This window comes from Kitasatospora phosalacinea (genome assembly GCF_000717185.1).
GTDB classification, from domain to species: Bacteria; Actinomycetota; Actinomycetes; order Streptomycetales; family Streptomycetaceae; genus Kitasatospora; species Kitasatospora phosalacinea_A.
Map to the genome: position 1 here is coordinate 55,822 of NZ_JNYE01000025.1, position 55,823 is coordinate 111,644.

52 protein-coding genes and 2 pseudogenes (2 of these 54 only partly in view) are annotated in these 55,823 nt (G+C 75.0%); 35 read left to right on the forward strand and 19 right to left on the reverse strand.

Annotated elements, in window-relative coordinates; all coding sequences use genetic code 11:
- The 5 genes in view from OO57_RS13190 to OO57_RS13210 are tightly spaced (each overlapping or abutting the next) and all read left to right on the forward strand, a layout consistent with a single transcriptional unit that may run on beyond the window.
- On the forward strand, window positions 1–96 hold the 3' portion of the coding sequence (locus tag OO57_RS13190) for a DoxX-like family protein (protein WP_199811256.1). The gene continues 330 nt to the left of window position 1, outside the view; only the last 96 of its 426 coding nucleotides appear in the window; its start codon lies beyond the left edge, outside the window; it ends in the stop codon at window positions 94–96.
- On the forward strand, window positions 93–1,085 hold the full coding sequence (locus OO57_RS13195) for a class I SAM-dependent methyltransferase (protein WP_106973978.1): 993 nt from the start codon (window positions 93–95) through the stop codon (window positions 1,083–1,085). The genes OO57_RS13190 and OO57_RS13195 overlap by 4 nt, the downstream gene beginning before the upstream one ends.
- Window positions 1,082–1,864, forward strand: a complete 783-nt coding sequence (locus tag OO57_RS13200) for a DUF2071 domain-containing protein (RefSeq protein WP_033252589.1) — start codon at window positions 1,082–1,084, stop codon at window positions 1,862–1,864. The genes OO57_RS13195 and OO57_RS13200 overlap by 4 nt, the downstream gene beginning before the upstream one ends.
- Complete coding sequence (locus OO57_RS13205; protein WP_063737551.1) at window positions 1,861–2,796, forward strand: class I SAM-dependent methyltransferase; 936 nt, start codon at window positions 1,861–1,863, stop codon at window positions 2,794–2,796. The genes OO57_RS13200 and OO57_RS13205 overlap by 4 nt, the downstream gene beginning before the upstream one ends.
- The gene (locus tag OO57_RS13210; RefSeq protein WP_033252590.1) at window positions 2,793–3,221 is read left to right on the forward strand and encodes a hypothetical protein; all 429 of its coding nucleotides are present in this window, start codon (window positions 2,793–2,795) and stop codon (window positions 3,219–3,221) included. The genes OO57_RS13205 and OO57_RS13210 overlap by 4 nt, the downstream gene beginning before the upstream one ends.
- A 66-nt stretch (window positions 3,222–3,287) precedes the next feature.
- On the opposite strand, the gene OO57_RS13215 is transcribed toward OO57_RS13210, so the two are convergent.
- On the reverse strand, window positions 3,288–5,462 hold the full coding sequence (locus tag OO57_RS13215; protein WP_033252591.1) for a TerD family protein: 2,175 nt from the start codon (window positions 5,460–5,462) through the stop codon (window positions 3,288–3,290).
- Window positions 5,463–5,579: 117 nt separating this feature from the next.
- A complete protein-coding gene (locus OO57_RS13220; RefSeq protein ID WP_033252592.1) occupies window positions 5,580–6,080 on the reverse strand; it encodes a MarR family winged helix-turn-helix transcriptional regulator in 501 nt (166 codons plus the stop codon).
- Between the two features lie 192 nt (window positions 6,081–6,272).
- On the opposite strand from OO57_RS13220, the gene OO57_RS13225 reads away from it, so the two are divergent.
- Together OO57_RS13225 and OO57_RS13230 are read left to right on the forward strand one after the other, a co-directional pair.
- Window positions 6,273–7,115, forward strand: a complete 843-nt coding sequence (locus OO57_RS13225) for an SDR family oxidoreductase (protein WP_033252593.1) — start codon at window positions 6,273–6,275, stop codon at window positions 7,113–7,115.
- A 132-nt stretch (window positions 7,116–7,247) separates the two neighbouring features.
- The gene (locus OO57_RS13230) at window positions 7,248–8,300 is read left to right on the forward strand and encodes a VanZ family protein (RefSeq protein ID WP_033252594.1); all 1,053 of its coding nucleotides are present in this window, start codon (window positions 7,248–7,250) and stop codon (window positions 8,298–8,300) included.
- Between the two features lie 7 nt (window positions 8,301–8,307).
- On the opposite strand, the gene OO57_RS13235 is transcribed toward OO57_RS13230, so the two are convergent.
- From OO57_RS13235 to OO57_RS45430, 5 genes and pseudogenes are all read right to left on the reverse strand, one after another.
- Window positions 8,308–9,306, reverse strand: coding sequence for a TIGR03842 family LLM class F420-dependent oxidoreductase (locus tag OO57_RS13235; protein WP_033252595.1), 999 nt, complete (start codon window positions 9,304–9,306; stop codon window positions 8,308–8,310).
- A gap of 28 nt (window positions 9,307–9,334) precedes the next feature.
- A complete protein-coding gene (gene hydA, locus OO57_RS13240; RefSeq protein WP_033252596.1) occupies window positions 9,335–10,723 on the reverse strand; it encodes a dihydropyrimidinase in 1,389 nt (462 codons plus the stop codon).
- A 5-nt stretch (window positions 10,724–10,728) separates the two neighbouring features.
- Window positions 10,729–11,571, reverse strand: a complete 843-nt coding sequence (locus OO57_RS13245) for a nitrilase-related carbon-nitrogen hydrolase (RefSeq protein ID WP_033252597.1) — start codon at window positions 11,569–11,571, stop codon at window positions 10,729–10,731.
- Window positions 11,572–11,756: 185 nt separating this feature from the next.
- Window positions 11,757–12,362: a TetR/AcrR family transcriptional regulator gene (locus OO57_RS13250; RefSeq protein ID WP_033252598.1), complete on the reverse strand. Its 606-nt coding sequence runs from the start codon at window positions 12,360–12,362 to the stop codon at window positions 11,757–11,759.
- Between the two features lie 178 nt (window positions 12,363–12,540).
- A pseudogene (locus tag OO57_RS45430) lies at window positions 12,541–13,014 on the reverse strand (GNAT family N-acetyltransferase); the annotation flags it as partial.
- Window positions 13,015–13,158: 144 nt separating this feature from the next.
- On the opposite strand from OO57_RS45430, the gene OO57_RS45435 reads away from it, so the two are divergent.
- Window positions 13,159–13,698, forward strand: a complete 540-nt coding sequence (locus OO57_RS45435; protein ID WP_033252599.1) for a hypothetical protein — start codon at window positions 13,159–13,161, stop codon at window positions 13,696–13,698.
- 217 nt (window positions 13,699–13,915) lie between these two features.
- On the opposite strand, the gene OO57_RS13265 is transcribed toward OO57_RS45435, so the two are convergent.
- From OO57_RS13265 to OO57_RS13275, 3 genes are all read right to left on the reverse strand, one after another.
- Window positions 13,916–15,109 (reverse strand): hypothetical protein, encoded by a 1,194-nt coding sequence (locus OO57_RS13265; protein WP_051777459.1) that lies wholly within the window; start codon window positions 15,107–15,109, stop codon window positions 13,916–13,918.
- A 25-nt stretch (window positions 15,110–15,134) separates the two neighbouring features.
- Window positions 15,135–15,707, reverse strand: coding sequence for a hypothetical protein (locus tag OO57_RS13270; protein WP_051777462.1), 573 nt, complete (start codon window positions 15,705–15,707; stop codon window positions 15,135–15,137).
- A 161-nt stretch (window positions 15,708–15,868) separates the two neighbouring features.
- Entirely contained in the window at window positions 15,869–16,315 is a 447-nt protein-coding gene (locus OO57_RS13275) for a DUF1772 domain-containing protein (RefSeq protein WP_033252600.1), read from the reverse strand.
- A gap of 91 nt (window positions 16,316–16,406) precedes the next feature.
- Between OO57_RS13275 and OO57_RS13280 the strand changes: the two genes are divergently transcribed.
- Both OO57_RS13280 and OO57_RS13285 read left to right on the forward strand, forming a co-directional pair.
- Entirely contained in the window at window positions 16,407–16,982 is a 576-nt protein-coding gene (locus OO57_RS13280; RefSeq protein WP_033252601.1) for a TetR/AcrR family transcriptional regulator, read from the forward strand.
- A gap of 241 nt (window positions 16,983–17,223) precedes the next feature.
- Window positions 17,224–18,174, forward strand: a complete 951-nt coding sequence (locus OO57_RS13285; protein WP_033252602.1) for a beta-ketoacyl-ACP synthase III — start codon at window positions 17,224–17,226, stop codon at window positions 18,172–18,174.
- A gap of 27 nt (window positions 18,175–18,201) precedes the next feature.
- On the opposite strand, the gene OO57_RS43795 is transcribed toward OO57_RS13285, so the two are convergent.
- The gene (locus OO57_RS43795) at window positions 18,202–18,543 is read right to left on the reverse strand and encodes a hypothetical protein (protein WP_033252603.1); all 342 of its coding nucleotides are present in this window, start codon (window positions 18,541–18,543) and stop codon (window positions 18,202–18,204) included.
- A gap of 203 nt (window positions 18,544–18,746) precedes the next feature.
- Between OO57_RS43795 and OO57_RS13295 the strand changes: the two genes are divergently transcribed.
- The gene (locus OO57_RS13295; RefSeq protein WP_418909883.1) at window positions 18,747–21,239 is read left to right on the forward strand and encodes a DEAD/DEAH box helicase; all 2,493 of its coding nucleotides are present in this window, start codon (window positions 18,747–18,749) and stop codon (window positions 21,237–21,239) included.
- Here OO57_RS13295 and OO57_RS13300 read toward each other — a convergent pair.
- The gene (locus OO57_RS13300; protein WP_051777464.1) at window positions 21,217–21,918 is read right to left on the reverse strand and encodes a hypothetical protein; all 702 of its coding nucleotides are present in this window, start codon (window positions 21,916–21,918) and stop codon (window positions 21,217–21,219) included. The genes OO57_RS13295 and OO57_RS13300 overlap by 23 nt on opposite strands.
- Before the next feature lie 88 nt (window positions 21,919–22,006).
- On the opposite strand from OO57_RS13300, the gene OO57_RS13305 reads away from it, so the two are divergent.
- Window positions 22,007–22,801: an aminoglycoside phosphotransferase family protein gene (locus tag OO57_RS13305; RefSeq protein ID WP_051777466.1), complete on the forward strand. Its 795-nt coding sequence runs from the start codon at window positions 22,007–22,009 to the stop codon at window positions 22,799–22,801.
- On the opposite strand, the gene OO57_RS13310 is transcribed toward OO57_RS13305, so the two are convergent.
- Window positions 22,791–23,399, reverse strand: a complete 609-nt coding sequence (locus OO57_RS13310; protein ID WP_081973657.1) for a TetR-like C-terminal domain-containing protein — start codon at window positions 23,397–23,399, stop codon at window positions 22,791–22,793. The two genes, OO57_RS13305 and OO57_RS13310, sit on opposite strands and share 11 nt — an antisense overlap.
- A gap of 232 nt (window positions 23,400–23,631) precedes the next feature.
- Here OO57_RS13310 and OO57_RS13315 point away from each other — a divergent pair, with 232 nt between their 5' ends.
- Window positions 23,632–24,642, forward strand: coding sequence for a zinc-binding dehydrogenase (locus OO57_RS13315; protein WP_033252605.1), 1,011 nt, complete (start codon window positions 23,632–23,634; stop codon window positions 24,640–24,642).
- 31 nt (window positions 24,643–24,673) lie between these two features.
- Here OO57_RS13315 and OO57_RS41025 read toward each other — a convergent pair whose 3' ends face one another.
- Entirely contained in the window at window positions 24,674–25,069 is a 396-nt protein-coding gene (locus OO57_RS41025) for a HEAT repeat domain-containing protein (protein WP_234337329.1), read from the reverse strand.
- Window positions 25,070–25,102: 33 nt separating this feature from the next.
- A complete protein-coding gene (locus tag OO57_RS13320) occupies window positions 25,103–26,308 on the reverse strand; it encodes an MFS transporter (protein ID WP_051777468.1) in 1,206 nt (401 codons plus the stop codon).
- A gap of 135 nt (window positions 26,309–26,443) precedes the next feature.
- Between OO57_RS13320 and OO57_RS13325 the strand changes: the two genes are divergently transcribed.
- From OO57_RS13325 to OO57_RS45450, 5 genes and pseudogenes are all read left to right on the forward strand, one after another.
- Complete coding sequence (locus tag OO57_RS13325) at window positions 26,444–27,427, forward strand: ArsR/SmtB family transcription factor (protein WP_033252606.1); 984 nt, start codon at window positions 26,444–26,446, stop codon at window positions 27,425–27,427.
- A 127-nt stretch (window positions 27,428–27,554) separates the two neighbouring features.
- Window positions 27,555–28,058 carry a carboxymuconolactone decarboxylase family protein gene (locus OO57_RS13330; RefSeq protein WP_051777470.1) on the forward strand — a complete coding sequence of 168 codons (504 nt, stop codon included), beginning with the start codon at window positions 27,555–27,557 and terminating at the stop codon, window positions 28,056–28,058.
- Window positions 28,059–28,177: 119 nt separating this feature from the next.
- A complete protein-coding gene (locus tag OO57_RS46765) occupies window positions 28,178–29,038 on the forward strand; it encodes a hypothetical protein (RefSeq protein WP_033252607.1) in 861 nt (286 codons plus the stop codon).
- 162 nt (window positions 29,039–29,200) lie between these two features.
- Entirely contained in the window at window positions 29,201–31,759 is a 2,559-nt protein-coding gene (locus tag OO57_RS13340; protein ID WP_081973655.1) for a glycosyl hydrolase family 28-related protein, read from the forward strand.
- Window positions 31,702–31,866, forward strand: a pseudogene (locus tag OO57_RS45450) (hypothetical protein); the annotation flags it as partial. The gene OO57_RS13340 and the pseudogene OO57_RS45450, both read left to right, overlap by 58 nt.
- A gap of 226 nt (window positions 31,867–32,092) precedes the next feature.
- On the opposite strand, the gene OO57_RS13345 reads toward OO57_RS45450, so the two are convergent.
- The gene (locus tag OO57_RS13345; RefSeq protein ID WP_033252608.1) at window positions 32,093–32,719 is read right to left on the reverse strand and encodes a hypothetical protein; all 627 of its coding nucleotides are present in this window, start codon (window positions 32,717–32,719) and stop codon (window positions 32,093–32,095) included.
- A 414-nt stretch (window positions 32,720–33,133) separates the two neighbouring features.
- Here OO57_RS13345 and OO57_RS13350 point away from each other — a divergent pair, with 414 nt between their 5' ends.
- A complete protein-coding gene (locus OO57_RS13350) occupies window positions 33,134–34,222 on the forward strand; it encodes a glycoside hydrolase family 11 protein (RefSeq protein WP_033252609.1) in 1,089 nt (362 codons plus the stop codon).
- A 139-nt stretch (window positions 34,223–34,361) separates the two neighbouring features.
- Here the strand turns inward: OO57_RS13350 and OO57_RS13355 are convergent, their stop codons facing one another.
- Window positions 34,362–34,739: an ArsR/SmtB family transcription factor gene (locus OO57_RS13355; RefSeq protein ID WP_033252667.1), complete on the reverse strand. Its 378-nt coding sequence runs from the start codon at window positions 34,737–34,739 to the stop codon at window positions 34,362–34,364.
- Between the two features lie 108 nt (window positions 34,740–34,847).
- Here OO57_RS13355 and OO57_RS13360 point away from each other — a divergent pair, with 108 nt between their 5' ends.
- From OO57_RS13360 to OO57_RS13370, 3 genes are all read left to right on the forward strand, one after another.
- Entirely contained in the window at window positions 34,848–36,899 is a 2,052-nt protein-coding gene (locus tag OO57_RS13360; RefSeq protein WP_033252610.1) for a heavy metal translocating P-type ATPase, read from the forward strand.
- 184 nt (window positions 36,900–37,083) lie between these two features.
- Window positions 37,084–37,503: a (2Fe-2S) ferredoxin domain-containing protein gene (locus tag OO57_RS13365; RefSeq protein WP_033252611.1), complete on the forward strand. Its 420-nt coding sequence runs from the start codon at window positions 37,084–37,086 to the stop codon at window positions 37,501–37,503.
- A 73-nt stretch (window positions 37,504–37,576) separates the two neighbouring features.
- Window positions 37,577–38,068, forward strand: coding sequence for an RrF2 family transcriptional regulator (locus OO57_RS13370; protein ID WP_033252612.1), 492 nt, complete (start codon window positions 37,577–37,579; stop codon window positions 38,066–38,068).
- Between the two features lie 21 nt (window positions 38,069–38,089).
- Here the strand turns inward: OO57_RS13370 and OO57_RS13375 are convergent, their stop codons facing one another.
- Window positions 38,090–38,863, reverse strand: a complete 774-nt coding sequence (locus OO57_RS13375) for a hypothetical protein (RefSeq protein ID WP_033252613.1) — start codon at window positions 38,861–38,863, stop codon at window positions 38,090–38,092.
- A 328-nt stretch (window positions 38,864–39,191) separates the two neighbouring features.
- On the opposite strand from OO57_RS13375, the gene bioB reads away from it, so the two are divergent.
- The 7 genes from bioB (at window position 39,192) to OO57_RS13410 (ending at window position 49,866) form a co-directional block, all read left to right on the forward strand.
- Complete coding sequence (bioB, locus tag OO57_RS13380) at window positions 39,192–40,448, forward strand: biotin synthase BioB (protein WP_033252614.1); 1,257 nt, start codon at window positions 39,192–39,194, stop codon at window positions 40,446–40,448.
- Window positions 40,448–41,773, forward strand: coding sequence for an adenosylmethionine--8-amino-7-oxononanoate transaminase (locus OO57_RS13385; RefSeq protein ID WP_033252615.1), 1,326 nt, complete (start codon window positions 40,448–40,450; stop codon window positions 41,771–41,773). Before bioB ends, OO57_RS13385 begins: the two co-directional genes overlap by 1 nt.
- A gap of 208 nt (window positions 41,774–41,981) precedes the next feature.
- Window positions 41,982–42,710 carry a dethiobiotin synthase gene (gene bioD, locus OO57_RS13390; RefSeq protein WP_033252616.1) on the forward strand — a complete coding sequence of 243 codons (729 nt, stop codon included), beginning with the start codon at window positions 41,982–41,984 and terminating at the stop codon, window positions 42,708–42,710.
- Window positions 42,710–43,429 (forward strand): hypothetical protein, encoded by a 720-nt coding sequence (locus tag OO57_RS13395; RefSeq protein WP_033252617.1) that lies wholly within the window; start codon window positions 42,710–42,712, stop codon window positions 43,427–43,429. Before bioD ends, OO57_RS13395 begins: the two co-directional genes overlap by 1 nt.
- Before the next feature lie 129 nt (window positions 43,430–43,558).
- Window positions 43,559–45,691 (forward strand): vWA domain-containing protein, encoded by a 2,133-nt coding sequence (locus tag OO57_RS13400; protein ID WP_158715112.1) that lies wholly within the window; start codon window positions 43,559–43,561, stop codon window positions 45,689–45,691.
- A gap of 77 nt (window positions 45,692–45,768) precedes the next feature.
- Window positions 45,769–47,835 (forward strand): NAD-dependent DNA ligase LigA, encoded by a 2,067-nt coding sequence (gene ligA / locus OO57_RS13405; protein WP_033252618.1) that lies wholly within the window; start codon window positions 45,769–45,771, stop codon window positions 47,833–47,835.
- A 186-nt stretch (window positions 47,836–48,021) separates the two neighbouring features.
- Window positions 48,022–49,866: a hypothetical protein gene (locus tag OO57_RS13410; protein WP_051777474.1), complete on the forward strand. Its 1,845-nt coding sequence runs from the start codon at window positions 48,022–48,024 to the stop codon at window positions 49,864–49,866.
- A 40-nt stretch (window positions 49,867–49,906) separates the two neighbouring features.
- Here the strand turns inward: OO57_RS13410 and OO57_RS13415 are convergent, their stop codons facing one another.
- Complete coding sequence (locus tag OO57_RS13415) at window positions 49,907–50,503, reverse strand: TetR/AcrR family transcriptional regulator (protein ID WP_033252619.1); 597 nt, start codon at window positions 50,501–50,503, stop codon at window positions 49,907–49,909.
- A gap of 93 nt (window positions 50,504–50,596) precedes the next feature.
- Between OO57_RS13415 and OO57_RS13420 the strand changes: the two genes are divergently transcribed.
- The 6 genes from OO57_RS13420 to OO57_RS13445 all read left to right on the forward strand — a co-directional run.
- On the forward strand, window positions 50,597–51,175 hold the full coding sequence (locus OO57_RS13420) for a dihydrofolate reductase family protein (RefSeq protein ID WP_033252620.1): 579 nt from the start codon (window positions 50,597–50,599) through the stop codon (window positions 51,173–51,175).
- A 57-nt stretch (window positions 51,176–51,232) separates the two neighbouring features.
- The gene (locus OO57_RS13425; RefSeq protein WP_081973656.1) at window positions 51,233–51,988 is read left to right on the forward strand and encodes a dienelactone hydrolase family protein; all 756 of its coding nucleotides are present in this window, start codon (window positions 51,233–51,235) and stop codon (window positions 51,986–51,988) included.
- A 211-nt stretch (window positions 51,989–52,199) separates the two neighbouring features.
- Window positions 52,200–52,394, forward strand: a complete 195-nt coding sequence (locus OO57_RS13430; RefSeq protein ID WP_033252621.1) for a hypothetical protein — start codon at window positions 52,200–52,202, stop codon at window positions 52,392–52,394.
- Between the two features lie 507 nt (window positions 52,395–52,901).
- Window positions 52,902–53,891: a TauD/TfdA dioxygenase family protein gene (locus OO57_RS13435; RefSeq protein WP_033252622.1), complete on the forward strand. Its 990-nt coding sequence runs from the start codon at window positions 52,902–52,904 to the stop codon at window positions 53,889–53,891.
- Window positions 53,892–54,084: 193 nt separating this feature from the next.
- Window positions 54,085–55,197 (forward strand): ROK family protein, encoded by a 1,113-nt coding sequence (locus OO57_RS13440; RefSeq protein ID WP_234337332.1) that lies wholly within the window; start codon window positions 54,085–54,087, stop codon window positions 55,195–55,197.
- A gap of 75 nt (window positions 55,198–55,272) precedes the next feature.
- Window positions 55,273–55,823: the 5' end (the start) of an ABC transporter substrate-binding protein gene (locus tag OO57_RS13445; RefSeq protein WP_033252623.1), read on the forward strand. 1,060 nt of this gene lie beyond the right edge of the window; only the first 551 of its 1,611 coding nucleotides appear in the window; it begins with the start codon at window positions 55,273–55,275; its stop codon lies beyond the right edge, outside the window.

The window sequence follows — 55,823 nt, forward strand, 5'->3', positions numbered from 1 at the left end:
GGCTTCCTCGCGCTGATCTGGCTCGTCGCCGCCCGCCGCCCCACCGGCAGCGCACTGCGGGGCAGCGGCCCCGCCCGGGAGGTCCGGGCCCGATGACCCCCACCTCCCCCACCTCCCCGCCCCGCCGGACCGCGGCCGCACCGCGGACGCCGGACCCCGTCGCCGGTACGCCGTGGCAGCAGGGCCGACTGCTCGCCGGACCCGCCCGCCGCCCCCGGGTGCTCTTCGGCCGCATGTACGAGGACCCGGCCGTGGAACTCGCCGCCTTCCCGCCGCCCGGCGCCCGGGTGCTGTGCATCGCGTCCGCCGGGGACACCGCGGCCGCGCTCGCCGCGGCCGGGTACGAGGTCACCGCCATCGACCTGAACCCGGCCCAGCTCGCCTACGCCAGGGCCCGGCTGGAGGACGGCGCGCCCGCCGCAACCGGCTCGGCCGAACGGCTGACCGGCCTGGGCCGCGCCGCCGCAGCGGCCCTGCTGCCCGCCTGGCGGCCCGCCGCCGTCGCCGACTTCCTGCGCCTCGACGACCCGGGCGAGCAGCGGCGCCGCTGGACGGACGGGTTCGACGGCCCGGGGCTGCGGCTGCTGGCCGCCGCCGCCCTGCGGCCCGCCGGGGCGCTCGCCGCCGTCCTGCACCCGGGCTTCCGGTCCGCGCTCCCGCGCGGCTTCGACGAGGTGCTGCTGCGGAGGATCGCCCGGACCGTCGCCCGGCATCCCAACGCCGCCAACGACTGGGCCTGGCGGCTGCTGCTCGGCCGCGAACGCCCCGGCGCGGCCCCCGCCGCCACCGGCCCCGGGCGGGTGCGGCTGCTGCGGGGCGAGGTCGTCGAGCACCTGGAGCGGTGCACCGCCGGGAGCTACGACGCGGTGACGCTCTCCAACGTGGTCGACGGGCCCGGCCCGCGCTTCGCCCGGCGGCTGCGCGCCGCCGTCGAGCACGCGGTGCGCCCGGGCGGGACGGCGGTGGTGCGCAGCCTGCGCGAACCGGGACCGGGCGGGGCCGGACGCGCCGCCGAGGACCGGTCGATGATCTGGGGCGTGGTGCGGGTCGTCCGCACCGGGACGGACGGAACGAGGACCCGATGAAGTACCTGTTGCAGCGCCACCCCGTCCCGATCCGGACCCGCTTCGCCCACTCGCTGGTTCTCACCTACGCCCTGCCGCCGGAGGTCCTGGAGCCGCTCCTGCCGCCGGGGCTCACCCTCGACACCTACACCGACCCCTCCGGCACCGAGCACGGGTTCGTCGCCGCGGCCCTGGTGGACACCCGGGACCTGCGGCCCGCCTTCCTGCCCGCCGGTCTCGGCGCCGACCTGCTCCTCACCGGGTACCGGATCTTCACCCGCTTCCCCACGCCCGGGGGCCGGTCCATCCGCGGCCTGAAGATCCTCCGCAGTGACACCGACAGCCGCGTCATGGCCCTCGGCGGCAACCTGCTCACCCGCTACCACTACCGGCTCGCCCGGATCGGCAGCCGGGTCGTCGGCGACGCCCTGGAGTTCCGGGTCCTCAGCCGCGACGGCCGGGCCGACCTGCACGTGCGGGCCGACCTCGCGGGCGCCCCCGCGGGCCTGCCCGACGGCAGCCCGTTCGCCTGCGCCAAGGACGCCCGGCGCTTCGCCGGCCCGCTGCCCTACACCTTCGAGCACGAGCCGCAGACCCGGTCGGTGATCGTGGTCAAGGCCACCCGCACGCACTGGGAGCCGACCCCGGTGGCCGTCGAACTGCCGACCCCGCCCACCTTCTTCGCCCACGGCCCCTTCGCCGGGACGGCGCCCGTGCTCGCCAACGCCTTCCACGTCGCCGACCTCGACTACGGCTGGGAGGCCGGCCGGCGCCGCGCCGAGGACGGGGCCGAACGATGAGGCGGCCCCCGACGGCTCCGCGGACCACCGGCGCGACCGGGAACAGCGACGCGGCCAGGAGCACCGGCGCGGCCCGGAGCACCGGCGCGGCCGGAAACAGCGACGCGGCCCCGGAGGAGCCGGTCCGCTTCTCCGGGGTGCGGGAGGTCGTCCGCTACAACTGGCCCCTGTACGCGGCGGGCTGCCTCGCCGCCGGAGCGGGCCTCGCGCTCTCGTACCGGCTCCCCCGGCCCGCCGCCGCCCTCGCCCGGGCGGGCGCGGTCGCGGCCGCCGCCCTGCTGGCGAGCAGCACGGCCGCCACCTGGTGGGTCTACGACCGCTCGGAACTGCGCACCTTCGACTGGCTGGCGGAGTTGCTGCCGGGCGGCCCGGGCGAGCACCTGGTGCTCTCCTCCGGCCTCGACGAGGCCAGTCGGCCGGTGGCGGCCCGCTGGCCGCGGCACGCCCAGACCGTGGTGGACCTCTACGACCCCGCCCTGATGACCGAGGGCTCGATCCGCCGGGCCCGCCGCCACGTACCGCCCGCCCCGCGCACCCTCCCCGGACGGCACGACCACCTGCCCGCGGCGACCGGCTCGACCGACACCGTCCTCGCCGTCTTCGCCGCCCACGAGCTGCGCCGGACGGACGACCGGCACGCGCTCTTCGCCGAGTGCGCCCGCGTCCTGCGCCCCGGCGGCCGCCTCGTCCTGGTCGAGCACCTGCGGGACGCCGCCAACACCGCGCTCTACGGCCCCGGCGCCCAGCACTTCTTCCCCCGGCGGGCCTGGCTGCGGGCCGGGGCCGCGGCGGGCCTGCACCTCGTCGCGGAGCGTCGGATCGGCGGCCTGGTCACCGCCTTCACCTTCGCCTCCCCGCCCGCCGCCCCACCCGACGCCCCGCCCGACGCCCCGCCCACCACCGCCTCGACCGGAAAGCGCCTCGCACCGTGACCCACCTGCTCACCCTGGAAGGCCAACTGCGCCTGGTCGGCGCGGCCCTGATCGCGATGGGCGCGCTGCACGTCGTCCTGCCGCGGTTCATCGGCTGGCCGTCCGACCTGGCCGGCACCACCCTGCTGACCCGCCAGGTCTCCTACGTGCACCTCTTCTTCATCGCCCTGACCTGCGTCCTGCTCGGCCTGCTGCCGCTGCTGCTCGCCCCGGACCTGCTCGCCGGAGGGCGGCTCGGCACCGTCCTGCTGGCCGCGCAGACGCTCTTCTGGGGCCTGCGCTGGATCTTCGAGTTCGCGGTGTTCTCCCCGGAGCTGTGGCGCGGCGACCGGCTGCGGACCGCCGCCCACGTCGCGCTGTCGGTGCTGTGGACCTGGGTGACGGCCGTCTTCACCTGCGCGCTGGTGGTGGCGCTCCGCGGCTGAGCGCCGCGGCGGGCCCCGCCCGGGACCGTGCTCTCCCGGGCCCCGGGCTCCGGACCTCCCCGGTCCTCAGGCCGGGACCAGTTCGTGCAGGTTCTCCGGGGTGATCACCCGGGAGCCCTCCGGCAGGCCGTCGGGGCGGGCCAGGCCCAGGTAGGTGACCGGGCCGTCGGGGGCGGGGCCGTCCCAGGGCAGCAGGTGCGCGCCGTTCGCGACCATCAGGCCGACCAGGTGGCGGACCGTCAGGTGCTGCCGCCGGAGGCCGGCCCGCAGCAGGTCGGCGACGGTGGCCCGGTTGGTCTCGACCCGGTTGGCGTGCGGGGTGCCGCGCAGGTGGAGGTGCAGCCAGCGGGCGTACCACCGGCCGTCGTCGCGGCGTTCGAAGACCAGCGGGAGGGCGACCCGCCCGGAGCCGCGCAGCTCGGACTTGGCCCGCACGGTGCGCGGTTCGAAGGGCAGGCCGTGCTGCTCCTCCTCGCGCAGCATCCAGCCGAAGAAGGACTCCTCGACCTCCTGGAAGCCCTCGCCCGCGTACACGTTGACCTGCGGGACGATGTACGTGCCGGGCACCTCCGAGAGCCGCAGGTTGATGAACTCCGAGGCGCCGTCGGGTGCTTCGACGACGTCGCCGGAGTGCTCGCCCGCGACGGAGCTGAGCTGGGTGTACGACAGCCAGGTCGGATTGTCGTACGAGGCGTCGAGCATCAGTGCGGACAGGTCGAAGTCGGTGGTGCGCTCCCGCTGCTTCCAGTACACGAAGAAGCGCAGCAGTTCGCCGCGGACGGGCTGGACCGAGCCGCGCGGCAGCACGCCGATCCCGGCGGCGCTCGCGTTGCCGCTGAGCGGGAGGGCGACGTCGAGGATCTCGGGGTCGACCAGCAGGGGCGGCGGGTCGGCGGGCAGGCGGCGGGCGGTCTCGGCGTCCAGCGCGGCGGCCAGGCGTTCGCGTCCGGCGGCGGGCAGCGGCGGGCGCAGGTCGTCGGTGACGTGGCTGCGGGCGTCCCGGTTGACGAAGACGCGCCGGTCGCCGCCGGTCCGTTCCCGGTTCTCCAGGTGCTCGCGCAGCGAGAGCAGCAGGCGGCCGGACGCGGCGGGCAGGGCGCGTTCGGCGGCGGTGAGGACGGCGGCCCGGTCCGGTTCGGTGGCGGCGGCGCGCAGCAGCCGGTCGAAGGCGCGCAGCAGCTTGCCGGGGGCGGCGGCGGCCAGCAGGTCGGCGGCGGTGCCGGGTTCTCCGGCGGCGAGGAGTTCGTCGACCCGGCCGTCCAGGCCGCGGACGCGCTGCTCGCCGCGGGCGACCGCGAACACCTGGGCGGCGTGCGGCCACCTGGGGTGTTCGTGCGGGTGCAGGCGTTCGCCGAGGCGCTTGAACCGCTCGCGGTGGCGCAGCACGTCGGCGAGCTTGCCGGGCGCGGCGGCGACCACCTCGTCCAGTGCGGCCAGCAGGACGCGGCGGGCCGGGCGCGGCAGCGGGCCGAACCTGGTCGGGGCGGCGAGCGTGACGTCGCCGTCGAAGAGCGCGCAGGCGGTGCGCAGCACGTCGGTGACGGTGTCCGCGAGCAGGCCGGAACCGGCTTGCAGGCGGGCGGCGTTGACGGTGGCCCGGTTCTCCCGGACGGGTATCGCGGCGGGCTGCGGGCCGTCGGCGCAGTGCCGGGCGAGGGCCGCGAGGTCGCGCAGGCCCTCCTCGCCGAGCGGGGTGGTGCTGCCCGCGAGCGCCAGGTAGAGCGCCTCGGCCTCCTGCTCGGGGGTGCCGCCGAGGTGCAGCACCGTGACCCGGTCGCCCGCCCCGGCGACGAGTTCGTCGTGCGCGGACAGCAGGTCCTCGTGGTCGTGCCGGTAGGTGCCGTAGCCGGGCAGCGCCAGCAGGTCGATCCCGGAGCCGCTGTCCAGGTCGGCGGCGCTCCTGCCCGTCTGCAGGGCCTCGACCAGCAGGCCGAACCAGAACTCCGCGGTGTCCGGCACGTTGTGCGGGAAGTCCACGAAGTACGCGTTGTGCCGCACGTGGTCGCCGACCAGCTCCCGGACGGCCGCCAGCCCGGCCGCGGCCGCCTCCGCGACCTGCGGTTCCGGCAGCGCGGACAGCCGCGCCAGCAGTTCCCCGGAGAGCTTGAACCCGGCCGACATCAGCGCGGCGTCGAACTGCCGTGCCCGCACGGCGCCTTGACCGTCGGCCCCCGGCTCCTGGACCGGAACGGGCAGGCGGTGGGTACGGCGGACGACCAGGGCGAGGAGATCACGGGACATGCGTCGCATGCTCGCAGACCCCCTCCCCCGCCCGCACCCGGGTTTCCCCGCCCCGGGCCCGCGCCGCCCCCTCGGCCCGCGCCGCCCTCCTAGCCCGACGGACGCCGCGCCGCCCCCTCAGCCCGTGCCGTCGCGGCGCCGGTCCTTCAGGCGGTCCAGGGAGTCGACGTACTTGAGCATCAGCCGGGCGAACTCCAGGCGTTCGGTGTCGGCCCAGTCGGCGGTGATGTACTCGAACGCGGAACGCTGGTGGCGGCGGAAGCGGGCCATCAGTTCGGCGCCCCGGGGGCTGAGGTGCAGGACGGTGCGGCGGCCGTCGTGCTGGGAGGCGGCGCGGAGCAGGTAGCCGGCCTTGATGTTGTCGGTGACCATCCGGCTGGCGACGGAGGGGTCGACGGCGAGGAGTTCGGCGATCGCTCCGACGGTGACCTCGGCCTCGGCGTCGCGGGTGTGCTCCAGGACGAGGTTGAGCACCAGGGTGCGGCTGAGGTCCTTGGCGGAGATGGGGTGCTCGACGTCCAGCAGCGAGGTGCGGCGCAGTTTGCCGAAGGCGGGGCCGACGGCGTCCAGCAGCTCGTCGGCCGTGGGGTGCGGCCAGTGGGCGTCGTTCTTCGTCATGCGCCCATGGTAGGTGCATGTCGGCGCACAAAAACATGTTGCTCGACAATTGCATGCATGACAGCATGCATGTGCACGGTCGAACAGACCCGTGCCGCACAGCACAACACAGCACCGCGCTGCGCCACGCCGCGCCGCACCACGCCGCATCCTGCTGTGCGATCCGACAACCATCGACCCACGGGGGTTCCCATGACCGTTCTCGTCACCGGCGCACGCGGCCGGGTCGGCCGCGCCGTCCTCGACCGGCTGCACGCCGAGGGCCTGCCGGTGCGCGCCGCCAGCGCCCGTCCCGACCGGTTCGCCGCCCCGGAGGGGGTGCCGGTCGTCGAGCTGGTGCTGAACCGGCCCGACACCTTCCGGGCCGCGCTGGAGGGCGTCCGCCAGGTGTTCCTGTACCCGGATCCCGCGGGCGCCGAGGCGTTCGTCGCGGCCGCGGAGGCGGTGGGCGTGGAGCACGTGGTGCTGCTGTCCTCCGCCTCGGTGCTGGCGCCCGACGCGGAGAGCGACCCGCTGGGTGCGCACAACCTGGCGGTCGAGCGCGCCCTCGCCGCCTTCGGCCTGGGCGCCACCCTGCTGCGGGCGGACGCCTTCGCCAGCAACGCGCTCGGCTGGGCCCGGCCGATCGGCGCCGGGCTGCCCGTCGAACTGCCTTACCCGGAGGCGCACTTGGCGCCGATCCACCCGGCGGACATCGCCGATGTCGCGGTCTCCGCGCTGACCGGCGGCGAGCCGCGCGGCCGGGCCGTCACGCTCACCGGCGGCCAGTCGCTGACCCTGCGCGCGCAGGTCGGCGTGCTGGCCGGGGTGCTGGGCCGGGAGGTCGCGGTCGAGACGATCAGCCGGGCCGAGGCGGAGCGCCAGATGTCCCGCTTCATGCCCGCCCCGCTGGTCGGCTCGCTGCTGTCCTTCTGGTCCGCCGCCACCGCCGGGCCCGCCGCCGTCGGCGACACCACCCGCAGCCTGCTCGGCGCCCCGGAGCGCACCTTCCACCAGTGGGCGGTCGAGAACGCGGCCGCCTTCGCCGGTAACTGACGAATCGTCACTTTCGTTCCCCCGCCGCACGGATGGCGGTTTGCCGTCGCCCCGCGGCCGGTCGTACGCTGACGGCCGCCCGCGGGGGCCCGGGCCTCCGGCGCCGCCACCGCCGCTCCTTCCGGAGGGTCGATGCTCGAAGTCTCGTTGTCCGCCGCGCCGTTGCTGTTCCCCGCCTTCGCCGTGCTGGGGGTGCTGTTCGGGGTGGCGGCGTTCCTGCTGGCCCGGCGGCGGGGGCGGCCGCCGCTCGGACCGGTGCTGTGGGCCGTGGCGCTGGCGGGCGAGTCGGCGGCGACGCTGACGCCGACCACCAGCGGGTCCTTCGGGCGTCCGAGCTGCGTCTTCGACCCGGGGGGCTGGGAGGTCGCGCACGGCTTGCAGGGGGCGCTGAACCTGGCCCTGTACGTGCCGCTCGCGGCGCTCGGGGTGTGGGTGTTCCGGCGGCCGCTGTCGGTGGCGGCCGGGTGCGTGCTGCTCTCCGCGGGGACGGAGCTGGTGCAGACCGCGCTGCGGACGGGCCGTTCCTGCGACGTCGCGGACCTGCTCGACAACTCCTCGGGGGCGCTGCTGGGCACCGCCGCGGCCGTGGCCGCACTGGCCTGGGCGGGGCGTCGACCGCCCGCCTCCCGCCGGGACGCGCTGGGTGCGCTGGGCACCGCGGGCGGCGGCCTGGCGGCCGTCGCGCTGGTGGTGTGGCTGTACGTCCCGCTGTACGGCCCGTCGGGCCACCCGCCGCCGCGCCCGGACCTCACGGACGTCGGCGTCCCGGCGCAGCGCCTGATGGTGGGCCTGTTCGGCCCGGGCGACCGGCTGGAGCGGACTTCGCTGACGACCGACACCGCGCGCTCGGCCTTCCCGCTGACCGAGGCGGTCACCGACCGGGGCCGGTTCCGGTTCGAGGCGTGGTCCGGCCTGCTGGTCTCCGTCGAGTTCACCGCCCCGGAGGCGGCCGCCTCTCCCCCACGGCCGGAGGACGAAGTCCTCTACACCGGAACGCAGTTCGCGAGGACCTGGTTCCCCGACCTGGCCCCCGGCGACGCCCGCCCCACCGTCGCCGCCCCGGGCCCGGACGGGGCCCGGCTGCTCACCTTCCGGCCGCCGGACGCGTCCGGCACCCGGCTGCTGGAGGTGACCGTCTCCGCCTCCGGCCGGGTGCTGTCCGCCACCGCCTCCCGCCCGCGCTGACGGCCGCTCAGGCCAGCGCCGGGATGACCTCCGCCCCGTACGCGTCGATGACGGCCTCCCGGGCGTCGTGCATCGCGTAGACCGCGAACTGGTCGACGCCCAGCTCCCGCAGCACGCGCAGCTTCTCGACGTGGGCGGCGGCGGGGCCGAGCAGGCAGAAGCGGTCGACGATGCCGTCGGGGACGAAGTCGGTGGAGGGGTTCCCGGCGCGGCCGTGGTGGCTGTAGTCGTAGCCGTGGCGGTCCTTGACGTAGTCGGTCAGCTCGTCGGGGACCAGGCCGGAGTGCTCGCCGTAGCGCGACACCAGGTCGGCGACGTGGTTGCCGACCATGCCGCCGAACCAGCGGCACTGCTCGCGGGCGTGGTCGAGGTCGTCGCCGACGTAGGCGGGGGCGGCGACGCAGACGGTGACGGCGGCGGGGTCGCGCCCGGCTTCCTCGGCGGCCCGGCGGACGGCCTTGACCATCCACTCGGTGAGGTACGGGTCGGCGAGCTGGAGGATGAACCCGTCGGCCTTCCGCCCGGCGAGGGCGAGCGCCTTCGGGCCGTACGCGGCCATCCAGACCGGCAGCTTCCCGTCCTTCACCCAGGGGATGCGGATCGGGTTGCCGTCGACCTCGGCCTCCCGCCCCTCGGCGAGGTCGCGGATGGCGTCGATGGCGGCGCCGAGCCGGGCGAGGGTGTTGGGGCGGCGCCCGGCGACCCGCATCGCGGAGTCACCGCGGCCGATGCCGCAGACCGTCCGGTTGCCGTACATGTCGTTGAGGGTGGCGAAGGTGGAGGCGGTGACCTCCCAGGTGCGGGTGCCGGGGTTGGTGACCATCGGGCCGACCCGGAGGCGTTCGGTGTGCTCCAGGATGCGGCTGTGGATGACGAAGGGCTCCTGCCAGAGCACGGCGGAGTCGAAGGTCCAGCCGTGGCTGAACCCGGCCCGTTCGGCGCGGCGCATCAGTTCGACGACCTCGGCGGCCGGCGGGTCGGTCTGCAGGACGAGTCCGAAGTCCACTGCGGGGGCTCCTCGCGGAAGAGGGGTGTCAGAGGTACTGGCAGGCGGAGCGGGGCAGGAAGGCCCCGTGCCCGGGGCGGCCGAGGTAGTCGCCGCGGTCGAGCAGCACCTCGCCGCGGGAGAGCACGGTCTCGACCCGTCCGGTGACGGTGCGGCCCTCGTACGCCGAGTAGTCGACGTTCATGTGGTGGGTGGCGGCGGAGAGGGTCTGGACGGCGTGCGGGTCGTAGATGACCAGGTCGGCGTCGGAGCCGGGGGCGACGGTGCCCTTGCGCGGGTGGAGGCCGAACATCCGGGCGGGGGCGGTGCAGGCGAGCTCGATCCAGCGGCGGCGGCTGATCCGGCCCTCGACCACGGCCTGGTGGAGCAGGTCCATCCGGTGCTCGACGCCGGGCAGGCCGTTGGGGATCTTCGAGAAGTCGCCGAGCCCGAGTTCCTTCTGGCCCTTGAAGCAGAACGGGCAGTGGTCGGTGGAGACCACCTGGAGGTCGTCGGTGCGCAGGCCGCGCCAGAGCGCCGCCTGGTGCTCCTTCGGGCGCAGCGGGGTGGAGCAGACGTACTTGGCGCCCTCGAAGCCGGGTTCGGCGAGGTTGTCGGTGGACAGGAACAGGTACTGCGGGCAGGTCTCGCCGAAGACCGGCAGTCCGAGGTCGCGGGCGGCGGCGAGTTCGGCGAGCGCCTCGCGGGCGGAGACGTGCACGACGTACAGCGGCGCCCCGGCGACCCGGGCGAGCTGGATGGCGCGGTGGGTGGCCTCGGCCTCCAGCAGGGCCCGGCGCACCTCGCCGTGGTGCCGCGGGTCGGTCTCCCCCTTCGCCAGGGCCTGTTCGACCAGGACGTCGATGGCGGGGCCGTTCTCGGCGTGCACCATGGTGAGCGCGCCGACGTCGGCGGCCCGCTGCATGGCGCGCAGGATCTGGCCGTCGTCGGAGTAGAAGACGCCGGGGTAGGCCATGAACAGCTTGAACGAGGTGACGCCCTCGCCGACCAGTCCGGGCAGCTCGCGCAGCACCGGCTCGCTGACGTCCGAGACGATCATGTGGAAGGCGTAGTCGACCGCGCAGTTGCCGTCGGCCTTGGCGTGCCAGTCGTCGAGCCCGGCGCGCAGCGAGGAGCCGCGGGTCTGGACGGCGAAGTCGACGATCGTGGTGGTGCCGCCCCAGGCGGCGGCGCGGGTGCCGGTGGCGAAGGTGTCGGAGGCGCGGGTGCCGCCGAACGGCATCTCCATGTGGGTGTGCGCGTCGACGCCGCCGGGGACGACGTACCTCCCGCTCGCGTCGAACACCTGCTCCGCGGTCCAGTTCTGGCTGCCGTGCCGGGCGAGCGCGACGACCTTGCCGTCCTCGACCAGCACGTCGGCGGGCGTCTCCTCGGCGGCGGTGATCACCAGCCCGCCGGTGATCAGGGTCCGGGCCACCGCGCTCAGCCCTCGGTCAGCGGGCCGTAGGCGTCCGGGCGCCGGTCCCGGTAGAACGCCCACTGCTGGCGGACCTGGTCGATCAGGCCGAGGTCGAGGTCGCGGACGACGAGCTCCTCGCTCTTGTCGGAGGCGACCTCGCCGACGAACTGGCCGCGCGGGTCGACGAAGTAGCTGGTGCCGTAGAAGTCGTCGTCGCCGTACTCCTCGACGCCGACCCGGTTGATCGCGGCGACGAAGTACTCGTTGGCGACGGCCGCGGCGGGCTGCTCCAGCTGCCACAGGTACGCGGACAGGCCCCGGCTGGTCGCCGACGGGTTGTAGACGATCTCGGCCCCGGCCAGGCCCAGCGCCCGCCAGCCCTCCGGGAAGTGCCGGTCGTAGCAGATGTACACGCCGACCTTGCCGACCGCGGTGTCGAACACCGGCCAGCCGAGGTTGCCGGGCTTGAAGTAGTACTTCTCCCAGAAGCCGTGCACCTGCGGGATGTGGTGCTTGCGGTACTTGCCCAGGTAGCTGCCGTCGGCGTCGATCACGGCGGCGGTGTTGTAGTAGAAGCCCGGCCGCTCGATCTCGTACACCGGCGCGACCACCACGATCCCCAACTCCCGGGCCAGCGCCTGCATCCGGCGCACCGTCGGCCCGTCCGGGACGGGTTCGGCCCAGGCGTAGTGCTCGGGTTCCTGCACCTGGCAGAAGTACGGGGCGTTGAACACCTCCTGGAACCCGATGACCTGCGCACCCTGCGCGGCGGCGTCCCGCGCGGCGCGTTCGGCGGCGGCGAGCATGGTTTCCTTGTCGCCCGTCCACGCGGTCTGGAACAGGGCGGCCCTGACGACACGGCTCATGGCCGTACTCCTCGGCTCGAAGGCGCAAAGGCGCGGCGGGAAGGGCGCGGTAGCGCTGTAGACCGTTGAGACTAGGAGTTCTGCGGCGAATGGGTGGGTGCCACGCGGGAACGGGGGATAAATCGGTCCGGTGGGGACGGAACGGCCCGACGGGGACGTAACCGGTCAGGCAGGGACGGAACCGGTCAGGCGGGCAGCAGGCGGTCCAGGGCGCGGCGGGTGCGGGTGGCGGCGAGCGGGTCGCGGAGCAGTTGCAGGGCCTGGTTGAGGGCCAGGTAGATGCCGGTGAGCTCGTGGACGACCTGCTCGGGGTCGGTGTCGGCGGGCAGTTCCCCGGCCGCGACGGCGAGCCGGACCTCGCCCGCCAGGCGGCGGCGCCACACCATCAGCAGCCGGGCGACGTTGCGGCGGACCGGGCCGTCGTGGGCGTCGAACTCGACGGCGGCGGTGGTGAACAGGCAGCCGCCGGGGAAGACCTCGCGGGCGTGCTCCAGGTAGTCGATCCAGCCCTGGCAGACCGCCCGCAGGCGGCGCAGGCCCGGTTCGACGGCCGCCGCCGGGTCCCAGACCAGGGCGGTGAAGAGGGCTGAGGCCCGTTCCAGGGTGGCCAGTTGGAGGGCCTCCTTGGTGCCGAAGTGGCCGAGCACGCCCGCCTTGGACAGGCCGAGGTCCCCGGCCAGGCGCCCGATGGTCAGGCCCTCCAGTCCGTCGACCGAGGCGAGGGCCACGCTCCGGTCGACGATCCGGGCCCGGGTCCGGCGGGCCTCGGCCACGGTGCTGCGCGGGCTCATCGCTCCTCCTCCGTGCTCCGTCCCGTCCGGACGCACCCGTTCCGCGCCCAGGTCCGGAATCCTACGCGGACGCCCGCCCGGACGCGGGACGGGACGGCTCGGGACGGGACGGCTCGGTGCACGACGGCTCGGTGCACGACGGCTCGGGACGGGACGGCTCGGGACAGGGCGGCTCGGGACGGTGCTCCATCAGCAGGGTCCCGTCCGCCGGGCGGCCCGGCACCCGCCGGAACCCGGCCTTCTCCCAGGCCCGCACGGCCCGGACGTTCGCCGCCGCCGGGTCGACGGTCACCCGCCGCCACCCCAGCTCCCCGCCCAGGTGGGCCAGCAGCGCCCGCGCGGCGTCCGGCCCCAGCCCGCGGCCCCGGGCCTCCGGCCGCAGCACCAGGTCGATGCCGCCGCCGTCCGGCCCGGCCCGCCAGTACTGGGCGTAGCCCACCGGCCCGCCCCCGGCGAGCACCAGGAAGGACTCCACCCGCGGACGGCGCCGCCCCAGGTACTTCGCGGCGACCTCCGCCCGCGACAGCGGCACCCCGCCCCAGTGCTCCACGAACCCGGGATCGGCGAACCACCCGGCCAGCAGCTCCAGGTCCTCCTCGCCGGTCGGCACCAGCCGGGTCAGCACCCCGTCCAGCGCGGAGCCGTCACTCACTGTCCCTCCTCCCCCGCGGCGGGCACGGACCCGCCTCCCTCCCCTCCTACCCCCGGCGGGGTGGTCGGTACACTGCCCGAACTTTCGAACAGAAGGCGAACCGGAGATGCGAACGGACCGTACGGACCTGACGGGGGGCGGACGTTGAGCGCCCGCAGACCCCGCCGTCCCCCGGACGTCGGCTGGCGGCCGCGCGGCGGCGGCGCCCCGACCCTGACCGTGCGCCGACCGCTGCCGCGGGCGGTGCTGCGCGCCCTGGTGGGGTGGCCGGTGCCGGTGATCACCCCGGGGGTCTGTCTCTTCGCGGTCCTCTCGAACCATGCCGCGCCAGCCGGGGTTGCGCTGACGGTCGCGGCGGTGCTGCTGCTGGCGCAGTCGTTCCGGTCGGTGCTGCGGACCTCGGTCGAGTTCCGGGCCCGCGAACTGGTGGTGACCAACTCCTTCGCCCGGTACGCGCTCAGCCCCGACCGGATCCGGGAGATCGGCTACTGCTGGAACTCCCGGGGCCAGTCGGGCCTGGACATCGACCTCACCGACGGCCGGTCGATCGACCTGGGCGTCAGCATCGGCCTCTCCCCGCAGGGGCGCGCCGAACTCTGCGACCTCCTGCACGACTGGGCCCGCGCCAACCGCGTGCACACGCGCTTCCAGGTGCTCGGCCCGAGGAAGCTCTGGTCCGACTGACCCCGGCCGTACCGCTACGCCTCCCCACGCCGTGGGCGACCGGGGCGGAGTCCCGTCCGGGAGCAGGCCGACGCGGCGGGCCGCCAGGGTCGCCCGGCCCGCGGTGTTGCCGCGCGGATCGGCCAACTGCTCGCGAACCACGGCCCGACCGCCCTTCCCGTCACCACCACCCCCACGGGCCCCGGCCCCTGTCCCGCCACCGGCCCCGACCTCGCCGCTACGCCGTGGGCCGCCGGGACAGCCGGGGTGACCGCGGCGCAGGCCCGTCCGGGAGCAGGCCGACGCGGCGGGCCGCCAGGGTCGCCCAGCCCGCGATGTTGCCGCGCGGATCGCCCCGCAGCACGGCCAACTGCGCGGGCCAACCGGGGCTGCGCAGCAACGCGATCAGCCGCTCCCGCACCACGGCCCGCCCCTCCTCCCCGGCCCCGACCCCGGCTGCCGCTCCAGCAAGGTGGGCGGCCAGGGTCAGGACGGAGCGGTAGCGGTCGGTGGTGGGGCCGAGCCGGACGACGTGGCGGGCGTAGTGGGTGAGCAGGTGGTCGGCGTCGTCGAGGTGGGCGAGGGTGGCGCCCGTGCCGTGGCTCTCGGCCGCGGCGCGCAGCAGCCGTCCGGTCTGGTCGACGGTCTCGGGGTCGGCGTGCGGGTCGGCGATGGCCCGGCCGACGGCGGCGGCGACGAGGGTCTCGCCCGCGAAGTAGCCGGTGAAGTCGCCCTCGTCGGCGGCCCGGCGGCGCAGCCAGTGGACGGCCCGCGGGTCGGCGGGCCGGTCGGGCGCGGCGAGCGGGTGGGGGCCGTGCCACCACGGGTAGCGGGCGCGGGGCGCGGCGAGGCGGTTCAGCGCGTGGACGCCGTGGGTGCGGTCGATGCCGGTGGTCCGCTCGGCGAGCCAGATCAGGGCCGGTACCGCCGCCGGTGTCCGCAGTCGTTCCAGGGCGTGCGCGGGCAGGCCGCCGAAGGGCGCGCCGAGCAGGCCGACGGTCTGGATCAGCGGGACCTCGCGCTCGGTGGCGGTCTCGGCGAGCAGGAGCAGCCCGGCCGCCACCGCGTCCCGTTCGGTGCCGTGGCGCACCAGGTGGCGGCCCACCGTCCGCAGCAGTTCGGGCGGGTGGTGCCGCGCCAGCGCGCCGACCGCCGGGTCGGGCCGTCGCGGCACCGGCAGCTGTGCCAGGCCGACGGCCAGCAGCCGCAGCGCGGCCGGGGTGAGCGGCCGGGCGAGGCGCTGCTCCAGGAGGGCGGCGGTACGGGCACCGGCGAGCTCCGGCTGCCACCTGCGCCGCTGTTCGGCCCGGCGGTACCGCTCCTCGTCCGGCAGTCGCACCGTCCGCGGCAGCGGGGCGTCGGGGCCCGCCCGGTGCAGTTGCAGCGCGTGCTCGTGCAGCGGGACGCGGCTCCGCGTTCCGGGGGCGGTCACCGGAGGGTGTCGGACTCGATCCTCTTCACGCCCCGGAGCCTGGCACCGCGGGCGCCCTCTCCGCAAGGCCCTTCCCCGGCCCGCACGTTGCGGCCGGGAGGGCCGCCAGCTCGTCGGCCGATCCGGGGGTCAGCCGGTAGAACCCCTGGAGGCTGACGGAGCGTTCCAGGCGGCCGTCCACCACGTACTTCAGGACCCTGGTGCGGCCGCGCTGGTTGCGCCAGGTGAGCCGTTCCAGGAGCTCGCCGGGCACCTTCGTCCCGAAGTCCACGGGCGTGCCGTCCACGTGCACGGCCGTCGCGCCGCAGCCGCCCGCCCCGAGCATCCACCAGTCGTCGTGCCCGGTCCCGCCCGCCGCCGCTCCGTCGCAGCAGTCGCCCCGCTCCAGCCCGAGCACCCGCATCCGGCTGACCACGAAGACCTCGCCCCGGTTCACGTGCAGCGCGTACACCTCGTCCCCCACCGAGACGCCCGACCAGGGCGGCAGGGAGCCGTGGACCCCGCTGTAGGCGACGGTCGGACGCTGCCCCACCCGCCCCGCGCGGCGCAGCGCGCGGCAGGTGTCGTGGGTCCACAGGACGGTGAAGGCATCAGGCATGCGGTGATCGTAGGGACGCACTCCGACATCCCGCCCGGGCCCGGCCGGGCCGGGCCGGGCCGGGGGCGTCACCGGAGCACGGAGGCTTCGTCTCTAGGCCCGAAGTGGTCGGCCGGGTAAGGGAGGTCGCCGCCCACCGGCTGCCGTCCCGCTCCGCGGGCTCAGGCGAGGGCGGTGGCCAGCAGGGCGAAGGCGGCGACGAGGACGGCGACACGGGCGTAGTGGTAGCGGTCCCAGCGGGCGCTCTGCTCCTTCCAGTCCGCGGGCCGGTTCTCGGGGGTCCACGTCTTGCCACGGTTGTTGATCGGGACGAGCAGCAGGACCGACATGGCCACGCTGAGGGCCAGCAGCCCTGCGGCGGTGACGACCAGGCCGGCGCCGGAGCGGTGCCATCCGGCTATGGCCCACAGGGCGCTCAGGCCGAGGGAGGTGAAGTACCAGAACGGCATCAGGGCGCCGAGCATCCGGCCGCCGTGGGCGCGGCCGAGCTGGTGGCTGTCTTCGGGCAGGGCGCCGAGGATCCGGTTGACGACGAAGGCGACCGTGAACTCCACCCCCACCATCAGACCGACGACCACGACGGTGAACACCTCAAGTGCCTTGAACATGACGACCCCTCCAAGGATCTAGCGCCGCTAGATGACGTGTTAACGCTAGACCTAATGCCGCCATCTTGTCTAGCACTGCTAGGATCGGGTCATGTCGGTACAGGAACGCAAAGAACGCGAGCGGGCCGCCCGCGAGCGCCTCATCGTGGCGACGGCCCGCGAACTCGCCGAGCAGCAGGGCTGGGACGCGGTCACCACCCGCCGGCTCGCCGAGCGCATCGAGTACAGCCAACCCGTCCTCTACAGCCACTTCCGCGGCAAGCGCGAGATCATCGGCGCCGTCGCCCTCCAGGGCGCCACCGAGCTGGCCGCGGCAGTGCGGGCCGCGACCTCCGCCGCGGACGGCCCCCGCGCCCGGGTCGCCGCCCTCGCCCGCGCCTACCTCGACTTCGCCGAACGCAACCCGGCGGTCTACGACGCCCTCTTCGAACTCGACGGCGGCCTCGCCTACGCGCAGGAAGACACCCCCGAACCCCTCAAGGACGCCTTCGCCGCCCTGCTGGAGACCCTCACCGACGTCGCCGGGGACGCACACCCGGGGCTGTTCACCGAGACCTTCTGGGCCGCCCTGCACGGACTGGCCTCCCTGACCCGGACGGGGCGGCTGCCACCGGCCGACACCGAGCAGCGGCTGGAACTGATCGTGAGCCGCCTCGCCACCACCTGACACACCACCGGCACCGAAGGGCCGAAGGGCCGCCGAAGCCGCCCCCGGGCAGAGCCCGCCGAGACGACACCCGCCCCGCCGGACTCCCCGGGACCGGCCAAGGCCCGGCGGGGCCGGCTGCCCACCGCGCCGCGGCCCGGTGTCCGTCCTTCGGGCCGACGTTTAGCTTCCGACCGGTCGGTTGCTATATTCCGGGCCGTTGTCCCGGCACCGGTCGGGGCCGCTGCGGAAGGGGAACGTCATGCCCGGAGTCCGGATCGCCGCTCTCGGTCACCACCAGCCCGCCCGGGTGCTCACCAACGACGAGTTGGCGACGATGGTGGACACCAACGACGAGTGGATCCGGCGGCGGACCGGGATCGTGACCCGGCGGATCGCCGCGGCGGACGAGTCGGTGACCGACCTGGCGGCGGGGGCGGCGGCGAAGGCGCTGGCGGCCTCGGGGCTGGACCCGGCGGAGATCGGGCAGGTCGTCGTGGCCACCTGCAGTGCGGTGGACCGCTGCCCGTCGATCGCGGCGCAGGTCGCGGGGCGGCTGGGCATCCCGTCGGCGGTGGCGTTCGACCTGAACAACGGGTGCGCGGGCTTCTGCACCTCGCTGTCGGTGGCGAGCCACTCGCTGCTGGCGGGCGGGGCGAAGCACGCGCTGGTGATCGGCGCGGAGAAGATGTCGGACCTGGTCGACTGGACGGACCGGCGCAGCTGCATCCTGCTGGGCGACGGCGCGGGTGCGGCGGTGCTGTCCGCGACGGACGGGGACGGCAGCGGGGTCGGCCCGGTGGTCTGGGGTTCGGACCCGTCGCGGGCGAGCGCGGTGCGGCTGCTGGACGCGTGGCACCCGCAGTTCGAGCAGAACGGCCAGGCGGTGTTCCGGTGGGCGACGACCGAGCTGCCCGCGCTGGCCGAGCAGGCGTGCCGGGCGGCCGGGTTGAGCCCGGCGGAGCTGGACGGGGTGGTGACCCACCAGGCGAACCTGCGGATCATCGAGTCGCTGATGCAGAAGCTGGGCCTGTCCGAGGACGCGGTGATCGCCCGGGACGTGGTGGACTCCGGCAACACCTCGGCGGCGTCCGTCCCGCTGGCGCTGGCGAAGCTGGTGGAGCGCGGCGAGCTGCGCTCCGGCGCCCGGGTGCTGCTGTTCGCGTTCGGCGGCGGCCTGTCCTGGGCCGGCCAGGTGGTCACCTGTCCGTGAGGCCGGCCCGGGACCGCCGGAGGGGTCTCAGCAGCGGGTGCAGGTGATGGTGAGCGCGATGGTGTCCGGCGGCGGCGGGGAGTTCAGGTAGGGGGCGATCCAGCCCGCGAAGCCGTCGTTGCCCTGGATCGGTCCGTAGTGCCAGCGCTGGTTCGGGGCGAGCGGTGTGCCGTCGCCGTTGGTGATGTGCGGGTCGCTGGGGGTCCAGCCCTCGGGGCAGCGGGCCACCACGCCGCCGGAGGAGCCGACCGCGGTGACCGTCTCGACGTTCGGGTCGGCCGCGGCGGCGGCCGACCCGGCGGCGGGCCCGGCGGCGACGGCCGCCAGGGCGGCGACGGCCAGGCCGAGGCCGAGGATGCGCTTGCGCATGGGTGTCCTTCCGTTGCTTCGCGCCGCCCGGTTCGTTCGTGGGCGGTCGACCCGCATCATCTCCGTCACGCAGCGTGATGACACGGACGCCCGGGGCAACCACTCGTTCGGCCGGAGCGCGGGAGCGGACGACGGTGCGCGCCCGAGCTTTGCCCGCGGTGATCCCGGACGGGCAAGATAGCGGGGTGACCCTCCTGGACCTGATGCCGAAGCCCGCCACGCCCGACTCGCTGTTCGAGACCTTCGCCGAGTGGGCGTCGGAGCGCGGCATCACCCTCTACCCCGCCCAGGAGGAGGCGCTGATCGAGCTGGTCTCCGGGAACAACGTGATCCTGGCGACGCCGACCGGCTCCGGCAAGTCCCTGGTCGCGGCGGGCGCGCACTTCGCCGCGCTGGCCGAGGGGAAGCGGACGTTCTACACCGCGCCGATCAAGGCACTGGTGTCGGAGAAGTTCTTCGACCTGTGCAAGATCTTCGGCACCGAGCAGGTCGGCATGATGACCGGCGACGCCTCGGTGAACCCGACCGCGCCGATCATCTGCTGCACCGCCGAGGTGCTGGCGCAGATCGCCCTGCACGACGGCCCGCGCGCCGACATCGGCCAGGTCGTGATGGACGAGTTCCACTTCTACGCCGAGCCGGACCGCGGCTGGGCCTGGCAGATCCCGATCCTGGAGCTGCCGCAGGTGCAGTTCCTGCTGATGTCGGCGACCCTCGGCGACGTCCGCCGCTTCGAGGAGGACCTGACCCGCCGCACCGGCCGCCCGACCACGGCGGTGCGGTCGGTGACGCGCCCGGTGCCGCTGTTCTACGAGTACCGGCGCACCAACCTGCACGACACGCTGGAGGAGCTGCTGAACACCGGCCAGGCGCCGGTGTACGTCGTCCACTTCACCCAGAAGGAGGCGGTGGAGCGGGCGCAGTCGCTGATGAGCATCAACATGTGCTCGAAGCAGGAGAAGGACGCGATCGCCTCGCTGATCGGCAACTTCCGCTTCACCACCAAGTTCGGCCGCAACCTGTCCCGGTACGTGCGGCACGGCATCGGCGTGCACCACGCGGGCATGCTGCCCAAGTACCGCCGCCTGGTGGAGCGGCTGGCGCAGGCGGGCCTGCTGAAGGTGATCTGCGGCACCGACACGCTCGGCGTGGGCGTCAACGTGCCGATCCGCACGGTGCTGTTCACGGCGCTGTCCAAGTACGACGGGCAGCGGGTGCGGATCCTGCGGGCCCGCGAGTTCCACCAGATCGCCGGGCGGGCGGGCCGGGCCGGGTTCGACACCGTCGGCCAGGTGGTGGCGCAGGCGCCGGAGCACGTGGTGGAGAACGACCGGGCGCTGGCCAAGGCCGGGGACGACCCGAAGAAGCGCAAGAAGGTGGTCCGCAAGAAGGCCCCGGACGGGTTCGTGTCCTGGACCGAGGAGACCTTCGAGCGCCTGATCGGGGCCGACCCGGAGCCGCTGGTCTCCCGCTTCAAGGTCAGCCACGCGATGCTGCTGTCGGTGATCGGCCGCCCGGGCAACGCCTTCGAGGCGATGCGCAAGCTGCTGACCGACAACCACGAGGACCGCCCGGCGCAGCGCCGCCACATCCGCACCGCGATCGCCATCTACCGCTCGCTGGTGGAGGGCGGCGTGGTCGAGCAGTTCGACGAGCCGGACGCGGAGGGCCGCATCGCGCGCCTGACCCTCGACCTCCAGGAGAACTTCGCGCTCAACCAGCCGCTGTCCACCTTCGCGCTGGCCGCCTTCGACCTGCTCGACCCGGAGTCGCCCTCGTACTCCCTCGACGTGGTCTCGGTCGTCGAGGCGACGCTCGACGACCCGCGGCAGATCCTCGCCTCGCAGGAGAACAAGGCGCGCGGCGAGGCCGTGGCGGAGATGAAGCGCGACGGCGTCGAGTACGAGGAGCGGATGAACCGGCTCCAGGAGATCAGCTACCCGAAGCCGCTGGAGGAGCAGCTCGGCCACGCGTACGAGGTCTACCGCCGGGCGCACCCGTGGATCGGCGACCACCCGCTGCGGCCGAAGTCCGTGGTGCGCGACCTCTACGAGCGCGCGATGACCTTCACCGACTACGTGGGCTTCTACGAGCTGGCCCGCACCGAGGGCATCGTGCTGCGCTACCTGGCGGGCGCGTACAAGGCGCTGGAGCAGACCGTCCCGGACGACATCAAGACCGACGACCTGAAGGACGTCATCGCCTGGCTGGGCGAGCTGGTCCGCCAGGTCGACTCCTCGCTGCTGGACGAGTGGGAGGCGCTGGCCAACCCGACCGAGCCGGAGGCCGCCGAGGTCCGCCTGGACGACAAGCCCGCCCCGGTCACGGCCAACGCCCGGGCCTTCCGCGTCCTGGTCCGCAACGAGCTGTTCCGCCGGGTCGAGCTGTGCGCCCTGGAGCACTACGACGAGCTGGCCGAGCTGGACGGCGAGGACGGCTGGAACGCCGACCGCTGGGCCGACGCGATGGACGGGTACTGGGAGGAGTACGACGACCTGTTCACCGGCCCGAACGCGCGCGGCCCGAAGATGCTGCTGATCGAGGAGGTCGAGGACGAGGGCCTGTGGCGCGTCCGGCAGATCTTCGACGACCCGAACGGCGACCACGACTGGGGCATCTCCGCCGAGGTCGACCTGTACGGCTCGGACGAGGAGGGGCGCGCCGTCGTCAAGATCACCTCGGTGGGCGCGCACTGACGCCGGGCCCTGAGGCCCCCGGCCGCTGCTGCGCGTAGTGCGCGAGGTACCCCAGCAGCCGGGGGTCGGTGGGGCCGTCGCCGTTCGCGAGGTCCAGCCGGATCCGGCCCTCCGCCCAGTAGCGGTAGGCGAACTCCTCGAACGAGGCGGCGCACCAGCGGATCGCCCCCGGGTCCGCCAGCTCCTCGTCCGGTTCCTCGCCCTCCGCGACCAGCTCGAACTGGCACTCGTAGTCGAGCCACGAGTGGACCACGAAGGCCTCCTCGCCGGGCCGCAGGTACAGGTACCAGAGCACGCAGTCCTGCTGGTCGCGGAAGAACCGGACCAGGTGCGCGCCGGGCTCGACCGGGCTGGGCAGCGGGGGCGAGAAGCTCTGCCAGCAGCCGGTCGGCGACACCTCGTCGAGCGACCAGGCCAGCCGGGCGTCCCGGTGGTAGGCCAGGAAGTCCGCCGGAAGCACCAGCCCGAACTCGTCCAACGCCCTTTCCAGCTCGGCGAGTTCGGCCGCCTGCCCGGACGGCTCGCCGCTCGGCCCGCCCAACCAGTCGAACGACCCGGTGAACAGTGCGGCGTCGAGCGGGGGCACGCTGTCGTACGGGTAGCGCTCGTAGGTGTACGCGCACTCCCGGTACGGGCCCAGGTCGGTGTTGCACCAGGCGGCTTCGAAACGGACGGTCATCGGGGCCTCGGCGGTTCGGCGGGGTGTCGGCGCCCCGCAGGCTAGCGGTGCCCGCCGACAGTCCGCGGCGGGGCCGTACGATGGCGGGGTGGAGGAACTGGTGCGGGTGCCGCCGGAGGTGCGGGAGCGGTTCGCCGTTCGGTTCGGGGCCGGGGCGGGTGGGTGGTGTGACGAACTGCCCGGCCTGGTGGGTGAGTTGGCCGGACGGTGGGGACTGGAGGTGCTGGCGGCGGGCGGCGGTGGGACGTCGCGGGTGTTCCGCTGCGGGCGGGGCGGCGGGGGTGGGGCGGTGTGGCTGAAGCTGACGCCGGAGCCCGCGATCGCCCGCGAGGAGGCCGAGGCGCTGCGGGCCTGGGCGGCCGTGCCGTCGGTCGTTCCGCTGCTCGCCGCGGACCTCCCGGCCGGGGCCCTGCTGCTGGCGGACGTCTCGCCTGGCACCCGGGTGCGGCAGCTCGGCTGGCAGTTGCCCGAAGTCGCCGTCCTGCTGCGGGAGTTGCGCTCCAGCGCGGTACCGGCCGAGGAATCAGTGCTGCGGCCGCTCGCGCACCGGGTCGGTTTCGTGTTCGACCTGGCCGAGCGCCGGGGCCGGACCGGCCTGGCCGAACACCGGGCGGCGGCACTGGAGTTGGCTGCCACCGGCCCGACCGGGCTGGTGCACGGCGATCTGCACCCGTCCAACGTGCTCGTCGGCTCCGGCGGCCGCCTGGTGGCGATCGACCCGCGGCCGTCCTGGGGCGATCCGGACTTCGACGCGGTCGACTGGGTGTTGGAAGGCCCGGGCACCCTGGAGCGGCGCGTCACCGACCTGGCCGCGCTCGTCCCGGGCCTCTCCCCCGACCGCCTGCACGCCTGGTGCCGCGCCCTGGCGCCGCTCAGCGGCTGACGCCGCCTCGGTACCGGCGGGCATCCGCCGCGGGGAGGGTGCGCGAGTCGGTTCGCGGGGCGGTTCGCGGGGCGAGTCCGTCCATAGCGAGGTCGACCAGGGCGGTGACGTAGGCCGGGGTGACGGGTTCGCCGAGCAGCAGGTGGCGGGCGAGCAGCGGGCTCATCAGGGCTTCGACGGCGGTGCGGGGGTCGGCGTCGGGGCGGATCTCGCCGCGGGCGGCGGCCCGGTGCAGGAGTCGTTCGGCGCGGGCGAGGCGGTCGGCCCAGTAGGCGTCGCGGCCGCTGCGGGTCTCGGCGGTGGCGGGGGCGATGCTCAGGTGGAGCAGGGCGGGGCCCTCGGGGGTGTCGAGGAACGCGCCGAGGGCGGTGAGGAGTTGGTGCAGGTCCTCGCGCAGGCTGCCGGTGTCGGGCAGCGGCAGGGCCTGGTCGGTGTAGTCGGCGAGGGCTTCGCGCAGCAGGTCCTCGCGGGTGCCCCAGTTCCGGTAGACCGAGGTCTCGTGGACCCCGGCGGCGGCGGCGATCGCGGCGACGGTGGCGGCCTCCAGGCCGCCTTCGGCGAGCAGGCGCACGGTGGCGTCAAGCACGGCCCGGCGCATCGCGGCACCGCGGCGGCGCAGCGGGGCGGCGGGCTTGAGCTGGGGCGTCTCGTTCTGGGGCGTCTCGTCCTGGGGCACCCCCGGAGCCTAACGCAAGGCTCCTTGCGTTGCAGCGGGCCGCGACGTAGCCTCGGCAATGCAAGTCGCCTTGCGATATCCCTCCGGGAGGTGTCGCGAGCGGCAACGAGGCCGAGACCGCCGACGGCTCGCCGCCGGCCGGAGAGGAGCGACCATGGCGACGATGCGCGCCGTCCGCCTGCACCTGCCCACCCGCACGCTGAGCGTGGAGGAGGTGGAGCGTCCGGTGCCCGGCCCCGGCCAGGTGCTGGTGAAGGTCGAGGCGGCGGGCGTCTGCCTGTCCGACGTCCACCTGATCGAGGGCTCGCTCACCCCGCTGCACCTGCCCGGCGAGAGCGTCACGCTCGGCCATGAAGTCGCGGGCACCGTAGCCGAGTTGGGCGCCGAGTCGGGCCGCTGGCAGGTCGGCGACCGGGTGGTGCTGCAGGCCGGTGAGAAGCGCGACGGGATCACCTGGACGCGCGGCGTCGACTACGACGGCGGCTGGGCCGAGTACGCGCTGGCCCGGGTCGACACGCTGTTCGCGCTGCCCGACTCGATCCCGTTCGAACAGGGCTCGATCATCCCGGACGCGGTCTCCACCCCGTGGGGCGCGGTGACCACCACCGGCGGCGTCCGCCCGGCCGAGCCGGTCGGCGTCTGGGGCGTCGGCGGCCTCGGCGCGCACGGCGTGCAGCTGCTGCGCGCGATCGGCGCCCACCCGATCGTCGCCGTCGACCCGGCGCCCGCCGCCCGCGAGCGCGCCCTCGCCTTCGGCGCGGACCTCGCGCTGGACTCCGCCGACCCCGAGCTCGCCGCGAAGATCGGCGCGGCCACCGGCGGGGCGGGCCTGGCCGCGGCGTTCGACTTCGCCGGGGTGCCCGCCGTCCGCGAGCAGGCCGTGAAGGTGCTCGGCGCGCACGGCCGCCTGGTGCTGGTCGGGCTGACCGACCAGCCGCTGACGCTCACCGACAGCATCCGCTTCTCGTACCTGCAGCAGCAGATCCTCGGCCACTACGGCTCCGAGGAGGAGGCCGTCCCGCAGCTGATCGCCCTCGCCGCGGGCGGCCGCCTGGACTTCTCCCGCTCCGTCAGCGAGGTCCTCCCGCTGGAGCGGGCCGCCGAGGCGGTCGAGCGCCTGCACAGCAAGCAGGGCAACCCGATCCGCCTGATCCTCAAGCCCTGACCCTCAGGCCCTGACCCTCAAGCCCTGACCCTCAGGCCCCGGCCACTCGCCGACCGCCCGTCCGCGAGAGCCGGACACGGGGCCGTCCGCCGGTGGACGACCCCGCCCGGCAGGTACCAGCCCGCCTTCTTCCGAACGGCCGAACGGCCGGGCTCGGGTCGTCCGCGCGGGCGGCGCGCAGGGCGGCGAGCGCCCGGGGCTCGGTGTGGACGGACTTGCCCGCCAACTCGACGGCCCGGGAGCGGACCTGCGGGTCGGGGTCGTCGGCCAGGTGCCGCAGCGCGGGCGCAAGGACCCGGTCGGCGCCCGGCCCGCAGACGCCCTCCTTGCAGCGGCCGCAGGCCAGGGCGAACGCGGCCGTCCTGACCCGGGCGCGGCGGGGTGGCGCCCCGGCCCGTTCGGGTGCCGCGTGGTTCGGGGGTTTCACCGGTCACGTCCCGCATCGTAGGGCGGCCCGCCGTCAGGCCGGTTCCGCGAGGGCCGGGGCGGGGGCCGGGCGGTGCCAGGTGGCGATCCACAGGGCGGTGAGGGCGGCGGCCGCGCCCGCGGCGGCCATCGCGGGGCCGGTGCCGGTGAGGGCGGCGGCGGTGCCGAAGAGCGCCGGGCCGAGGCCCTGGAGGGTCATGTTGCCGGAGCCGAGCAGGGTGAACGCCTGGCCCCGGCCGTCCGCGGGCAGCGCGTCCAGGAAGCGGCGCTGCAGCCCGAGCGCGTAGGCGAAGCCGCAGCCGGCGGCCAGCAGCGCGGCCGCGCACAGCGGCAGCGGGGCGGGGAGGGCGAAGACCAGCAGCGGCAGGCCCATCAGGGCGGCCAGCGGCACCACCAGGCGCTCCCGGGTGGCGGGGGCGGCGAAGCGGCCGACCAGCAGGTCGCCGACCAGCATCCCGACCGGCAGGCAGGCCAGCAGGAAGCCGTACCCGCCCGCCGGGAAGCCCCGCGCCCCGGCGTACGCGACGACCAGCGACTCGGCGCCGGTCACCGCGGCGGACGGCAGCCACTGGGCGAGCAGCAGGCGGCGGACGGCGGTGCTGCGCAGCAGGTCGCCGTTGCCGCGCCAGCTCTGCCGGAGCACCGGACCGGCGGCCCGCCGCGGCGGCGGCAGGTCGGGCAGGCGCAGCCGGATCGCGAGGGCGTTGGCGACGTGCAGCCCGGCGGCGGCCAGCAGGGCGCCGCGCGGGCCGAGCAGGGCGACCGTGACGCCGCCGCCCGCCAGGCCGAGCAACTGGGCGCCGGAGGCCGCGACCTGGGTCAGCGAGCGGCCCAGCACGTAGGCGTCCCCCCGCAGGGTCTCCGCGACCAGGCGGCTGGAGGCCCCGTTGAACACCGGGGTGAGCACCGCGACCGCGCCCACCAGCAGCAGGCTCGCCGCGACCGGCAGCCGGACCAGGGCGAGCAGCGCGGCGGCGGCCGCGTCCAGCAGGTAGCCGGCGGTGATCAGCAGCCGGGGGCGCAGGCTGTCGGTGAGCGAGCCCAGCAGCATCGAGCCGAGCAGTTGCGGCAGGAACCCGATCCCGAAGGCGAGGGCGCTCAGCAGTGCGGAGCCGGTGCCCGCGTAGATCAGCACGGCCAGGGTGGTGATCCGCAGCGAGTCCCCGACGATGCCGAGGGTGCGGGTGGTGAACAGCAGCCGGAAGCGCGGGTCGGCCAGCACCTCGCGATAGGTCGTCATGGGCGCGAGCCTGGCGCCCGGACCCCCGCGCGGGCGAGAGATTCGTCCCTGGACGTAAGGTCGTGCGGTCGCGGGGTTGCCAGGCCACAAGGCCGTACGGTCGCGGGGTCGCGGGTGGGCCGGAGGAGGCAGCGGGTGCTGAGGTACGAGGTCGGCGCGGAGGACCTGGCGCGCAGCCGTTTCGCGCTCTCCCCCGCGTTCGAACTCGCCAACCTGCTGCGGCTGCTGGACCGCGGCGGCGAGCGGGCGCTGCCGCCGGGGTGGCGGGAGCGGCTGCGGCCCGCGTTCCTGCGGCTGCGGGCGGACCCGGCGGTGCGGGCGGTCCTCGCGCTGCACAACCCGCGGTTCGGGGCGGACTTCATCGCCATCCCGCCCCGCGGCATGGACCAGACCTGGGACGACGACCTGGCCGCGATCCGGGCCGCCCCGCCGGAGCTCGCCCGGGCCGAGATCCGCGCCTGCCTGGCGGCCCGGCCCGAGACGGACGGCGCGGCCCGGGCGGTGCTGGCCGCGCCGGACGCCGTCCGGCGGGTCGCCGAGGCGCTGGACCTGGCCTGGCACGAGCTGCTGGCCCGGGACTGGCCGCAACTGCGGGCGCTGTGCGAGCGCGACGTGGTGCACCGGGCGGGCGAGTTGGGCCAGCGCGGCTGGGCGGCGGCGCTGGCCGGGCTGCACGAGAACGTCCGCTGGCGGGACGGCGGCATCGACGTCCCGCCGTTCGACGCCGCCACCACCTACCCGCTGCGCGGCGCCGGGCTGCTGCTGGTGCCCTCGGTGTTCGTCTGGCCCGGCGTCGCCGCGCACCACGAGGAGCCCTGGCCCTGCACCCTGATCTACCCGGCCCGCGGCATCTCCGCCCTGTGGGAGCGCGGCGCCGCCGTCCCGCCCGACGCCCTCGCCGCGCTGCTCGGCCGCTCCCGGGCCCGCGTCCTCGCCGCCCTGGACACCCCCGCCAGCACCACCCAGCTCGCCCGCGCCCTCGGCCACGCCCCCGGCGCCGTCGCCGACCACCTGGCCGTGCTGCGCGCCGCGGGCCTGCTCTCCCGGGCCCGCGCGGGCCGCTCGGTGCTCTACCGGCGCACCCCGATGGGCGACGCCCTGATCGGCTCCGCGGGCTGAACCCGGCGGCGGCCGGCGGGACTTGCCGGACTTGCCTTGGAGCGGACTCCAACTCCTAGGCTCACAGCCGTTCGCACCGCGGCCGCGGCCACGGCCACCAGCAGCCCCAGGACCTCAGGAGCCCCCCATGAACACCGCCACCGCCACCGCCGTCCCCGCCGACACCGCCACCACCCGCCAGGAGCGCCTCGACCACGGCCTGGAGGTCCTCCGCGGCATCGACGGCGACGCAGGCACCGACGTGCTCGCCTCCCTCGCCGACGTCTCCCCCGAACTCGCCCACCAGGTCGCCGCCTGGGGCTTCGGCGAGATCTACGCCCGCCCCGCCCTCCCGCCCCGCGAGCGCCAGTTGGTCACCCTCGGCATGCTCACCGCCCTCGGCGGCTGCGAGCCCCAGCTCCGCGTCCACGTCAACGCCTCCCTCAACGTCGGCCTCACCCCCCAGGAGATCGTCGAGGCGCTGCTCCACTCCGCCGTCTACTGCGGCTTCCCCCGCGCACTGAACGCGACCTTCGCCGCCAAGCAGGTCTTCGCCGAGCGCGGCCTGCTCCCCGTCGCCCCCGCCACTCCTCCCGCCCCCGCCGCCGCTCCCACCGCGACCGCCGCGACCGCCGCGACCGCCGCCGTCTGAACGTCCTTCCGCCGTTCCGGTGGCGGGGCCCGGGCCCCGCGTCGCGTCGGCCCGGCCCGCCGAGCGGGCCCGGCTAGCGTCGGGCGGACCCGTTCCCCCTCGGCAGGAAGCTGCGGCCCATGACTCCCTCCGGCTACGACCTCGGCCTGTACGGCCAGGGACTGTTCGACACCGACGACGACGCGAGGAACCGGCGGGCGCTCCAGGACCTGTCCGGCTCCGGTTTCACCAGCCTGGTCCTGTTCACCCTGCACGTGCACCCGAGCGGCGACCTCTACCTGGGCGACAACGTGATCGCCCGGGACGGCGTCGTCGTCTACCGCTGGAAGGACACCCAGGACCCGTCCTTCCCCGCCCTGGTCAGGGGCTTGCGGGCGGGCGGCTTCCGCACCGTGCTGTTCTCGATCGGGTTCGGCGGCCCGCCCGCCCCCGAGGACTGGCAGCACATCCAGGACCTGCTGGACCACGGCAAGGCCGGGGTGCTGGTGGCGAACTTCAAGGCCGTGGCGGCGTGGACGGGCGTGGACGGTTTCGACTTCGACTGCGAGGAGGACGTCCGGGTCGGCACCATCGCCACCATGACCACCGAACTCGTCAAGGTCGCACCGGGCGGGGTGGTCACCTACTGCCCGTACAACCGGACGCAGTGGTGGGTCGACTGCCTGGCGGAGGTCCGCCGCGCCCGCGGCACCCAACTGGTGCGCGGGCTCAACCTCCAGGTCTACGGCGGGGCCGACCCCGTCGAGTGGATCTCCGCGCTCACCGCGGCGAAGGACCGCACCGGCGTCGCCGACCCCGCCGCGTTCCTGTCGGCCGGACAGTCCGTGAGCCCGCCGGCCGAGCTCACCGAGGAGTTCGCCGAGTACGGCCGGGCCGGGCTGAGGGCCGGTTTCCTCTGGCAGTACGGCCGCTTCGAGCTGCCCGCGCGCGACTACGCGAAGGCCGTACTGGCCGGTCTGTCGGAGCGTTCCCACCCGTAGGGGCCGGGGGCGGTCGGGTTTCATCACGTCTCCACAACTGATCTTGCGTCAATCTGTATCTTTTTTGCACACACCCGTGGACTTCCTGCTGTGCTGCGCCCTACGCTCGGCACGCCCGGCCACCACCCGGGCCCTTCCCCCATGCAGGAAGCACGGTCACCCATGCAGAATCCCCCCACCCGCACCAGGCGGACCGTCGCGTCGTTGACCACCCTCGCGCTCGGCGCCACCGGCCTGTTGGCGGTGGCGTTCGTAAACGCCGGTGCGGCGCACGCCGCCGCGGTCCCCACGCTGTCGCCGCTGGCCGTTCCGAACCGCGGGGCGAGCGTCCCGTTCATCGAGCAGGAGGCCGAGTACGCGGCCACCAACGGCAGCGTGGTCGGCCCCGACCGGCAGTACGGGCACCTGGTCTCGGAGGCCTCCGGCCGACAGGCCGTGACACTGAACGCGGTCGGCCAGTACGTGGAGTTCACCCTCACCGCGCCCGCCAACTCGATCGACTTCCGCTACAGCCTGCCGGACTCCTCCGACGGCAAGGGCCGCGACGCCTCGATGGACCTGCTGGTCAACGGGCAGAAGCTGAAGAGCGTCGACGTGACCTCCAAGTACAGCTGGTACTACGGCGGTTACCCGTTCAACAACAACCCGGGCGACAGCAACCCGCACCACTTCTTCGACGAGACCCGCACCCTGCTGGGCACCACCTACCCGGTGGGGACGAAGATCCGGCTGCAGGTCTCCTCCACCGCCCAGTCGCCGAGCTTCACCGTCGACCTGGCCGACTTCGAGAAGGTCGCCGACCCGATCGCCAAGCCCGCGGGCGCGATCGACGTGGTCGCCGACTACGGCGCCGACCCCACCGGCGCCACCGACTCCACCGCCAAGTTCCAGGCCGCGGTCAACGCCGGTGCGGCGCAGGGCCGGACGGTGTACATCCCGCAGGGCAACTTCACGCTGTACGACCACGTGGTGGTCGACAAGGTGACGCTGGCCGGGGCGGGCCCCTGGTACAGCGTGCTGGGCGGGCGCGACCCGATCAACCGCAACCGGGCGGCGGGCATCTACGGCAAGTACGTGGCCGGCGGCGGCTACGGCGGCGGCGTCCGGCCGCAGGAGGCCGGCGGCCCGAGCCAGAACGTCACGCTGAAGGACTTCGCCATCATCGGCGACGTGCGCGAGCGGGTCGACGACGACCAGGTCAACGGCCTGGGCGGCGCGATGTCCAACTCCACCGTCGACAACCTGTGGATCCAGCACACCAAGGTCGGCGCCTGGATGGACGGCCCGATGGACCACTTCACCATCAAGAACAGCCGGATCCTCGACCAGACCGCGGACGGCGTCAACTTCCACACCGGCGTGACCAACTCGACGGTCACCAACACCTTCCTGCGCAACACCGGCGACGACGGCCTGGCCTCCTGGCCGGAGCGGCTGGCGAACACCAACGACAGCTTCACCCACAACACGGTGGTGCTGCCGATCCTCGCCAACAACATCGTCACGTACGGCGGCAAGGACTTCACCATCTCGGACAACGTGATGGCCGACACCATCACCAACGGCGGCGGCCTGCACATCGCCAACCGCTACCCGGGCGTCACCTCCGGCAACGGCACCGCCGTCTCCGGCACGATCACCGCGGCCCGCAACACCCTGATCCGCACCGGCAACAGCGACTACAACTGGCAGTTCGGCGTCGGCGCGATCTGGTTCGACGGCCTGAACGAGCCGATCACCGGCGCGACCATCAACATCAGCGACACCGACATCCTGGACAGCTCGTACGAGGCGATCCAGACCATCGAGGGCGGCGTCACCGGCGTCAACCTGACCAACGTGAACATCGACGGCGCGGGCACCTACGCGATCCAGGCGCAGGCCAACGCGCAGATGAAGTTCACCAACGTCAAGGCCAAGAACATCGCGCAGGCCGCCACCCCGATCCACAACTGCGTGGGCACCGGCTTCCAGATCACCGACGGCGGCGGCAACTCCGGCCTGAGCGGCTCCACCTGCACCGGCCAGTGGCCCGCCCCGGTCTGGACGTACAACGGCGTCCCGGTCGGCGGCGACAACGGCGGCTCCTCGCCGACCCCGTCCCCGTCGGCGTCCACCTCGACCCCGGCCTCGCCGTCGCCGTCCCCGTCCGCCTCGGCGTCGTCGACCTGCCCGAGCGGCACCGGCAACCTCGCCCAGGGCCGCCCCGCCACCGCCTCCGGCACCAGCCAGACGGCCACCGCCTGGGCCGCCCGCACCCAGACCCTGACCGTCCAGGGCTCCACCGACGGCAGCAGCTTCTCCACCCTGGTGGGCTCGGCGGGCTACACCTTCGACCCGGCGAGCGGCAACACCGTGACCGTCAACCTCCCGGCCACGCCCGCCCGTTACCTGCGACTGACCGTCACCGGCAACACCGGCTGGCCCGCCGCGCAGCTCTCCGAGCTCCAGGCGTTCGGCGGCGGCAACGGCACCTCCTCGCCGTCCCCGTCCTCCTCCGCCTCCTCGTCGCCGTCCCCGTCCGCCTCGGCGTCGTCGACCTGCCCGAGCGGCACCGGCAACCTCGCCCAGGGCCGCCCCGCCACCGCCTCCGGCACCAGCCAGACTGGGCCACCCGCACCCAGACCGTCACCGTCCAGGGCTCCACCGACGGCACCACCTTCACCACCCTGGTGGGCGCCACCGGCTACACCTTCGACCCGGCCACCGGCAACACCGTGACCGTCAACCTCCCGGCCAACTCGACCCGTTACCTGCGACTGACCGTCACCGGCAACACCGGCTGGCCCGCCGGGCAGCTCTCCGAGCTCCAGGCGTTCACCTCCTGACCCGGTCGCTGCCCGGAGCCCGGACGGGCGGGGAGCCTCCTCCCGGCCCCGGGCAGCGGCCGTTCCCCACCACCGGTCCCCACCCGGCCTCCCGAGGCCGGGTGGGGACCGGTGGTGTTTCCGCGCCCGGCCGGTGCCGACGAACGGCGGCGGGGCGGCGGGGTACCGGCACAGGTACACGGACGGGCGCGGACGGACGCGGACGGACGAGCGACGCCCGCGAGGGTCACCGGCGGCCCGGGAGACCTCTCCGGCGGGTTCCCCGCGGCGGCTCCCGCCACGGCTCCCGCAGCGGCTCCCGCGAGGGCTTCCGCGGCCGCTGCCGGTCGGACCGGGGGGCGGCTTCCGCGGCGCCGTACGCGACGTCGGCGGAGAGCAGCACCAGGAAGCTGCCGATCACGCACAGCCCGGCCGGGACGCCGGTGGCGATCCGGACGAACGCCCCGCGCCCGGCCTCGTACGCCTCCCGGGTGAGGTCGATGCGGACGTCCCCGTGCTGCAGGTAGTAGCCCGCGGTGTCCCGGCGGGCGTCCTCGGCACCGCCCGCCGTGGCCAGGCCGAGGCCGACCAGGCAGAGGGCGAGCCCGTACCAGACCTTCAGCCCGCGCGGCAGGTGCCAGGCGTACGGCACCGGGTCGAACCAGCCGCCGCGGCGCGGGAAGGGGACGGCGAAGCACCGGACCAGCGCGGAGGCCACGAGCAGCAGCGTCAGCCCCGCCAGGCCCGCCCACAGCCAGACCGGGGCGATCAGCCGCAGCGGCGGGGCGGTCGCGGCGAGGCAGAGCAGTTCGGCGGCGAACAGCACCCACGCCGCGACGAAGTGCAGTCGGTGACTGCCCGTCAGGACCTCCACGCCACGCCCCCGCCCACTCGGTGACCACTCGCCGTGCGGCTCGGAAGCCTACCGCCGCCCACCACCGGGCGCACCCACAACGATCGAATCGAAGCTCGAAAGTTTCGAGAAATGAGACCCTCCACGGACTGTCGTTCTCTGGAAGTTACCCCACCCTCCGCCACCCCGAAGTCGTCACGTCGGAGCATCCGACCCCGGAAGGAGTCGATGAGCAGCGAATACTTCCCACGGGGAGGGCCCACCCCCTTTCCGGATCATTTCGCAAGCGTGTCGAAAGTGTTGACACCCCGACAGCTGCGGGCCAGCATCGTCGCCATCGGCGGGCCCCATGACCGCCGGTGCGGGTCGACCGTCGCGAGTCGGTCCTCCGCCGCACCCCTCCTGTCAGCCCCCAACTGAAGAGGAAGCACGCACGTGAAGCCCATCCGCCCCACCCGAGGCAGCCGCTTCTCGCGGCTCGCCGGCAAGGCGCCCGTCATCGCCGCGGCCTGCGCGGCCGTGCTCGTCATCCCCAACGTCGCGAGCGCCGACACGACCATCTCGTCGAACGGCACCGGCACCAACAACGGGTACTTCTACTCGTTCTGGAGCCAGAACAGCGGCCAGGCCTCCATGACCCTGGGCTCCGGCGGCCAGTACAGCACCACGTGGAACAACGTCACCAACTTCGTCGCCGGCAAGGGCTGGAACCCGGGCACGACCGACGCCGTGACCTACTCGGGCACGTTCAACTGCAACGGCAACTGCTACCTGTCGCTGTACGGTTGGACCACCAACCCGCTCATCGAGTACTACATCGTCGACAACTACGGGAACTACAACCCGAGCACCGGCGCCACCAAGCTGGGCTCGGTGGTCAGCGACGGCAGCACGTACGACCTGTACTCGACGCAGCGCACCGACGCCCCCTCCATCGAGGGGGACCACTCGAACTTCACCCAGTTCTGGGCGATCCGCCAGGCGAAGCGCACCGGCGGCACGATCACCGTGTCCAACTTCTTCACCGCGTGGGCGAAGGCGGGCCTGAACCTCGGCACCCCGAACTACGAGATCCTGGCCACCGAGGGCTACGGCAGCAGCGGCAGCTCCAACATCACGGTCAGCCACGGCACCGGCACCAGCCCCTCGCCCAGCCCGACCGGCGGCACCAGCCCCTCCCCCAGCCCGTCGCCCAGCCCGAGCGGCTCCACCGGCGGCGGCAGCGGCTGCACCGCGACCTTCACCAACGCGTCCGACTGGGGCTCCGGCTACACCGGCGCGGTGACCGTCAAGAACAACGGGTCCACCGCCACCAACGGCTGGAAGGTCACCATGACCTACGCCGGCAACCAGACGGTCACCAACCTCTGGAGCGGCACCTACACCCAGTCCGGCAAGGTCGTCACGGTGAACAACGCCTCCTACAACGGCGTCGTCCCGGCGGGCGGCAGCACCAACTTCGGCTTCAACGCCAACTACAGCGGCACCAACGCCGCTCCGACCCTCGCCTGCACCACGAGCTGATCGGGCACCACCGGGCAACGGGCTGCCCGGCCGCACCCTCCGGGGGACGGCCGGGCAGCCCGTTGCCGTTCCCGCCGGCGTTCCCGCTCTCACTCCCACTCCCGCTCCCGCTGGCGTTCCCGCTCGGGCGGGGCCGGGGTCAGGGGGCGTCGAGGTCGTCGGGGGCGGCGTCGCTGAGGCCCAGGCGGAGGTGCTCGGTGTGGTAGACGGCCTGGTCGAGGAGTTCGGCGACGTGGTGGTCGTAGAGCTCGTAGACCACGGAGCGGCCGTTGCGGCGGCCGACCACCAGGCCGAGGTTGCGCAGCAGGCGCAGCTGGTGCGAGCAGGCGGACTGCTCCATGCCCGCGGCGTGGGCGAGTTCGGTGGCGGCGCAGGGGCCCTCGCGCAGGCGGGAGAGGATCAGCAGCCGGGACGGGGTGGCCAGGGCCTGGAGGGTGGTGGCGACCCGGGCGGCGCTGTCGGCGTCCAGGGGGGTGCGCGGGACGGCGCTCTTGGCGGGGGAGGCTCCATGACCCATGCCGACCATCGTACAACCCATGCATGAATGAGCCTTCATATGTTCATGTATGGTGTCCGGGTCGTCTCCCCCTGCCTCCCCCGCCCGTTCCGAGAGGATCCCGCTGCCATGTCCGCCACCCTGATCGAGCGCCCGGCCGGAGCGGCCGCCGCGCCGACCGATCCCACGCCGCGGCGGCGCACCCGGGTGCTGTCGCTGCCCGAGGCCCGGTGGGCCGCCGCCGCGCTGGCGCTCTTCCTGCTGGCGCTGCCGCTGCACCTGACCGGTGCGCCCGCCTGGGCCTGGGGGCCGCTGTACGCGCTCGCCTACGCGTGCGGCGGCTGGGAGCCCGGCTGGGCGGGCCTGCAGGCGCTGCGCGAGAAGACCCTGGACGTCGACCTGCTGATGGTCGTGGCGGCGCTGGGCGCGGCGGCGGTCGGGCAGGTGCTGGACGGGGCGCTGCTGATCGTCATCTTCGCCACCTCCGGCGCGCTGGAGGCGCTGGCCACCGCCCGGACCGCCGACTCGGTGCGCGGCCTGCTCGACCTGGCACCCGCCACGGCGACCGCGCTGTCCGCCGACGGCACCGAACGGTCCGTCCCGGTCGAGGAGTTGGTGGTCGGCGACGTGGTGCTGGTGCGTCCCGGCGAGCGGATCGGCGCGGACGGCCGGGTGCTGGACGGGGCCGGCGAGGTCGACCAGGCGTCCATCACCGGCGAGCCGCTGCCGGTGGCCAAGCGCACCGGCGACGAGGTGTTCGCCGGAACGCTGAACGGCACCGGTGCACTGCGGGTGCGGGTCGAACGGGACGCCGCGGACTCGGTCATCGCCCGGATCGTGCGACTGGTGGAGGAGGCCTCGGAGACCAAGGCGCCGACGCAGCTCTTCGTCGAGAAGGTCGAACAGCGGTACTCGCTGGGCATGGTGGCCGCGACGCTCGCGGTGTTCGCCGTGCCGCTGCTGGTCGGCGCCGCGTTCACCGACTCGCTGCTGCGGGCCATGACGTTCATGATCGTGGCCTCGCCGTGCGCGGTGGTGCTGGCGACCATGCCGCCGCTGCTGTCCGCGATCGCCAACGCCGGGCGGCACGGCGTCCTGGTGAAGTCGGCCGTGGTGATGGAGCGCCTGGGCCGGGTGGACGCCGCCGCGCTCGACAAGACCGGCACCCTCACCGAGGGCACCCCCCGCGTCACCGACGTCCGCCCGCTGCCCGGCTCCGACCTGGACGAGGACGGCCTGCTCGCGCTGGCAGCCGCCGCCGAGCACCCCAGCGAGCACCCGTTGGCCCGCGCCGTCCTGACCGCCGCCCGCACCCGCGGCCTCACCCCGGCCCCCGCCGCGGACTTCACCTCCACCCCGGGCGTGGGCGTCCGCGCGACCGTCGGCGGGCACGTCGTCGCCGTCACCGCGCCGAGCGAACTCCCTTCGGCCGCCGCGGAACTGGTCGGGGCCGACCGGACGACCGCCACCGGACCGGAGCAGACCCGGCAGACCCAGCAGGCCGAGCAGGCAGGCCGGGCAGCCGTGGTCGTCGCCGAGTTGGAGGAGGAGGGGCGGACGGCCGTGGTGGTTCTCCGGGACGGCGTGCCGGTGGGGGTGTTGGGCGTCGCGGACCGGTTGCGGCCGGATGCCGGAGCCACGGTGGCGGCGCTGGGGGCCCTGACCGGGGTGCCGCCGCTCCTGCTCACCGGGGACAATCCGCGCGCGGCGCGGCAGTTGGCGGCGGAGGCCGGGATCACCGAGGTCCGGGCCGGGTTGCTGCCGCAGGACAAGGTCGCGGCGGTGCGGGAGTGGGAGGCCGCCGGGCGGCGGGTGCTGGTGGTGGGCGACGGCGTCAACGACGCGCCCGCGCTGGCCGCCGCGCACGTGGGCGTCGCGATGGGCCGGGCCGGTTCCGACCTGGCACTGGAGACCGCGGACGCGGTGGTCGTCCGCGACGAGCTCGCCACCGTACCGGCGGTGGTGGCGCTGTCCCGGCGGGCCCGTTCGCTGGTGGTGCAGAACCTGGTGCTGGCCGCCGGGTTCATCACCGTGCTGGTGGTGTGGGACCTGTTCGGCAGCCTGCCGCTGCCGTTGGGCGTGCTCGGCCACGAGGGGTCCACCGTCCTGGTCGGCCTGAACGGCCTGCAGCTGCTGCGCGACGCCGCGTGGGACCGGGCCGCGGCCGGGGGACGGCGATGAGCCGGAACCACCGGGCCGGGAGCGGGCCGTCGGCGCGGGGTAGGGTCACCGCCGTGACCACCATGATCGCACCGGGGGCCGCCGCGACGGCCGCACGCCCTGCCCGTGCCGCCCGTGCTGCCCGTGCCGCTGGCGCGGGAAGCGCCGCTGCCGTCGCTGCCGTCGCCGCCGCGGGGGCCGTCCGATGAGCCGCCGTTCCCGTACGAAGGCGGCCGAGGTGCCCGCGCAGGGCTCCGCGGCGGCCCGCTGCACCGTCTCGGTCTGCCGGGGCTGCTGCTGCGGCACGCCGAAGGTTCCGCGGCTCGACCACGCCGCGCAGCTCGCCGAGTTGCGTGCGGGCCTCGCGGAGGTGGCCACCGTCCGCCCGGTGCCGTGCCTGGACGCCTGCGAGCACGCCAACGTGGTCGTCGTCCAGCCCTCGGCGGAGGGTCGGCGGGCGGGCGGCCGGCCGGTGTGGCTGGGGCTGGTCAACGACCACGACGCCTCCGCCGACATCACCGCCTGGATCGCGGCGGGCGGCCCGGGCCTGGCCGAGATGCCCGCCATCCTCGACCTGTACGCCTTCTCCCCCTCCCGCCGCGTCCGGGAGCAACTGGACTCCTGAGGCCTCCCCGCCCCCTCCCTTGCCGGGGCGTCGTTTTGGCGCGGTCCGGTCCCGGATGGCTACCATCCCGAATATGCGGACGAGCGAAGGCGTGGAGTGGGGGCTGCACTGCTGCCTCACCCTGGTCTGGGTGGGCGGCGCGGAGCCGGTGCCCTCGGCCCGGCTGGCTGCGGTGTTCGAGCTGTCGCCGACGTACCTGAACAAGGTGCTGCAGCGGCTGACCCGGGCCGGGCTGCTGAGTTCCACCCCCGGGCCGCGCGGCGGGGTGCGGCTGGCCCGGGAACCGGAGCGGATCACCATGATGGACGTGGTCGCGGCCGTCGAGGGCCCGGACCCGCTGTTCGCCTGCGCCGAGATCCGGCAGCGCGGCGCGGGCGCGGAGGGTGCGGCGCCGCGCGAGTTCGCCCGGCCGTGCGGGGTCTCCACCGCGATGCGTCGGGCCGAGCTGGCCTGGCGCCGCGAGCTGTCCGACCAAAGCGTCGCCGACCTGGCGGCGGCCACCCCGGCCGCGTCGGTGGCCCGGATCCGCGCCAACTACGCCCGTCTGGCGGGCACTTCCGCCTGAACCTCCCCCGGGCCGGGGGCGCTACATCCACATGAACGGCATGCCCGCGACGGCCGCGGCGGACCGGTTGCTGAACGCCAGCACCTCCTGCACCTCACCCGCCTTGTCCGTCTTGCCCGTGTTGCCCGGGGCGTCGCCCGCCCGCTGGTCGAGGTAGCGCGAGACGGTCAGCGTGATGTGGTGGCCGACCAGTTCGACCCGGGTCGCCGACATCGGCTCGACGCCCTCGGCGGGGGCGAACAGCCCCTCCGGGTAGGTGAATTCGAAGGCCGCGGCCTTGTCCCGGACGGTCGGCAGGGCCTTGGCCGCGGCGCCCTCGTCGAGGAAGCGCAGCACCGTCACGCTGGAGATCACCGGCTGGTCGCCGCGGGTGAGCGCGACCCCGATCCAGCCCTGGCAGTCGAGGCCCGCCAGCACGTTGCGGGTCTTGTCGTTCTGCACCGCCGCGCAGTCCGCCCCCTCCCGGGAGCCCGAGCGGCGGGCCCGGTAGCCGTCGTACTCGTAGGCGCGCTGCGCGGGGAAGTACCGTTCCGCGACGAAGGACTGGGACTCCGTCAGCGGCTGCGCGGGGTGGCCCACCACGACCGCGGTGGTCTGGAGCTTGTCCCCGGAGGGCGTGCCCGTCGCGGTCTCCCCCTGGTGCGGTGAGGTCGCGACCACCCAGACCCCGCCGGCCGCGAGCACCGCGACGACGCTCCACAGCAGGGCCAGCCGCCGCCGCTCGCCGACCGCCCGGTGCCCGGTCGGCGGCTGCTCGTCGTCAGCGCGCGCGTGCGCTCCCCGCTGGATGGTCATGGCGCAGATTGTAAGCAGTTGATCGGACGGTCGTTCCTTCGGGTCGGATGCATGCGCACTTCGGACCACCCGCGCCCCCTTCGCCACCGCCCCCGCGCCCCCTCCGCCACCGCCCCCGCACCGCTTCCACGCCGCCCCGCACCGCCCCTGCACTGCCCCCGCTACGCTGTGTGACGCATCTCTCCCGCCCACCGGTGCTCGTACGACCGACCGATGGTCGGCAAAACAGCAGGTCGGGGCCGTGTTGTGACAACCGGCACAGCCTGCGGGCGATCTTCTGGCGGGTTCCCTCTGGCGGACGTCGGGGCGGCCCGGGCAGGATCGGGCCATGGACCTCCTCGACATCCTGACCGACAAGGGCCTTCGCCGGGAACCGCCCACCCGGGAGGAGGCGCTGGCCGTGCTGGCCACCACCGACGACCAGTTGCTGGACGTGGTCGCGGCCGCGGGCCGGGTGCGCCGGCAGTGGTTCGGCCGCCGGGTGAAGCTCAACTACCTGGTGAACCTGAAGAGCGGCCTGTGCCCGGAGGACTGCTCGTACTGCTCGCAGCGCCTCGGCTCGAAGGCGGAGATCCTCAAGTACACCTGGCTGAAGCCGGACCAGGCCGCCGAGGCCGCGGCGGCGGGCGTCGCGGGCGGGGCCAAGCGGGTCTGCCTGGTGGCGAGCGGGCGCGGCCCGACGGACCGCGACATCGACCGGGTCGCGGACACCATCGCGGCGATCAAGGACGCGGACGAGAACGTCGAGGTATGCGCCTGCCTGGGCCTGCTCTCCGACAACCAGGCCGAGCGGCTGAAGGCGGCCGGCGCGGACGCGTACAACCACAACCTGAACACCTCCGAGTCCACCTACGGCGACATCACCACCACCCACACCTACGCGGACCGGGTCGACACCGTCACCAAGGCGCACGGCGCGGGCCTGTCGGCCTGCTCGGGCCTGATCGCGGGCATGGGCGAGAGCGACGAGGACCTGGTCGACGTGGTGTTCGCGCTGCGCGGGCTGGACCCGGACTCGGTGCCGGTGAACTTCCTGATCCCTTTCGAGGGCACCCCGCTCGCCGAGGAGTGGAACCTCACCCCGCAGCGCTGCCTGCGGATCCTGGCGATGGTCCGATTCGTCTGCCCCGACATCGAGGTGCGGATCGCCGGTGGCCGCGAGGTGCACCTGCGCTCGATGCAGCCGCTGGGCCTGCACATCGCGAACTCGATCTTCCTCGGCGACTACCTGACCAGCGAGGGCCAGGCCGGGCAGGCCGACCTCGACATGATCAAGGACGCCGGCTTCGAGGTGGAGGGCGCCGAGCAGACCACCCTCCCCCGCCACCGCGTCCCCGCCGGTTCCGGCTGCGGCGGCCACCAGGAGGCGGAGGCCTGCGGGACGGGCGGCGGCTGCGGCACCGGCTGCGGCCCGTGCGGCGGCCACGGGGCGGAGGCAACCGCGGCGGGCGAAGCGGGCGGGGCCGCGAGCGGGGCCGTCGAGACCGCGGGCGCCGGAACCGCGGGCGCCGAGGACGAAGCGCGCACCGACCTGGTCCGGGTGCGCCGTCGCGGCGCCGGCACCGAACTGGCCCCGAACGCCTGATGGAGCGTCAGTACGCCGTGGACACCGCGCAGTTGATCGACCTGGACCGGGCGCACGTCTGGCACCCGTACGGTCCGATGCCGGGGACGGCCCGGCCCCTGGTGGTGGAGTCGGCCGCGGGCGTGCGCCTGCGGCTGGCCGAACCCGTGGGCGGGCACCGGGAGTTGGTCGACGGCATGTCGTCCTGGTGGGCGGCGGTCCACGGCTACCGGCACCCCGTGCTGGACGCCGCGGTGCGCACCCAGCTCGACTCGATGAGCCACGTCATGTTCGGCGGCCTGACCCACCGTCCGGCCGTCGAACTGGCGGTCAAGCTCGTCGAGTTGACGCCCGAGCCGCTGCAGCACGTGTTCCTCGCCGACTCCGGTTCGGTGTCGGTCGAGGTCGCGCTGAAGATGTGCCTGCAGTACTGGCGCTCGCTCGGCCGCCCCGAGAAGCACCGGGTGCTGACATGGCGCGGCGGCTACCACGGCGACACCTTCCACCCGATGTCGGTGTGCGACCCCGAGGGCGGGATGCACCACCTGTGGGGCGGCGTGCTGCCCCGGCAGCTGTTCGCCGCCGAACCGCCCGCCGGGTACGACGCCCCCGCCGACCCGGCGTACCTCGCGCACCTGGCCGGGCTGATCGAGCAGCACGCGGGCGAACTCGCCGCCGTGATCGTCGAACCGGTCGTCCAGGGCGCGGGCGGGATGCGCTTCCACAGCCCCGAATACCTGCGCGCACTAAGGGAGTTGTGCGACGCGCACGACGTGCTGCTGGTCTTCGACGAGATCGCCACCGGCTTCGGCCGTACCGGCGAGCTCTTCGCCGCCGACCACGCGGGCGTCTCCCCCGACGTGATGTGCCTGGGCAAGGCGCTGACCGGCGGCTACCTGACGCTGGCCGCGACGCTGTGCACCGGCCGGGTCGCCGAGGGCATCTCGCGCGGCGAGGTCCCGGTGCTGGCGCACGGCCCGACCTTCATGGGCAACCCGCTGGCCGCGGCCGTCGCCAACGCCTCGATCGACCTGCTGCTGCAACAGGACTGGCGCGGCGAGGTGAAGCGGATCGAGACCGGCCTGCGCACCGCGCTCGCCCCGTGCGCCGGACGGCCCGGGGTCGCGGACGTCCGGGTGCTGGGCGCGATCGGCGTGGTCCAGTTGGACGCACCCGTCGACATGGCCGCGGCGACCGCGGCCGCCACCGAACAGGGTGTGTGGCTGCGGCCGTTCCGCGACCTGATCTACACCATGCCGCCGTTCGTCACCGGGGACGAGGACCTCGCCGCGATCGGCCGGGCGGTCGCCGCCGCGGCCACCGCCTCGACCGCCGCCACCGGTTAGCCCCCTACCCCCGCCGCCCGGGAGCCCCGACGCCCCCACCAGCCCCACCAGCCAGCCCCGACACCTTGACGCCCCACCGGGCCACCGGGCCACCGGGCCACCGGGCCACCGGGCCACCGGGCCACCGGGCCACCGGGCCACCGGGCCACCGGGCCACCGGGCCACCGCCTCACCACCACCCCCCACCACCACCAGGAGCAGCCGCACCATGTCGCCCGTCCTCTTCGTCACCGGCACCGGCACCGAGGTCGGCAAGACGCTCACCACCGCCGCGGTCGCCGCGCTGTGCCCCGAGCCGGTCGCGGTGCTCAAGCCCGGCCAGACCGGGCTGGGGCCGGGCGAGCCGGGGGACGCGGACGAGGTCGCCCGGCTGGCCGGGCCGCTGGTGCGCCCGGTCGAACTGGCCCGCTACCCGGAGCCGCTCGCCCCGGAGACGGCGGCCCGCCGCGCCGGGCTGCCGCCGCTCGCCCCCGCGGACGTCGCCGAGGCCGTCGCCGCGCTCGCCGCCGAGCACCGCACCGTCCTGGTCGAGGGCGCGGGCGGGCTGCTGGTCCGCTACGACGAGCAGGGGCACACCCTCGCCGACTTCGCTCTCGCCTGCCGGCTCCTGGGCCTGGACGTCGAGTTCCTGCTCGTCGCGGCCGCCGGCCTGGGCACCCTGAACGCCACCGCGCTGACCGCCGAGGCCCTGCGCCAGCGCGGCCTGCCCCTGCGCGGCGTGGTCATCGGCAGCTGGCCCGCCGCCCCCGACCTCGCCACCCGCTGCAACCTCGCCGACCTCCCCACCGCTGCCGGAGCCCCCCTCCTCGGCGCCCTCCCCTCCGGCGCCGCCACCCACACCCCCGCCACCTTCCGCCCCTTCGCCGCCGCGTCCCTCGCCGCACCCCTGGGCGGCACCTGGAACGCCACCGCCTTCGCCGCCGCCCACCCGGCCTGATGGGCCCCTCCCCTGACGCTTCCCTCGCCCTGCGCACGGGCCTCCACTCCCCCGCGCAGGCCCTGGAGTTCGTCCGCTGGCTCGCCGCCGCCTGGACGGACCGCCCGCTGACCCCCGCCGACGGCTGCACCGAATCCGAACTCGCCGCTACCGAGGCCCGGTTGGGCTTCCCGCTGCCCACCGTCCTGCGCTCCGGCTACGCGCTGTTCGGCCGCCGGAACAACCTGACCCGCACCCAGGACCCGCTGCTTCCGCCGTCCGGGCTGTACGTCGACGAGGAGACGGGCGACGTGCTCGTCTTCCGCGAGGAGAACCAGGGGTGCGCGTCCTGGGGCGTCCTGCTGTCGGCCCCCGACCGGGACGACCCGCCGGTACTGGTGGACGCGGGCGACGGCTGGTTCCCCTTCCTGGAACGGACGTCACTGGCCTGGGTCGAACTCGTCCTCACCGAGTTCCTCCTCGGCTCCCCGCACTACGACGCCTGCGAACTCCCGTCCGCCCTGCTGCCCGCCCTGCACGCCCGGCACACCCGCCTCCCCCTCCCCGACCACCCGATGTGGGCGAGCCCCGCCGACTCCCCGATCCGCTGGTACGCCGCCCCCGGCCGCCTGCTCCGCCACGACGGCCCCGGCCCGCACTCCTGGCTGCACGCCACCGCCCGCACTCCGGCCGGCCTCGACGCGCTGCACGCCGACCTCCCCGCCCGCTGGGTCGGCTGAGCGCCCCCGTCCCCGCCCCGGCCCGTTCGCGCGTCCGCCCCGGTGACCTCTCTGCGTGGCGCCCGGGGTGCGCGGGCGGGGTAGGCATAGCGTCTGGGTGACCCCTGCGGTGCGACGAGAGGACCGACCATGCCACGGGCCACCACGAGGACTTCCGCTCTGGCCGTGCTGGCCGTGCTCGGCGCCGTGGGCGCGGCCCCGGCGGCCGTGCCCGCGCCCGGGGCGGGCGAGGCGGTGGTGACGGTGCGCACCGGCGGGGACCGGACGGGCGCGCAGTCCGTCGGCCCGCTGGCGGGCGTCCGGCTGGGGCTGTTCGCGGCGGCGGGGGACGCGGCGCCGGTCGACCCGGGGTGGGGCGTGTGCGTCTCGGACGCCGCCGGTGACTGCTCCTTCGCGGTCCCGGACACCGGCCCGGGCGGGGCGAACGCGGGTCGGGAACTGACGGTCCGGCAGTTGGACGGCGGGGTCCCGGCGGGCTGGTTCGCCAACCCGGTGCTGCGGACGGGGCCGGGCAGCGGCTCGGGCTCGGTCCGCTCCCCGTACGCGTTCCGCACCCCGGCGCTCGCCGCCGGGAACACGTACCGGTCGACCGCCGACTTCATGATCAGCGACGACTACAAGAACCTGCCGACCGCCTCCGGCGGGGTGTGGCAGAACTCGCGGAACAACCCGCCGCTGCCCGCCCGTTGCGGGCTGGACGTGGCCCTGGTGCTGGACCTGTCGGCCTCGGTCGGCGGCGAGCTGCCGTTCCTGAAGGCGGCCGCGGACCGCTTCACGGACGCGCTGACCGGCACGCCCTCCCGGCTGGCGGTGTTCTCCTTCGACCAGGCGTCCCCGGCGACCAGCGTGTCGGCGAACCACCCCGAGCTGCACCCGGTGTCGACCCCCGCGGGTGCGGCGGAGTTCAAGTCGCTGTACGCGGACTGGACGCTGGGCAAGGGCACCAACTGGGACACCGCACTGTGGTCGGTGGCGCAGGCCGCACCGGCGTACGACGCGGTGGTGGTGCTGACCGACGGCAACCCGACCCGGTTCGCCGACGACAAGCAGGGCGACGGCTCGAACACCCACTTCCGGGACGTGGAGAACGGCATCTTCTCCGCCAACTCGGTGAAGGCGAAGGGCAGTCGGCTGATCGCACTGGGCGTCGGCAAGGGCGTCGAGGGCGACTCGGGGCTGAACCTGCGGGCGCTCTCGGGGCCGACCGCGTACACCGAGGGCGGCGACCTGACGGCCGCCGACTACTTCCAGACCAAGGACTTCGCCACCGCCGGGCAGCAGTTGCACGACCTGGCGCTGACGCACTGCGACAACAGCGTGACGGTGGTCAAGCAGCTCGTCCCGGCCGGCACGACGGGTGAGGACACCACGGGTGCGGTGAACGCCCCGGCGGGCTGGACGTTCACCGCGACCGGCCGGACGCCGGGGGTCGGCGGGCTGCCGGAGGAGCTCACCACGACGGACGACGGGACGGGGTCGGTGGTCTTCCAGCCGGAGCTGGGCGAGCTGCCGTCCGCGGCCCTGGACATCAGCGAACTCCAGCACGAGGGCTACGAGTTGGTCACCAAGGGCGGCAGGAACGCGGTCTGCGTGAACCTCGACACCGGGCAGCCGGTGGAGGTCTCGGACACCGGCTCGGCCGACCGCCCCGGGTTCGCCCTGGACCTGCCCCGGCTGGCCGCGGTCAGCTGCACGGTCTACAACCGCCCGGTCGCGGCGGCCGACCTGGCGGTGGACAAGACCTGGCGGATCGACGGCACCACCCACCCGGAGGGCAGCCAGCCCGCCGGGTTCACCGCCACCGCCTCGCTGACCGGCCCGTCCGGCGCCGCCGCCTCGCCGCAGCCGTGGGGCGTCGCGCGCACCGGCTACCGGGTCGGCGACCGGGCCACTGTCGACGAGCAGGTCCAACTGGCCGACCCGGCCTGCCGGTTGACCGACCGGCGGATCACCTCCCTGAACGGCGCCCCCGTCGACCTGCCGCTGGGCAGCGCACTCGCGCTCGACTCCGCGCACACCCGGGCCGAGGTCACCAACACCGTCGAGTGCGACCACCGCACCCCGTCGCCGTCCCCCTCGCCGTCCCCCGCCCCGCCGACCCACCCCGGCGGCGGGCACCTCGCGGCCACCGGAGGCGGGGGCGCCGCGGCGCTGCTCCCGGCCGCCGGGGCGACCGTCCTCGCGGGCCTCGCCCTGCTGGCCGCCCGCGCCCGACTGGTCCGGTCGGTCCGGTCGGTCCGGCGGCACCGCGACGGCACCTGACCGGGCTGCCGACGGCCGGTCGGAAACGGCCGGTCGGGAACGGTCGGTTGTCAGTGCCGGACGGAAGGATAACGGTCATGAACAACGCCGCTCCGCTCTCCTCCGGCGACTACGCCGACGCTGTTGCCACTGCCACGCGGGCCGCCGCCGCCTACTACGCGGACGGGACGACGACGCTCGGGGACGACGAGTACGACGCGCTGGTGCGGGCGATCGCCGCGTACGAGCAGGCGCATCCGGAGGAGATGTCGGAGCAGTCGCCGACCGGGAAGGTCGCGGGTGGCGCCGCGGAGGGGGACGTGCCGCACTCGGTGCCGATGCTGTCGTTGGACAACGTGTTCTCGGGGGAGGAACTCGCGGACTGGGCGGCCTCGTTGGAGCGGCGGCTGGGCCGGGCCCCGGCCGGGTGGTGCGTGGAGCCGAAGCTGGACGGGCTGGCGGTCGCGGCCCGGTACGAGGCGGGTGCGCTGCGGCAGGTGCTGACGCGCGGCAACGGCCTCGCGGGGGAGGACATCACGCACACCGCGGGCGACGTACTGGGCCTGCCGGCCGTCCTGGCCGAGCCGGTCGACGTCGAGCTGCGCGGCGAAGTCCTGTTGACGCACGCCCAGTTCGAGCTGGCGAACGAGATCCGCACGGCGCACGGCGCGGTGCCGTTCGCCAATCCGCGCAACGGCGCGGCGGGCACGCTGCGGGCCAAGGACCGGCCGTACCGGATCGAGTTGACGTTCTTCGCGTACGACGCGGTGGGCCTGGGCGGGGCGGACGGAGCGCTGGCGCACAGCGCGCTGCTGGAGCGGCTCGCGGCGCTCGGGGCGAACACCGCGGCGGCGACGGCGGCCGCGCCGCAGCGCTGCGAGAGCGTGGCGGAGGTGCAGCGGCGGGTCGAGGAGATCGCCGGGATGCGGGCCGCGCTGCCGTTCGGCATCGACGGCGTGGTGGTGAAGGCGGACGACGCGGCCGACCAGGCGCAGGCCGGTTCCGGTTCGCGGGCGCCGCGCTGGGCGGTGGCCCGCAAGCTCGCCGCCGAGCACAAGGTGACCAGGCTGCTGGCGGTGGAGTGGGCGGTGGGCCGGACGGGCGTCATCGCGCCGCGCGCCGTGCTGGAGCCGGTGGTGATCGACGGCGTGACGGTGTCGTTCGCGACGCTGCACAACCCGGCCGACATCGAGCGCCGCGGCCTGATGCTGGGCGACCGGGTGTTCGTCTACCGCGCGGGGGACGTGATCCCGCGGGTGGAGGCGCCGCTGGTGGAGGAGCGCACCGGCGCGGAGCAGCCGATCGTCTTCCCCTCGGCCTGCCCGCGCTGCGGGGAGGCGATCGACACCGGCGAGCAGCGCTGGCGCTGCGTGCGGGGCCGCAACTGCCAGGCGGTGGCGTCGATCATCTACGCGGCGGGCCGCGACCAGCTGGACATCGAGGGCCTGGGCTCGACCCGGGCGGTGCAGCTGGTGGAGGCCGGGCTGGTCCGCGACCTGGCGGACGTGTTCACCCTGACCCGCGAGCAGTTGCTCTCGCTGGAGCGGATGGGCGCCACCAGCACGGACAACCTGCTCGCCGCCGTCGAGACCGCCCGCAGCCGCCCGCTCAACCGGGTGCTGTGCGCGCTGGGCGTGCGCGGCACGGGCCGCAGCATGTCGCGCCGGATCGCCGCGCACTTCGGCTCGATGGCCGCGATCCGGGCGGCGGACGCCGAGACCCTGGCCGCCGTCGAGGGCATCGGCCCGGAGAAGGCCCGCCTGGTCGTCTCCGAACTCGCCGAACTCACCGACCTGTTGGACCGCCTGGCCGCCCTCGGCGTCGGCACCCAGGTCACCGCTCCCACTGCCCCCGCCCCCGTCCCCACCGCGGAACCCGCCGAGGGCGCGGAGCCCCCCGCCGGCGGCCCACTGACCGGCGAGGCGGTCGTGGTGACGGGCAGCATGAGCGGCCCGCTGGCGGCGCTGTCCCGCAACGAGATGAACGAACTGATCGAACGCGCCGGAGGCAAGGCGTCCTCCTCGGTCTCCAAGCGCACCACCCTCCTGGTCGCGGGCGAGAAGGCCGGCTCCAAGCGCGCCAAGGCCGAGGAGCTGGGCATCCGCGTCCTCGACCCCGAGCAGTTCGCCGCCCTGCTCGCCGACCACCTCCCCGTGGCGGCCTGAGCCAGGGAGGCTGACGGCGCGTCGACGCCCGGGCCTAGACTTCGGGACGGCTTCGGCGGGCGGGTGGCGCACGCTGCTCCCGGACCCGGGCACCGTGCCGGGGGCCGGAGTTGCGGAGGAGCACCCGCCGCCGCCCGTCCCCCGTTCCCCGCTCCAAGACCGTCCTCGTACCGGAGAGCTCTCGACGTGACCGACCTCAGCCCCGCGACCACCACCGCCCACCGCCGCTACCAGCCCCATCCGTACGTGGGCGGGCGGGCGGTGGCGCTGCGCGCCCTGGCGGCCTGGCGCGCGGGGGGCGCCGACGCGCCCCGCACGGTGCTGCTGACGGGCGGTTCCGGCAGCGGCCGGTCCCGGTTGCTGACCGGGTTCCTGCTGCTGTGCGAGCCGTCCGAGCGGGAGCGGTTCGACCTGGACGCGCTGGACCCGGCCACCGTGCCGCCGGGCGGGCTGCCCGCGCCGCCGGTGTTCGACGCCGCCGGGCGGACGGCCCTCCAGCTGCGCTGGCTGGTGGCGGACCACTTCGCGCCCGGCGCCGTCCGGGCCGACGAGCTGGCCGGGCGGCTGGCCGGGATCGGGTCGCCCGAGCGGCCGGTGGCGGTCGTGGTCGCGGACAGCGACCGGGCGGGGGCGCTGGCCGGGCTCGGCGAGCCCGCGCTGGTCGCCGAGCAGGTGCTGCGGCCGCTGGCGCTCGCCCCCGGGGTCCGGCTGCTGGCGGACGTGGACCGGGCCGAGGCGCAGTGGCTGGCCGGGCAGCTGCCCGGCGACCAGCTGCTGGTGGTCGACCTGGACCGGGAGCCGTGGCGGGACGAGGAGGGGCTGCGGCTGCAGGCCGAGTACTCCCTGCCGGACCCGGACGGCGCCGCGCAGCTGGCCCGGACGGCGGACGGTCCGCTGGTGGTCCGGCTGGCCGCCTGGTCGTCGCGCAGCAGGCCGGACGGGCCGACGCCGATGCCCCGCACCGTCGGTGACGCGCTCGACCTGCAGGCCGAGCTGCACGGCGCGGACGAGCTGACGCTGCGCCGGCTGCTCGCCCCGCTGGCCCTGGCCGGGCCCGGCGAGCCGCTGCCGTTGGAGCTCTGGGCCCCGCTGGCCTCGGCGGTCGCGGGCAAGGACCTCGGCCCGGCGCTGGCGGCCGGGCAGCACCTGCTGCTGCCGTTCTTCGACCTGGCCTCGGCCGAGGGGCGGCCCCCGGCCGTCCGGATCGTGCACCCGGCGCTGGCCGCCGAGCTGCGCGAACGCTTCAGCGGCACCGCCCAGGAGGTGCACCGCCGCCTGGCCGCCGCCCTGCGGGCCACCCTGGACGGGGAGGAGGGCCCCCGGCGGTGGGCGCGGGCCGCGCCGTACGTCCGGGAGCAGCTGGTCGGCCACGCGCTGGAGGGCGGGGTGCTGCCGGAGCTGATGGCGGACCCGGGGTTCCTGGTGCACGCCGAGCAGGTCCGGCTGCGGGCCGCCGCCGAGCACCTGGTCGCGGCCGGTGCGGAGCTGCCGCCGCTGGGCCGGACGTGGCTGCGGCTGGCGACGCTGTTCGTCCGCCAGCAGTTGGACCCGCAGCAGCGGGCCGCCCTGCTGGAGCACGGCGCCCGCCAGGACGGCCTGTCCGTGGCGGAGTTCGGCGTCGAGCTGCCGTGGCGCACGCTCTGGGCCCGGCCGCTGGCGGGGGTGCGCGGGGTCACGGCGGCGGTCGGCCCGGCGGGCGAGAGCCTGCTGGTGGCCTACCGGCCGGGCGGTGAGCCGGAGTTGGCGGCGTACGACGTGCTGACCGGCGAACCGGCGGTGTGCGACACCGACCGGCTGGCCCGTCCCACCGAGGAGCAGCGCGCCGCCACCCCGCTGGGCATCAGCACCGGCGCCGACTACCTGCGGCTGTGGACGCGGGGCGGGGACGGGCAGCCGAGCGAGCAGGTCGCGGTGTTCGTCTCCGGCGCCCCGCTGGGCGGCACCGACCTGACCCCGGACGGCCTGCTGCTGCTGGCCGACGCCCTGGGCGTCGCGGTGCTGCGCCCGTCCGCGCTTCCCGTCCGGCCGTAGGCCCCCTTCCCGTCCGGCCGTAGGTCCCGCTGGTGGCCCGTCAGTGCGCGGTGGTGGCGTCCTCGCCCGCGAGCAGGCGGGTCACCAGGGTGTCGACGAGGTGGGTGCGCTGTTCGGGGGTGTGCAGGTCGGGGAGGGTGAGCTGTTCGAGGGTCAGCCAGTTGAGGGCGAGGATCAGCAGCTGGGCGGTGGTGGCGTCACCGGGCAGGCCGGAGGCGAGGTGGTAGTCGGTGTTGAAGCGGAGGTCGGCGTCGACCCGGCGGGTGAGGACGGCGCGGAGTTCGGGGCGGCGCAGGGCGGCGAGGCGCAGTTCGAGCAGGGCGAGGAAGCCGGTGGGGTAGGCGGCGACGCGGTCGAGGACCTCGTGCACGAGGGCGGCGAGCCGGGCGGCGTCGCGGGGGCCCTCGAGGCCCCGGGCGAGGGTGTCGGCGCCGGGGTCGAGGCGTTCGTAGACGCGGTCGGCGCACTGGGCGAGCAGGGCGTCCCGGTTGGCGAAGTAGTTGGAGGCGGTGCCGGCGGGGACGGCGGCGCGCTGGTCGACGGCGCGGAAGGTGAGGCCGCGGGCGCCCTCCTCGGCCAGGACTTCGAGGGCGGCGTCGAGCAGGGCCGTCCGGCGTTCGGGATTGCTGCGTGCCATCGCTTGTGACCACTCCAGTCGTAGTGCTACGGTCTTACCACTCCGGCCAGAGTACTACGGACGGAGTCCCGTTCCCCACCGAGAGGTTCCTGGATGCGAAGGCTCGTGTACTACGTCGCCGTCTCCGTGGACGGCTTCATCGCCGGCCCGTCCGGCGAGTTCGACTTCTACCCCGCTGCCCCGGACATGGCGCAGCACCAGCTGACCGAGTTCCCCGAGACGATCCCGGTGCAGGGCCGCCCGCACCTGGGTCTGACCGACACCCCCAACCGGCGCTTCGACACCGTGCTGATGGGCCTGGGCGCCTACCGCCCCGGGCTGGACGCGGGCATCCCCAGCCCCTACCCGCACCTGGCGCAGTACGTGGTCTCCAGCTCGCTGCCCGCCGTGGACGACCCCGCGGTGCACCTGGTGCGCGCCGATCCGCTGGGTCTGGTGCGGGAGTTGAAGCAGCAGCCGGGCCGCGGCGACCTCTGGCTGTGCGGCGGCGGCCGGCTGGCGGCCGAACTGCTGCCGGAGATCGACGAGTTGGTGCTCAAGCGGTACCCGGTGGTGGCGGGCGGCGGCATTCCCGCGTTCGCCGGGCCGCTGCGGCCGCGCCCGTTCGCCCCGGTGGAGACCCTGGCCTTCAGCCACGGCGGCACCGTCACCACCTACCGCCCCGCCGGGTAGCGTGGGCCCCACGAGGCCCGGCCCCGCGCCGGGCCGTACGAGGGGGAGCAACGCACCATGACTGCGACGCAGGTGACGACCCGTTGGGTCCGCCCGGAGGACGGCGGCCCGGAGGTGTTCCTGGCCGCGCCCGCGGGCACCGCACCGGCGGCCACCGTGGTGGTCGGCCAGGAGCTGTTCGGGGTCACGGCCTGGGTGCGCGGGGTCTGCGAGCGGCTGGCCGCCGCCGGGTACGCCGCCGTCGCACCGGACTTCTACGGGCGCGAGGCGCAGCGCGCCGACCTGCCGTACGACGACCCGGGGCGGGTCGAGGGCTTCGCCCTGCTCGGCACCCTGACCACCGAACGGGTCGTCGCCGACACCGCCGCCGCGCTGGCCGGCGGCGCGGCCCTCGGCGGGGGCCCGGGCCGGGCGTTCGTCGGCTTCTCGGTCGGCGGCCACCTCGGCCTGCTGGCCGGCGCCCACCTCCCGCTGGACGTGGTGGCCGCCTGCTACCCCACCTGGACGCTGGAGGGCGGCACCCCGCTCGCCGACGACCACCCGCCGCTCGCCGCACCGGGCGCGGCCGCGCTCGCCGCCCGCGGCACGACCGTCCTCGGCCTGGTCGGCACCGGGGACCACATCGTCCCGCCCGAGCAGTGGGCCCGCATCGGCGACCGCCTCACCGGCGCGGGCGTCCCGCACGACCTGGTCGCCTACCCGGGCGTCCCGCACGGCTTCCTGTGCGACCACCGCCCCGCCACCCACCGCCCCGTGGAGACCGAGGACGCCTTCACCCGCATCCTCGCCGCCCTCGCCACCCTCGCCCCCTGAAGGCCTGACCCCCGACCGCACCGACCGCACCGGCCGCACCGACCGCCTGACGCCCCGCCCCGGCCCCGTCCCGCCACCCGCGGGGCGGGGCCCTCGCACGTCCGCGGCGCCCCCGCCCCTGCTCCGAACGGGCGCCGCGGCGTCACCCCGCCGACCCGCGGCGCGTTGGACCGGCGTCAGCCATCCGTCTCCCCGCCGAGGAGCCCGCCCCATGCGTACCGCACTCACCGCCCTCGCCCTCGCCGCCGCCCTGCTCTGCCCCGCGGCCGGCGCCTTCGCCGACGACTCCGCCGCTCCGGTGCCCAACCAGGGCTACAGCATTCCGGTCGGTGCGATCACCGACCTCGGTGCGCTGCCGGTGCTGGGCGGCCTGGGCAACGACTTCGCCCACCTGCTGGGGCAGTAGGGCCCTTCGCGCAGGAGCCGCGGGAGCGGGCCGAGGCGACGAGCGGCGGCCCGCTCCCGGCCCGGGTTGTTTCCGCTCCGGAAGTTTTCCCCGGCCGGGGCGCGGACGACAAGGGGCGACGGGGGTTCGTCGCGGGGTCGTCACCGGCCCGCAACATGTCGAAATACTCCGCAACACCCGCTCCCAGCTGGGGAGATGGCGATTGACAGCGGGCGTCCGGGCCGAGCACGATGAGCGCCGAGCCCAGGTGCAGCGAACCGGAAGGAGGGCCGATGCGTACCGTCGTTGTCGTCTGTTGTCCGTCGTGCCCGGCCCCGGTGGGTCTGCGTCGCCGTGGCTGTTGTCGGCGCTGCTGCGCGTAGTCAGCGCGCCCCTCCCCTCCTTTCCCACCTCTCCCTCCGTCACGGCGGTGCGCCCTCCGGGCTGCCCGGTCGCCGTGCGGTGTCCGGCCTCGTGACGGCACCCGTGCTGCCGTCGCCGTTCCCACCTCCCCGAAGGAGTTCCGCCATGCCCGTTTCCACGTCCACTCCCGTCCTCGCTCCGACCGAGCTGCGGCTGACCCCGGCCGCGGGGCGGATCGGCGCGGTCGTCCACGACGTCAAGCTGGGCGCCGACCTGTCCGCGGAGACGGTGGCGGCGCTGGAGGCCGCGCTGTACGAGCACAAGGTGCTGTTCTTCCGCGGCCAGGAGCACCTGGACGACGCCGAACACGAGGCGTTCGCACGGCTGTTGGGGCAGCCGGTGTTCCACCCGACGGTGCCGAGCGCGGACGGGCGGTACATCTTCGAGCTGGACGCCACCAAGGGCGTGCGGGCGAACAACTGGCACACCGACGTGACGTTCGTGCCCTCGTACCCGAAGGCGTCGATCCTGCGGGCGCTGGAGCTGCCGCCGGCGGGCGGCAGCACGGTGTGGGCGAACACCGCGGCCGCGTACCAGGACCTCCCGGCGCCGCTGAAGGCGCTCGCGGAGAGCCTGCGGGCGGTGCACACCAACGACTACGACTACGCGGCGAACCTGGCGCTGGCACCGGAGTTGGCGGACAACGCCGAGGTGGCGAAGCTGTTCCGGCAGGTGTTCGTGTCGACGGCGTTCAAGACCGAGCACCCGCTGGTGCGGGTGCACCCGGTGACGGGCGAGAAGCACCTGCTGCTGGGGTCCTTCGCGCAGAAGGTCGTCGGGGTGTCGGGCAAGGACAGCCGGGCGCTGATCGAGCTGTTCCAGCGGTACGTGGAGCGGCTGGAGAACAGCGTGCGCTGGGACTGGCAGGTCGGCGACGTCGCGATCTGGGACAACCGGGCCACCCAGCACTACGCGGTGAACGACTACGGCGACGAGCCGCGCCTGGTGCGCCGGATCACCCTGGACGGCGACCTGCCGGTGGGCGTGGACGGGCGGCCGAGCCGCCTGCTGGAGCCGGCCGACCCGCCGCGGGTGGCCGGTCTCGTCCCGGCCGCCGAGCTGGAGGCCGAGGCGCTGTCCGGCCCCGTTTCCTGACCGAACCACCCGGCAGCGCAGAGGAGTTGGATCCGTGACCGGCACCGTCCGCAGTCGCCCGGGCACTTCCGTCCCGCACCCCGCGACCCGTCCTACGCCCCGGCCCGCGGCCCGTCCCGCGACCCGGGCCGGGGACGACCGGCGGGAGGCGAACGCGGCCACCGTGCTGCGGGCGGTGCTGGACCACGGGCCGGTGGCGCGCAGTGCGGTGGCCCGGTTGACGGGGCTGAGCGCGGCGGCGGTCTCCCGGCAGGTGGTGGATCTGCTGCGGCTCGAACTGCTGTCGGAGCGGCCGGAGTTGGCGGTCGCCGCGCCGGGGGTGCGGGGCCGTCCGCAGCTGCCGCTGGAGGTGGACGCGCAGCGGCTGGCGGTGGCCGGGCTGCACGTGGGCCTGCCGTACAGCACGTTCGCGCTGCTGGACCTGCGCGGCCGGGTGCTGTTCCGGCAGGAGCTGCCGCACGGCGGGCGGCGCGGGTCGACGGCGTTGAAGGCGCTGCTGGCCCGGGTGCCGCGGCTGCTGGCGGCGGCCGCGGGCGCGCCGGCCACGGCCGGTCGGCGGGTGCTGGGGCTGGGCGCGGTGACCGGCGGTGCGGTGGACGCCGAGCGCGGGGTGACCGTCCGGCACGAGCCGCTGGGCTGGCACGGGGTGCCGCTGCGGGAGCTGCTGGAGCGGGCGACCGGGCTGCCGGTGCGGGTGGACAACCACGCGCGGGCGCTGGCCGCGGCGGAGGTGCTGTTCGGTGATCCGGCGGCCCGGCGGTCGATGGTGCAGCTGTTCGTGGGCCACGTGGTGGACGCGTCCATCTCGGTGGCCGGGACGGTGCACCAGGGTCCGCCGTCGGTGACCGGTGACGGCGGGCACCTGCCGGTGCCGGGCAGCACGGCGCGATGTCACTGCGGCCGCAGCGGCTGCCTGTCGGTGGCCGCGTCGGACGACACGCTGTTCGACGCGGCCGTCGCGCGGGGCGTGATCGCCCGGCCGGACCGGGGGCTGCTGCTGGCGGCCGTCCGGGCCGGGGACGCCCGGGCCGACGCGCTGGTGCGCGAGCGGGCCCGGGTGGTGGGCGGGGCGCTGGCCCTGCTCGCCGACGTGGTCAACCCGGACCTGCTGGTGCTGACCGAGACCTTCGCACTGGCCGAACCGGTCTACCTGGACGTGGTGCGCGAGGAGTTCGCACTCCGTTCGCACCTGCACCGGGACGCCGGGCTCCTGGTCGCGCAGCGCTTCGGCGCGGACGCGCTGGCGGTGGCGGCCTGCGCGCCGGTGCTGGGCGAGCTGTACGCCCGTCCGCTGCCGGGCCTGTGACCCCTCCCCCTCCCTCCCCCTCCCTCCCTCCCTCCCTACTTCCCCGAATTCTCTTCTCCCGAAGGACTGTTGACGATGAACGCGTTCTCCGCCGGTTCCGGTGGCCCGCTCTCCCTGCCCGCGATCTCGCGCCGTGCGCTGCTGCGCGGCTCCCTCGCGGGTGCCGGTCTGCTGGCGCTGTCGGCCTGCCGTTCGGCGGCGGACCCCTCGCCGGGGGCGGACGCGGTGTCGGGCGGTGCGGCCTCGCCGCGCCGGGGCGGGGTGCTGACGGTGGGTGTCGGGGTCGACTTCACGCCGGCCCTGCTGTTCGCGCAGAGTGCCAACTCGCTGCTGCAGCGGCTGGTGTTCAACACCCTGACCCGCTACGACGCCCAGTTGCAGCCGCAGCCGGAGCTGGCGAAGAGCTGGGAGGTGGCGGCGGACGGCCTGAGCGTGACGCTGAAGCTGCGCGAGGACGTCACGTTCCACAGCGGGCGGAGGTTCACCGCGGACGACGTGGTGTTCGCGGTCAAGAACCTGCAGAACCCGGTGCGTTCGGCGCAGCTGCGCTCGACGGCGCTGACCGTGGCGGACTTCCGCAAGAACGGCGACTTCGAGCTGACGCTGGTGCTGGCGCACCCGGTGTC

Coding starts and splice junctions, on each gene's coding strand:
- OO57_RS13195 (WP_106973978.1), top strand. CDS start 93: ATGACCCCCACCTCCCCCACCTCCCCGCCCCGCCGGACCGCGGCCGCA.
- OO57_RS13200 (WP_033252589.1), top strand. CDS start 1,082: ATGAAGTACCTGTTGCAGCGCCACCCCGTCCCGATCCGGACCCGCTTC.
- OO57_RS13205 (WP_063737551.1), top strand. CDS start 1,861: ATGAGGCGGCCCCCGACGGCTCCGCGGACCACCGGCGCGACCGGGAAC.
- OO57_RS13215 (WP_033252591.1), bottom strand. CDS start 5,462: ATGTCCCGTGATCTCCTCGCCCTGGTCGTCCGCCGTACCCACCGCCTG.
- OO57_RS13220 (WP_033252592.1), bottom strand. CDS start 6,080: ATGACGAAGAACGACGCCCACTGGCCGCACCCCACGGCCGACGAGCTG.
- OO57_RS13225 (WP_033252593.1), top strand. CDS start 6,273: ATGACCGTTCTCGTCACCGGCGCACGCGGCCGGGTCGGCCGCGCCGTC.
- OO57_RS13230 (WP_033252594.1), top strand. CDS start 7,248: ATGCTCGAAGTCTCGTTGTCCGCCGCGCCGTTGCTGTTCCCCGCCTTC.
- OO57_RS13245 (WP_033252597.1), bottom strand. CDS start 11,571: ATGAGCCGTGTCGTCAGGGCCGCCCTGTTCCAGACCGCGTGGACGGGC.
- OO57_RS13250 (WP_033252598.1), bottom strand. CDS start 12,362: ATGAGCCCGCGCAGCACCGTGGCCGAGGCCCGCCGGACCCGGGCCCGG.
- OO57_RS13270 (WP_051777462.1), bottom strand. CDS start 15,707: ATGCCTGATGCCTTCACCGTCCTGTGGACCCACGACACCTGCCGCGCG.
- OO57_RS13275 (WP_033252600.1), bottom strand. CDS start 16,315: ATGTTCAAGGCACTTGAGGTGTTCACCGTCGTGGTCGTCGGTCTGATG.
- OO57_RS13280 (WP_033252601.1), top strand. CDS start 16,407: ATGTCGGTACAGGAACGCAAAGAACGCGAGCGGGCCGCCCGCGAGCGC.
- OO57_RS13285 (WP_033252602.1), top strand. CDS start 17,224: ATGCCCGGAGTCCGGATCGCCGCTCTCGGTCACCACCAGCCCGCCCGG.
- OO57_RS43795 (WP_033252603.1), bottom strand. CDS start 18,543: ATGCGCAAGCGCATCCTCGGCCTCGGCCTGGCCGTCGCCGCCCTGGCG.
- OO57_RS13295 (WP_418909883.1), top strand. CDS start 18,747: ATGCCGAAGCCCGCCACGCCCGACTCGCTGTTCGAGACCTTCGCCGAG.
- OO57_RS13300 (WP_051777464.1), bottom strand. CDS start 21,918: ATGACCGTCCGTTTCGAAGCCGCCTGGTGCAACACCGACCTGGGCCCG.
- OO57_RS13310 (WP_081973657.1), bottom strand. CDS start 23,399: ATGCGCCGGGCCGTGCTTGACGCCACCGTGCGCCTGCTCGCCGAAGGC.
- OO57_RS13315 (WP_033252605.1), top strand. CDS start 23,632: ATGGCGACGATGCGCGCCGTCCGCCTGCACCTGCCCACCCGCACGCTG.
- OO57_RS13320 (WP_051777468.1), bottom strand. CDS start 26,308: ATGACGACCTATCGCGAGGTGCTGGCCGACCCGCGCTTCCGGCTGCTG.
- OO57_RS13330 (WP_051777470.1), top strand. CDS start 27,555: ATGAACACCGCCACCGCCACCGCCGTCCCCGCCGACACCGCCACCACC.
- OO57_RS46765 (WP_033252607.1), top strand. CDS start 28,178: ATGACTCCCTCCGGCTACGACCTCGGCCTGTACGGCCAGGGACTGTTC.
- OO57_RS13340 (WP_081973655.1), top strand. CDS start 29,201: ATGCAGAATCCCCCCACCCGCACCAGGCGGACCGTCGCGTCGTTGACC.
- OO57_RS13355 (WP_033252667.1), bottom strand. CDS start 34,739: ATGGGTCATGGAGCCTCCCCCGCCAAGAGCGCCGTCCCGCGCACCCCC.
- OO57_RS13360 (WP_033252610.1), top strand. CDS start 34,848: ATGTCCGCCACCCTGATCGAGCGCCCGGCCGGAGCGGCCGCCGCGCCG.
- OO57_RS13365 (WP_033252611.1), top strand. CDS start 37,084: ATGAGCCGCCGTTCCCGTACGAAGGCGGCCGAGGTGCCCGCGCAGGGC.
- OO57_RS13370 (WP_033252612.1), top strand. CDS start 37,577: ATGCGGACGAGCGAAGGCGTGGAGTGGGGGCTGCACTGCTGCCTCACC.
- OO57_RS13375 (WP_033252613.1), bottom strand. CDS start 38,863: ATGACCATCCAGCGGGGAGCGCACGCGCGCGCTGACGACGAGCAGCCG.
- bioB (WP_033252614.1), top strand. CDS start 39,192: ATGGACCTCCTCGACATCCTGACCGACAAGGGCCTTCGCCGGGAACCG.
- OO57_RS13385 (WP_033252615.1), top strand. CDS start 40,448: ATGGAGCGTCAGTACGCCGTGGACACCGCGCAGTTGATCGACCTGGAC.
- bioD (WP_033252616.1), top strand. CDS start 41,982: ATGTCGCCCGTCCTCTTCGTCACCGGCACCGGCACCGAGGTCGGCAAG.
- OO57_RS13395 (WP_033252617.1), top strand. CDS start 42,710: ATGGGCCCCTCCCCTGACGCTTCCCTCGCCCTGCGCACGGGCCTCCAC.
- OO57_RS13400 (WP_158715112.1), top strand. CDS start 43,559: ATGCCACGGGCCACCACGAGGACTTCCGCTCTGGCCGTGCTGGCCGTG.
- ligA (WP_033252618.1), top strand. CDS start 45,769: ATGAACAACGCCGCTCCGCTCTCCTCCGGCGACTACGCCGACGCTGTT.
- OO57_RS13415 (WP_033252619.1), bottom strand. CDS start 50,503: ATGGCACGCAGCAATCCCGAACGCCGGACGGCCCTGCTCGACGCCGCC.
- OO57_RS13420 (WP_033252620.1), top strand. CDS start 50,597: ATGCGAAGGCTCGTGTACTACGTCGCCGTCTCCGTGGACGGCTTCATC.
- OO57_RS13425 (WP_081973656.1), top strand. CDS start 51,233: ATGACTGCGACGCAGGTGACGACCCGTTGGGTCCGCCCGGAGGACGGC.
- OO57_RS13430 (WP_033252621.1), top strand. CDS start 52,200: ATGCGTACCGCACTCACCGCCCTCGCCCTCGCCGCCGCCCTGCTCTGC.
- OO57_RS13435 (WP_033252622.1), top strand. CDS start 52,902: ATGCCCGTTTCCACGTCCACTCCCGTCCTCGCTCCGACCGAGCTGCGG.